This is a genomic window from Labrys sp. (in: a-proteobacteria), assembly GCF_047605565.1.
GTDB lineage: Bacteria > Pseudomonadota > Alphaproteobacteria > Rhizobiales > Labraceae > Labrys > Labrys neptuniae.
In genome coordinates this window covers 1-56,907 of record NZ_JASGFM010000039.1, presented here as the reverse complement: position 1 = coordinate 56,907, position 56,907 = coordinate 1, and the positions used below count along the sequence as shown (strand labels likewise).

49 protein-coding genes are annotated in these 56,907 nt (G+C 65.1%); 27 read left to right on the top strand and 22 right to left on the bottom strand.

The features are described 5' to 3' along the window. Positions 1-56: 56 nt before the first annotated feature. Entirely contained in the window at positions 57-347 is a 291-nt protein-coding gene (locus tag QM672_RS26195) for a DUF1330 domain-containing protein (protein WP_311935712.1), read from the top strand. A gap of 65 nt (positions 348-412) precedes the next feature. Here QM672_RS26195 and QM672_RS26190 read toward each other — a convergent pair whose 3' ends face one another. From QM672_RS26190 to nhaA, 3 genes are all read right to left on the bottom strand, one after another. Continuing rightward, positions 413-1,315 carry a DMT family transporter gene (locus tag QM672_RS26190; RefSeq protein ID WP_415086125.1) on the bottom strand — a complete coding sequence of 301 codons (903 nt, stop codon included), beginning with the start codon at positions 1,313-1,315 and terminating at the stop codon, positions 413-415. Positions 1,316-1,481: 166 nt separating this feature from the next. Next, entirely contained in the window at positions 1,482-2,516 is a 1,035-nt protein-coding gene (locus QM672_RS26185) for an aspartate-semialdehyde dehydrogenase (protein WP_311935718.1), read from the bottom strand. A gap of 102 nt (positions 2,517-2,618) precedes the next feature. Then, positions 2,619-3,782, bottom strand: a complete 1,164-nt coding sequence (gene nhaA, locus QM672_RS26180) for a Na+/H+ antiporter NhaA (protein WP_415086123.1) — start codon at positions 3,780-3,782, stop codon at positions 2,619-2,621. 527 nt (positions 3,783-4,309) lie between these two features. Between nhaA and QM672_RS26175 the strand changes: the two genes are divergently transcribed. The 3 genes from QM672_RS26175 to QM672_RS26165 all read left to right on the top strand — a co-directional run bounded on the left by QM672_RS26175 (position 4,310) and on the right by QM672_RS26165 (position 10,443). Further along, a complete protein-coding gene (locus QM672_RS26175) occupies positions 4,310-5,854 on the top strand; it encodes a glucan biosynthesis protein (protein ID WP_415086121.1) in 1,545 nt (514 codons plus the stop codon). Between the two features lie 406 nt (positions 5,855-6,260). Next, positions 6,261-9,056, top strand: coding sequence for a DNA translocase FtsK (locus QM672_RS26170; RefSeq protein ID WP_415086119.1), 2,796 nt, complete (start codon positions 6,261-6,263; stop codon positions 9,054-9,056). A gap of 265 nt (positions 9,057-9,321) precedes the next feature. After that, complete coding sequence (locus QM672_RS26165; protein ID WP_415086117.1) at positions 9,322-10,443, top strand: DUF4272 domain-containing protein; 1,122 nt, start codon at positions 9,322-9,324, stop codon at positions 10,441-10,443. 34 nt (positions 10,444-10,477) lie between these two features. Here the strand turns inward: QM672_RS26165 and QM672_RS26160 are convergent, their stop codons facing one another. Beyond that, positions 10,478-10,915, bottom strand: coding sequence for an Lrp/AsnC family transcriptional regulator (locus QM672_RS26160; protein WP_415086115.1), 438 nt, complete (start codon positions 10,913-10,915; stop codon positions 10,478-10,480). A gap of 138 nt (positions 10,916-11,053) precedes the next feature. Between QM672_RS26160 and QM672_RS26155 the strand changes: the two genes are divergently transcribed. Together QM672_RS26155 and QM672_RS26150 are read left to right on the top strand one after the other, a co-directional pair. Then, on the top strand, positions 11,054-14,104 hold the full coding sequence (locus QM672_RS26155; protein WP_415086113.1) for an aminotransferase class III-fold pyridoxal phosphate-dependent enzyme: 3,051 nt from the start codon (positions 11,054-11,056) through the stop codon (positions 14,102-14,104). Between the two features lie 239 nt (positions 14,105-14,343). Next, positions 14,344-15,117 (top strand): transporter substrate-binding domain-containing protein, encoded by a 774-nt coding sequence (locus tag QM672_RS26150; protein ID WP_415086111.1) that lies wholly within the window; start codon positions 14,344-14,346, stop codon positions 15,115-15,117. A gap of 66 nt (positions 15,118-15,183) precedes the next feature. On the opposite strand, the gene eda is transcribed toward QM672_RS26150, so the two are convergent. After that, on the bottom strand, positions 15,184-15,813 hold the full coding sequence (gene eda / locus QM672_RS26145) for a bifunctional 4-hydroxy-2-oxoglutarate aldolase/2-dehydro-3-deoxy-phosphogluconate aldolase (protein WP_415086109.1): 630 nt from the start codon (positions 15,811-15,813) through the stop codon (positions 15,184-15,186). A gap of 106 nt (positions 15,814-15,919) precedes the next feature. Further along, positions 15,920-16,858 (bottom strand): PfkB family carbohydrate kinase, encoded by a 939-nt coding sequence (locus QM672_RS26140; RefSeq protein WP_415086107.1) that lies wholly within the window; start codon positions 16,856-16,858, stop codon positions 15,920-15,922. Positions 16,859-17,056: 198 nt separating this feature from the next. Here QM672_RS26140 and QM672_RS26135 point away from each other — a divergent pair, with 198 nt between their 5' ends. From QM672_RS26135 to QM672_RS26105, 7 genes are all read left to right on the top strand, one after another. Continuing rightward, a complete protein-coding gene (locus QM672_RS26135; protein WP_068298234.1) occupies positions 17,057-17,248 on the top strand; it encodes a twin transmembrane helix small protein in 192 nt (63 codons plus the stop codon). A 105-nt stretch (positions 17,249-17,353) separates the two neighbouring features. Beyond that, a complete protein-coding gene (locus tag QM672_RS26130) occupies positions 17,354-17,683 on the top strand; it encodes a hypothetical protein (protein ID WP_376717660.1) in 330 nt (109 codons plus the stop codon). A gap of 300 nt (positions 17,684-17,983) precedes the next feature. Further along, positions 17,984-18,568, top strand: coding sequence for a cob(I)yrinic acid a,c-diamide adenosyltransferase (locus QM672_RS26125; RefSeq protein ID WP_311935749.1), 585 nt, complete (start codon positions 17,984-17,986; stop codon positions 18,566-18,568). A 138-nt stretch (positions 18,569-18,706) separates the two neighbouring features. After that, positions 18,707-19,900 (top strand): lytic murein transglycosylase, encoded by a 1,194-nt coding sequence (locus QM672_RS26120; protein ID WP_415086105.1) that lies wholly within the window; start codon positions 18,707-18,709, stop codon positions 19,898-19,900. Between the two features lie 113 nt (positions 19,901-20,013). After that, on the top strand, positions 20,014-20,523 hold the full coding sequence (gene irrA, locus QM672_RS26115) for an iron response transcriptional regulator IrrA (RefSeq protein WP_311935754.1): 510 nt from the start codon (positions 20,014-20,016) through the stop codon (positions 20,521-20,523). A gap of 136 nt (positions 20,524-20,659) precedes the next feature. Continuing rightward, entirely contained in the window at positions 20,660-21,517 is an 858-nt protein-coding gene (locus QM672_RS26110) for a LysR family transcriptional regulator (RefSeq protein ID WP_367625962.1), read from the top strand. 174 nt (positions 21,518-21,691) lie between these two features. Beyond that, complete coding sequence (locus QM672_RS26105; RefSeq protein WP_415086102.1) at positions 21,692-23,086, top strand: amidohydrolase family protein; 1,395 nt, start codon at positions 21,692-21,694, stop codon at positions 23,084-23,086. A gap of 52 nt (positions 23,087-23,138) precedes the next feature. On the opposite strand, the gene QM672_RS26100 is transcribed toward QM672_RS26105, so the two are convergent. Both QM672_RS26100 and QM672_RS26095 read right to left on the bottom strand, forming a co-directional pair. After that, on the bottom strand, positions 23,139-24,806 hold the full coding sequence (locus tag QM672_RS26100) for an amidohydrolase (RefSeq protein ID WP_415086100.1): 1,668 nt from the start codon (positions 24,804-24,806) through the stop codon (positions 23,139-23,141). A gap of 119 nt (positions 24,807-24,925) precedes the next feature. After that, complete coding sequence (locus tag QM672_RS26095) at positions 24,926-26,155, bottom strand: YbfB/YjiJ family MFS transporter (RefSeq protein ID WP_415086098.1); 1,230 nt, start codon at positions 26,153-26,155, stop codon at positions 24,926-24,928. 123 nt (positions 26,156-26,278) lie between these two features. On the opposite strand from QM672_RS26095, the gene QM672_RS26090 reads away from it, so the two are divergent. Continuing rightward, the gene (locus QM672_RS26090) at positions 26,279-27,160 is read left to right on the top strand and encodes a LysR family transcriptional regulator (RefSeq protein ID WP_415086096.1); all 882 of its coding nucleotides are present in this window, start codon (positions 26,279-26,281) and stop codon (positions 27,158-27,160) included. A 70-nt stretch (positions 27,161-27,230) separates the two neighbouring features. Here the strand turns inward: QM672_RS26090 and QM672_RS26085 are convergent, their stop codons facing one another. Further along, positions 27,231-27,518 carry a hypothetical protein gene (locus tag QM672_RS26085; RefSeq protein ID WP_311935771.1) on the bottom strand — a complete coding sequence of 96 codons (288 nt, stop codon included), beginning with the start codon at positions 27,516-27,518 and terminating at the stop codon, positions 27,231-27,233. A gap of 384 nt (positions 27,519-27,902) precedes the next feature. Here QM672_RS26085 and acnA point away from each other — a divergent pair, with 384 nt between their 5' ends. The 3 genes from acnA to QM672_RS26070 all read left to right on the top strand — a co-directional run bounded on the left by acnA (position 27,903) and on the right by QM672_RS26070 (position 31,964). Next, a complete protein-coding gene (acnA, locus tag QM672_RS26080) occupies positions 27,903-30,584 on the top strand; it encodes an aconitate hydratase AcnA (RefSeq protein ID WP_311935775.1) in 2,682 nt (893 codons plus the stop codon). Positions 30,585-30,746: 162 nt separating this feature from the next. After that, positions 30,747-31,415, top strand: coding sequence for a carbonic anhydrase (locus tag QM672_RS26075; protein ID WP_311935778.1), 669 nt, complete (start codon positions 30,747-30,749; stop codon positions 31,413-31,415). Positions 31,416-31,691: 276 nt separating this feature from the next. Continuing rightward, on the top strand, positions 31,692-31,964 hold the full coding sequence (locus QM672_RS26070) for a hypothetical protein (RefSeq protein ID WP_311935782.1): 273 nt from the start codon (positions 31,692-31,694) through the stop codon (positions 31,962-31,964). Between the two features lie 23 nt (positions 31,965-31,987). On the opposite strand, the gene QM672_RS26065 is transcribed toward QM672_RS26070, so the two are convergent. Beyond that, complete coding sequence (locus QM672_RS26065) at positions 31,988-32,422, bottom strand: Lrp/AsnC family transcriptional regulator (RefSeq protein WP_068298273.1); 435 nt, start codon at positions 32,420-32,422, stop codon at positions 31,988-31,990. A 120-nt stretch (positions 32,423-32,542) separates the two neighbouring features. Here QM672_RS26065 and QM672_RS26060 point away from each other — a divergent pair, with 120 nt between their 5' ends. After that, positions 32,543-33,451 (top strand): DMT family transporter, encoded by a 909-nt coding sequence (locus QM672_RS26060; protein WP_367625955.1) that lies wholly within the window; start codon positions 32,543-32,545, stop codon positions 33,449-33,451. On the opposite strand, the gene QM672_RS26055 is transcribed toward QM672_RS26060, so the two are convergent. From QM672_RS26055 to QM672_RS26045, 3 genes are all read right to left on the bottom strand, one after another. Further along, positions 33,435-34,298, bottom strand: a complete 864-nt coding sequence (locus QM672_RS26055) for an EamA family transporter (protein WP_415086092.1) — start codon at positions 34,296-34,298, stop codon at positions 33,435-33,437. The genes QM672_RS26060 and QM672_RS26055 overlap by 17 nt on opposite strands. Before the next feature lie 138 nt (positions 34,299-34,436). Then, a complete protein-coding gene (locus QM672_RS26050; RefSeq protein WP_311935795.1) occupies positions 34,437-35,120 on the bottom strand; it encodes a lysophospholipid acyltransferase family protein in 684 nt (227 codons plus the stop codon). Positions 35,121-35,215: 95 nt separating this feature from the next. Continuing rightward, positions 35,216-35,746, bottom strand: coding sequence for an Lrp/AsnC family transcriptional regulator (locus QM672_RS26045; protein WP_311935801.1), 531 nt, complete (start codon positions 35,744-35,746; stop codon positions 35,216-35,218). A 66-nt stretch (positions 35,747-35,812) separates the two neighbouring features. On the opposite strand from QM672_RS26045, the gene QM672_RS26040 reads away from it, so the two are divergent. After that, complete coding sequence (locus QM672_RS26040; RefSeq protein ID WP_367625953.1) at positions 35,813-36,199, top strand: RidA family protein; 387 nt, start codon at positions 35,813-35,815, stop codon at positions 36,197-36,199. Positions 36,200-36,367: 168 nt separating this feature from the next. Here the strand turns inward: QM672_RS26040 and QM672_RS26035 are convergent, their stop codons facing one another. Beyond that, positions 36,368-38,260: a M3 family oligoendopeptidase gene (locus tag QM672_RS26035; RefSeq protein WP_415086089.1), complete on the bottom strand. Its 1,893-nt coding sequence runs from the start codon at positions 38,258-38,260 to the stop codon at positions 36,368-36,370. A gap of 376 nt (positions 38,261-38,636) precedes the next feature. Between QM672_RS26035 and QM672_RS26030 the strand changes: the two genes are divergently transcribed. The 3 genes from QM672_RS26030 to QM672_RS26020 all read left to right on the top strand — a co-directional run bounded on the left by QM672_RS26030 (position 38,637) and on the right by QM672_RS26020 (position 44,228). Then, a complete protein-coding gene (locus QM672_RS26030) occupies positions 38,637-40,154 on the top strand; it encodes a sigma-54-dependent transcriptional regulator (RefSeq protein ID WP_415086087.1) in 1,518 nt (505 codons plus the stop codon). 165 nt (positions 40,155-40,319) lie between these two features. After that, positions 40,320-42,317 (top strand): L,D-transpeptidase family protein, encoded by a 1,998-nt coding sequence (locus QM672_RS26025; RefSeq protein WP_415086085.1) that lies wholly within the window; start codon positions 40,320-40,322, stop codon positions 42,315-42,317. A 345-nt stretch (positions 42,318-42,662) separates the two neighbouring features. Continuing rightward, complete coding sequence (locus tag QM672_RS26020; RefSeq protein ID WP_311935818.1) at positions 42,663-44,228, top strand: DUF882 domain-containing protein; 1,566 nt, start codon at positions 42,663-42,665, stop codon at positions 44,226-44,228. A 10-nt stretch (positions 44,229-44,238) separates the two neighbouring features. On the opposite strand, the gene QM672_RS26015 is transcribed toward QM672_RS26020, so the two are convergent. After that, complete coding sequence (locus QM672_RS26015; RefSeq protein ID WP_415086083.1) at positions 44,239-44,511, bottom strand: BolA family protein; 273 nt, start codon at positions 44,509-44,511, stop codon at positions 44,239-44,241. 265 nt (positions 44,512-44,776) lie between these two features. Here QM672_RS26015 and QM672_RS26010 point away from each other — a divergent pair, with 265 nt between their 5' ends. Both QM672_RS26010 and QM672_RS26005 read left to right on the top strand, forming a co-directional pair. Then, positions 44,777-45,856 carry a DUF2125 domain-containing protein gene (locus QM672_RS26010; RefSeq protein WP_415086081.1) on the top strand — a complete coding sequence of 360 codons (1,080 nt, stop codon included), beginning with the start codon at positions 44,777-44,779 and terminating at the stop codon, positions 45,854-45,856. A gap of 96 nt (positions 45,857-45,952) precedes the next feature. Beyond that, the gene (locus QM672_RS26005; protein ID WP_311935825.1) at positions 45,953-46,735 is read left to right on the top strand and encodes a transporter substrate-binding domain-containing protein; all 783 of its coding nucleotides are present in this window, start codon (positions 45,953-45,955) and stop codon (positions 46,733-46,735) included. 19 nt (positions 46,736-46,754) lie between these two features. Here QM672_RS26005 and QM672_RS26000 read toward each other — a convergent pair whose 3' ends face one another. The 4 genes from QM672_RS26000 to ftsY all read right to left on the bottom strand — a co-directional run bounded on the left by QM672_RS26000 (position 46,755) and on the right by ftsY (position 50,451). Beyond that, positions 46,755-47,507, bottom strand: a complete 753-nt coding sequence (locus tag QM672_RS26000; RefSeq protein ID WP_415086079.1) for an arginase family protein — start codon at positions 47,505-47,507, stop codon at positions 46,755-46,757. 198 nt (positions 47,508-47,705) lie between these two features. After that, on the bottom strand, positions 47,706-48,506 hold the full coding sequence (locus tag QM672_RS25995) for a metallophosphoesterase (RefSeq protein ID WP_415086077.1): 801 nt from the start codon (positions 48,504-48,506) through the stop codon (positions 47,706-47,708). 7 nt (positions 48,507-48,513) lie between these two features. Continuing rightward, the gene (locus QM672_RS25990) at positions 48,514-49,185 is read right to left on the bottom strand and encodes a septation protein A (protein WP_367625946.1); all 672 of its coding nucleotides are present in this window, start codon (positions 49,183-49,185) and stop codon (positions 48,514-48,516) included. A 3-nt stretch (positions 49,186-49,188) separates the two neighbouring features. After that, the gene (gene ftsY, locus QM672_RS25985) at positions 49,189-50,451 is read right to left on the bottom strand and encodes a signal recognition particle-docking protein FtsY (protein ID WP_415086074.1); all 1,263 of its coding nucleotides are present in this window, start codon (positions 50,449-50,451) and stop codon (positions 49,189-49,191) included. 203 nt (positions 50,452-50,654) lie between these two features. Between ftsY and QM672_RS25980 the strand changes: the two genes are divergently transcribed. Then, complete coding sequence (locus QM672_RS25980; protein WP_415086072.1) at positions 50,655-51,410, top strand: RluA family pseudouridine synthase; 756 nt, start codon at positions 50,655-50,657, stop codon at positions 51,408-51,410. Between the two features lie 167 nt (positions 51,411-51,577). Here the strand turns inward: QM672_RS25980 and QM672_RS25975 are convergent, their stop codons facing one another. Both QM672_RS25975 and QM672_RS25970 read right to left on the bottom strand, forming a co-directional pair. Beyond that, complete coding sequence (locus QM672_RS25975) at positions 51,578-52,465, bottom strand: LysR substrate-binding domain-containing protein (protein WP_311935841.1); 888 nt, start codon at positions 52,463-52,465, stop codon at positions 51,578-51,580. 376 nt (positions 52,466-52,841) lie between these two features. Beyond that, the gene (locus QM672_RS25970; protein ID WP_394312377.1) at positions 52,842-53,840 is read right to left on the bottom strand and encodes a LysR substrate-binding domain-containing protein; all 999 of its coding nucleotides are present in this window, start codon (positions 53,838-53,840) and stop codon (positions 52,842-52,844) included. A 105-nt stretch (positions 53,841-53,945) separates the two neighbouring features. Here QM672_RS25970 and QM672_RS25965 point away from each other — a divergent pair, with 105 nt between their 5' ends. Beyond that, a complete protein-coding gene (locus QM672_RS25965; protein WP_311935846.1) occupies positions 53,946-54,179 on the top strand; it encodes a hypothetical protein in 234 nt (77 codons plus the stop codon). Between the two features lie 116 nt (positions 54,180-54,295). Here the strand turns inward: QM672_RS25965 and ispG are convergent, their stop codons facing one another. Next, entirely contained in the window at positions 54,296-55,549 is a 1,254-nt protein-coding gene (gene ispG / locus QM672_RS25960) for a flavodoxin-dependent (E)-4-hydroxy-3-methylbut-2-enyl-diphosphate synthase (protein ID WP_415086069.1), read from the bottom strand. Between the two features lie 214 nt (positions 55,550-55,763). On the opposite strand from ispG, the gene QM672_RS25955 reads away from it, so the two are divergent. Then, the gene (locus QM672_RS25955; protein WP_415086067.1) at positions 55,764-56,864 is read left to right on the top strand and encodes an FUSC family protein; all 1,101 of its coding nucleotides are present in this window, start codon (positions 55,764-55,766) and stop codon (positions 56,862-56,864) included. Positions 56,865-56,907 lie beyond the last annotated feature (43 nt).

Sequence of the window (56,907 nt, the reverse complement as noted above, 5' to 3'; positions counted from 1 at the left end):
TCTCGACAACCGGGTGGGACCGCAATACTGTATATACATTATTTGGAGATTTTGCCATGGCCGCATATGTGCATGTCAATCTGCGGGTGACAGACCCAGCCAAGCAGGCAGCACTCGCCCCTCGCTTTCAGGCGGCTCTGCAGGAGGCTGGCGGACGGATTCTGCATTTCGGCCGTGTCGCACAGGTGCTTGAGGGCGATGAGACGCCTCTTCCCATGGCCGGCGTGTTCGAGTTTCCGACCCTGGCCCAGGCGCTGGCCTTCTACAATTCCGAAAAGTATGCGCCGATCAAGGCCGAACGCCGAAAAGCCCAGCAAGCGAGGATGTTCGTCGTCGAAGCCGGTTGAAGTGTCCGCGCCCCGGCAGAGGCGGGCAGTTTCGCCGGCTTCCGATTTGATGTGCCGCGAGGAAGCTATCCCTTGTTGGCGACCGCCACGCCGAGTGCCGCGATGGCGAGGCCGGCGATCTGGATGGGGGTGAGGGCTTCGCCGAACATGCCCCAGGCCATCAGGGCGGAGACACCGGGTACCAAATAGAGCAGCGCCGCAACCTGGGCCACCGCGCCGCGCTTGATCAGCACCATCAGGAGCAGGATGGCGCCGATCGACATGCCGAAGACGGACCATGCGAGGCCCGTCCAGGCGGCGACGGAGGCCCAGTCGAAATGGCCGCTCTCGGTCGCGAGGCCGCCGATGACGATCGGCACCATGGCGCCGGCATATTGCACGGCGGTGTTGGTGGCGAGATCGGCGCCGCGCCCGCGCCGCTTCTGCCAGATGGTGCCGAGCGTGATCGCCACCATGCCACCCAGGCAAACGAGCAGTGGAACAAGCGGAATGCCGCCATCCCCGCTCGCGCCGAGCTTGGGAATAAGGGTCAACCCGGCGCCGGCCGCGCCGATGACGATGCCGAGCGCACGCCGGCGCGAGACCTCTTCGCCGAGCAGCGGCCTGGAGAGGAGACCGGTGAGCAGCGGTTGCAGGCCGGCGATGAGCGCCGATATGCCCGAAGGCAGGCCGTGTGAAACGGCCCAGAACACGCCGCCGAGATAGAGGCCATGGATCAGCAGGCCGGCCACGAGCGCATCCAGCCAGGCCCGGCCGTTCTGGGGCCAGGAGGCGCCGCTCCACAACGCATAGACGCCGAGCAGCAACCCCGCCGCCACGAAGCGCAGGCCGAGAAAGGTCAGCGGCTCGGCATGGGGGGCCACCAACCGCGCCGTGACGAAGCCCGTCGACCACAAGGGCACGAACAGGGCCGCCAGCACGGAGGACGGCAGGGCGGGACGGTGAACGGCGGAATCGGCGCTGGACATGGGAGCTCAAAAGCGTTTTCCAGAAAAGCCGATAGACTTTTCGATCAAGAAAACGCGTTGAAATAAAGAGTTAGAGAAGAAGTGCGATTCGGAGAAATTGCACCTTGCTCGAAAAACAAAAGCCGCCGTCCGGTTGCCCGAACGGCGGCTTTCAAACGTCAAAACCTCAGGCCGCCTTCTTCTTGGCCGGAAGCAGCTTGCGGTTGATCAGCACCTCGGCGATCTGGATCGCGTTGAGCGCGGCGCCCTTGCGCAGATTGTCGGAGACAACCCACATGTCCAGGCCGTTCTCCACCGTGATGTCCTCGCGGATGCGGGAGATGTAGGTGGCATCCTCGCCCGAGGCCTCGTAGGGCGTGATGTAGCCGCCGGGCTCGCGCTTGTCGATCACCAGGCAGCCCGGCGCCGAACGCAGGATCTCGCGGGCTTCGTCCGCCGTCACCGGCTTCTCGAATTCGATGTTCACGGCTTCCGAATGGGAGATGAACACCGGCACGCGCACGCAGGTCGCGGTCAGCTTGATCTTGGGGTCGAGGATCTTCTTGGTCTCGGCCACCATCTTCCATTCTTCCTTCGTGTACCCGTCTTCCATGAAGACATCGATATGCGGGATCACGTTGAAAGCGATGCGCTTGGGAAACTTCTTCGGCTCGACCGCGTCGTTGACATAGATGGCCTTGGTCTGGGCGAAGAGTTCGTCGAGACCTTCCTTGCCCGCGCCGGAGACCGACTGGTAGGTGGCGACGACGACGCGCTTGATGCCGAAGCGATCATGCAGCGGCTTCAGCGCCACCACGAGCTGGGCGGTGGAGCAGTTGGGGTTGGCGATGATGTTCTTCTTCGAGAAGCCTGCGACCGCATCGGCGTTCACTTCCGGAACGATCAGCGGTACGTCGGCGTCGTAGCGCCAGGCCGAGGAATTGTCGATGACGACGCAGCCCTGCGCGCCGATCTTCGGCGACCATTCCTTGGATACGTCACCGCCGGCCGACATCAGCGCGATGTCGGTGTCGGAGAAGTCATAAGTGGCCAAGTCCCGCGTTTTCAGCGTTTTGTCGCCATACGAAACTTCCGTGCCCAGGCTGCGGCGCGAAGCCAGAGCAACCACTTCATCGGCGGGGAACGCCCGCTCGGCCAGAATGTTCAGCATCTCGCGGCCCACATTGCCTGTGGCGCCCACGACGGCGACCTTGTAACCCACTGTCTTAAGTCCTTCTCCGTGAATTGTCGGATGTACAACCGTCTCCCATATGGGAGCGGCGCGCTGGAATATCATTGTGCGCCGCCGCATGCAATTGAACGTTTAGTGTTGCGGCTTGGTGGTTCGCAGCAAGATTGCGCCGAATATGGCCGAAAGGATGGAGCCCAGCAGCACGCCGATCTTGGTCTCGTCGAGCAGGTTCGGGGCATTGGCATAGGCAAGGCCGCCGATGAACAGGCTCATGGTGAAGCCGATGCCGCAGAGCAGCGCCACGCCGTAGAGATGGCGCCAGCTGGCATTGGCTGGCAGTTCGGCCCAGTTGGCCCGGATGGCGAGGGCCGCGAAGGCAAAGACGCCGATCTGCTTGCCGACGAACAGGCCGAGCGTCACCCCGAGCGTGACGGGATCGACGAAATTGCCGAGCGACAGGCCGCCGAGGGCGACGCCGGCATTGGCGAAGCCGAAGACCGGCACGATCAGATAGGTTACCCAGGGGTGCAGCCCGTGCTCGAGCTTGTGCAGCGGTGTGTGATCATGCTCGTGCCCGCCCTTGCGGCGCAGCGGGATGGTGAAGGCAAGCGCCACGCCGGCCAGCGTGGCATGTACGCCCGACAGATAGGTCAGGACCCATAACACCGCGCCGAGCGCCAGATAGGCCGGTAGGAAGGTGACGCCGCGCCGGTTCATCACGGAAAGCACCACCAGAACGAGGAAGGCGCCGTTGAGCATCCAGATATTCAGCGAGGCGGTATAGAACAGGGCGATGATCACCACCGCGCCGAGATCGTCGATGATGGCGAGCGCCGTGAGGAAGACTTTCAGCGAGGCCGGCACGCGCGGGCCGAGCAAAGCGAGCACGCCGAGGGCGAAGGCGATGTCGGTGGCCGAGGGAATGGCCCAGCCCTGCAGGGTGCCCTCGGCCCGCCAGTTGACCGCCACGAAGATCAGGGCCGGCACCACCATGCCGCCGATTGCGGCGATGCCCGGCAGGGCCCGGCGCGGCCAGCTCGACAATTGCCCGTCCAGCACCTCGCGCTTGATCTCCAGGCCTACCAGCAGGAAGAACAGCGCCATCAGCCCGTCATTGATCCAGTGCAGCAGGCTGAGGCCGCCGACATAGAGGTGGAGCGTGTGGAAATAGGCTTCGCCGAGCGGGGAATTGGCCACGATCAGGGCGAGCGCTGCCACCGCCATCAGGATGATGCCGCCGGCCGCCTCGGTGGCGAGGAAGCTCCTGAGAAAGGATGGGCGGCCGGTCTGAGACATGAATCGGGGTCCTTGCGGTTGGGGAAACCCGTCTCAGGCTGCGCATTTCCCAGGGATCGTCGGGGTGTCCTGGAAGGGTAGAAAAAACCCGCTGCAATTGACAGCATTTTCGGGAGGTGGCTAAGCGGGCTCGGGCGTGGTGTGCCGGTCTTCAGACCGGCAATTTCCGCTCTGCCTATCCGTGCCGAAGCGCTTGCCGGCGGGGACAATGCCGGCATGAAGACCGGCACACCGCGTGTCCTGCGCCGTCCTGCAAGGTCGGGCGTCCTGGATGGCGCTGGGCCGATCCCTAAAGCGTTTTGTGATTTGATGGAATCACCAAGAATCGCAAAGACGCGTCGAACCAAAGAGTGAGAGCAAAAAAGCGTTCACGCCTGAACGCGCTTTGCTCTAGGGAACAGCACCCCCGCCGCGTCATTTTTGCAACAAAATCCAGCCATTTTGGCAGGGCCCAATTCCCCTAACGTAAAATTGCGGCCGTGAATGCCTTCGCTGGTGTTCCGGCCTTGACATGGGAATGCTTTGACATGGATCTGACCAGACGTGCCGCCCTGCAACTGGCCGGAACGGCCTGTGCGAGCCTGGCGACCGGATGGGGCGGTGCCCTTGCCGCCACGGATGCCTTCGGTCCGGAGATGGTGATCGCGAAGGCGAGGGAGCTGGCGGCCAAGCCCTATGTCGGCCCCGGGGATGCCCTGCCCGAAAGCCTGAGCCAGCTCAGCTATGACGATTTCCGTCGTATCAACTTCCGCACCGACCGTACCTTGCTGCGTGACGGCGGCTCGAATTTCGGCCTGCAGCTCTTCCATCGCGGCAGCATCTTCAAGCATCAGGCCAAGGTGAATCTGGTGGCCGATGGCACCGTCAAGCCGCTGTTCTATTCGCCCGATCTGTTCGATTTCGGCGACAGGGGGCCGCCGCAAGGCCTGCCGACCTCGCTGGGTTTTGCCGGCATACGCCTGCTCTATCCGCTCAATCACAGCGGCAAGATGGACGAGCTCGCCGCCTTCCTGGGCGCCAGCTATTTCCGCTTCCTCGGCAAGGGGCAGCACTACGGCCTCTCCGCGCGCGGGCTTTCGCTCGGCTCGGGCGGGCCGGGCGAGGAGTTTCCCGATTTCGTCGAATTCTGGGTCGAGACGCCGCAGGCCGGCCAGGGCAGCATCGCCGTGCATGCCCTGCTCGACGGCCCTTCCGTCACCGGCGCTTATCGTTTTACTTTCGAGCCCGGCACCGGTGACGATGTCGCAGTGCAGGCCACCCTCTTCGCGCGCAAGGACCTCAAGGAGATGGGCCTGGCACCGCTGACCTCGATGTTCCTCTATGGCGAGAATACCCTCAACCGCCCGCGGGACTTCCGCCCCGAAGTGCATGATTCCGACGGGCTGGCCATCCAGTCCGAGAGCGGGGAATGGCTATGGCGTCCGCTGCGCAACCCCACGCGCAATTCCGTCGCCAATTTCTTTTCCAAGGACATCAAGGGTTTTGGTCTCCTCCAGCGCGACCGTGCCTTCGGCAGTTACCAGGATCTGGAGGCTCTCTACGACAAGCGCCCCGGCTATTGGGTCGAGATGAAGAGCCGGCTCGGGCAGGGGCGCGTGGTGCTGGTGGAACTGCATTCGAATGCCGAGACCGACGACAATGTCGTTGCCACCTGGGTGCCTGACATCCAGCCCAAGGCCGGCAGCGAGACCCAGATTTCCTATGTCATCCATGCCGTTGCCGGTCCGCTGCATCAGGGCGGCCAAGCCTATGCCACGTTCGAAACCCACAATGCCGCCGCCACCACCGCCGGCAAGCCCAGCGTCACCCGCTTCCTGATCGATTTCGTCGGCGACCGTCTGAAGGACGTCGCCCTCGACGTCAGCAAGATCGAGCTGGTGATCTGGGGCTCGAACGGCACGGTCTCGGGCCCTTCCGTGGTGGCCAATCCCGCCATCAACGGGGTGAGGGCGAGCTTCGACGCCGAGCCGCCGCCCGGCGAGGACGTCGATTTGCGAGCCTTCCTGCGCCTGGGCTCGGAGACGCTGACGGAGACCTGGACCTACCGGCTCGACTCGGCCCAGCCGGTGTGAGGGATATCGGAGCGCGGACATCACAGCGACATGCTTGCATGTCGCGATGTCCGCTCTTCCCATCCTGCAACCGCTGCGATTCCAAGAGCGGACTGGAAGTCCGCGCTCCGGATCGCGCCAAATTTACGCCGCATAAACCATCCCGGTAACTTCCGATGAAGCCGAGGCCCATTCCCGGGTGCGCGGACATCTTGTCCGCCTCCAGGAAACGCCCCGCAGGGCCGGAAAACCGCTGAAAATACGGTCAAGCACCCGGAAATTGGCTGTCCCCTGCCATATACCGGCCCTTAACCCGCCTTGCCTAGCGTGAGCCTGAGCTATTGGTGTTGCGTTCCCGTCAGATTTCCGAAAGGACGTCTCGATCCGATCCGGATTGCCGCACCTTGCAACTTTGAGGTTTACGGCAATGCGGACCATGCGACGCGGCTTTGCACAAAGCTACGCTCTTCCCGACGAACTGAAGAGCATGCTGACGCGCAGGCTGAACGAATTGCTCGGCATGGCGCTGATCGGCTTCACGGGCCTGGCCGCCATCGCGCTGGCGACCTGGTCGGTGCAGGATGCCAGCTACAACCATGTCGGCGGCGCCCTGCCGATCCGCAACTGGCTCGGCTTTTCCGGTGCCGTCACCGCCGATTTCCTCACCCAGATGTTCGGCATCGCCTCGATTTCGCTGCTGGCGCCGCTCGCCTTCCTGGGCTGGCGCCTGCTCGCCCACAAGGCCTTCGATTCGCAGCGCATGCGCCTGATCTGCCTCGTCGTGGGCGTTCTCCTGGCGGCTGGCTGCCTGTCGGGCTTGCCGGTCACCGCGCATTGGCCGCTGCCCACGGGCCTGGGTGGCGCGGTCGGCGACTGGGTCTTCTATCTGTTCACGCCGCTGTTCTTCGCCGGCAAGTCGGTGATCGGCCAGGCCGTGCTGACGCTGGCACTTGGTTTCGGTGCCTTTTTCACCCTGGCCATCGCCTCCGGCTTCTTCTTCCAATATCGCGAGGAGGAGCGCCCGGCACCGGAAATGCCGATGCGCATCCGCGGCCAGCCGCGCCGGATGAGCGAGGAGGAGGATGAGGAGGACGAGCGTTCCGCCGTGCTCGGCGCCCTGATGCATTGGGGGCTGATGGCCAAGAGCGCGCTGTTCCGCAAGCGCGTCAAGGTCACGCCGAGCCGGATCGAACGCCAGCGCTATGAGCGCGACGGTCGCGAGCCGCCGATGTACCGGCCCGGCGGCATTTCCGATCTCTTCGCCCGCGTCAAGGCGGCCGCCCACCTCATCGCTCGCCCCGTCTCGGCGCAGGCCGAGCCCGGGCCGGCCCGCCGCGAGCCGGCCTTCACGCCGCGCACCGCTCCGCGCGCAGATGCCCGGCGTCCGCATGAGGCCGTGTCACTCGACGGCCAGGAACTGGACGATCGACTGCCCGAGGCGATCGATCAATATTCCGGCAGCCAGCCGGGCTATCAGCCTTATGACGACGAGGACGAGCTGCCGCCGATGCCGCCGCCGCGCCGGCCGCTGATCAGCGCCGAGGAGGCTGCGCGCCGGGTCGAGCCCGCCATCACGACGACACGGGTGGCCCAGCCGAGCGCGGCGCCGAAGCCGGGCAAGCGTCTCCAGCGCGAGAGCGAGCCGGACTTCCCCTTCGAGCATCGCTACGAGCTGCCGCCGCTTTCGCTGCTGGCGGAACCCCGCAAGCAGAGCGGTGTCGGCGTCTCCCAGGAGGCGCTGGAACAGAATGCCCGCCTGCTCGAAGGGGTGCTGGAGGATTTCGGCGTGCGCGGCGAGATCATCAATGTCCGCCCCGGCCCGGTGGTGACGCTCTATGAACTGGAGCCTGCTGCCGGCATCAAGGCTGCGCGCGTCATCGGCCTTGCCGACGACATCGCCCGCTCGATGTCGGCGCTGTCGGCCCGCGTCGCCGTGGTGCCCGGCCGTAACGTCATCGGCATCGAGCTGCCCAATTCCAAGCGCGAAATGGTGTATTTCCGCGAGCTTCTGGCCTCGGAGGATTTCGAGAAGTCGAAGTTCAAGCTGGCGCTCGCCCTGGGCAAGACCATCGGCGGCGAGCCGGTGATGGCCCAGCTCGAGAAGATGCCGCATCTGCTCGTCGCCGGCACCACCGGCTCGGGCAAGTCGGTCGCCATCAACACCATGATCCTGTCGCTGCTCTACCGGCTGAAGCCGGAGGAGTGCCGCATGATCATGGTCGACCCCAAAATGCTCGAGCTCTCCATCTATGACGGCATCCCGCATCTGCTGGCGCCCGTCGTCACCGACATGAAGAAGGTGGTGCTCGCGCTCAAATGGGCCGTGCGCGAGATGGAAGAGCGCTACAAGAAGATGGCCAAGCTCGGCGTGCGCAATATCGACGGCTACAACCAGCGTGCCGCCGAGGCGATGGCCAAGGGCGAGACGGTGTTGCGCACCGTGCAGACCGGCTTCGACAAGGAAACCGGCCAGGCCCTCTACGAGCAGGAGGAGATGGACCTCTCGCCGGTGCCCTACATCGTCATCATCGTCGACGAAATGGCCGACCTGATGATCCAGGAAGGCAAGAACGTCGAAGGGCCGATCCAGCGCCTGGCCCAGATGGCGCGCGCCGCCGGCATCCATCTGATCATGGCGACGCAACGTCCCTCGGTCGACGTCATCACCGGCACGATCAAGGCCAACTTCCCCACCCGCATCTCCTTCCAGCTCACCACCAAGATCGACAGCCGCACCATCCTGGGCGAGCAGGGCGCCGAGCAGCTCCTCGGCCAGGGCGACATGCTGCACATGGCCGGCGGCGGGCGCATCTCGCGCGTGCATGGGCCCTTCGTCTCCGACGAGGAGGTGGAGAAGGTGGTCACCCATCTCAAGGCCCAGGGCCGGCCCGACTATCTCGACGCCATCACCGCCGACGAGGACGAGGGCGGCGACGACGAGGCCGCCGACGGTGCGGTGTTCGACAAGACCGCGATGGGCTCCGAAGACGGCGGCGACCTCTACGACCAGGCGCTCAAGGTGGTGATGCGCGACAAGAAGTGCTCGACTTCCTACATCCAGCGCCGCCTGCAGATCGGCTACAACCGCGCCGCCTCGCTTGTGGAGCGCATGGAAAAGGAAGGCATCGTCGGCCCGGCCAACCACGCCGGCAAGCGCGAGATCCTGGTCTACAGCCGCGACGTGCGGAACGGCGAGGAGGAGAGCCAGGAGGACGAGGAGTAGGGGAGGGGCGCACGGGCATCCTGCCCCTTCTTGGAAGCGGCGCATTGGGGATAATGGAAGAACGGGCAGGATGCCCGTGCGCCCGGCGCCGCCGCCAGCTCGGCTCTTGATGGCGATAAGCCTGCCCCGGATAATCCATGCGCGCCTGTATCCCCGGAAACCTCCACACAGTACTGCCGCCTGATCCAGCTTGACCTCGGCCCATAGTCCTGCTGCCGTAGCGGTATGAGGCGGGCCACGGCGGCCTGTGCAGGGGGAGGCGGCATTGGGCATTCTTTCGCGGATTTTCGGGCGGGGCGCGGCAAAGCCTGCCGTCGAAGCGCAAAGGGGCGAGGTGGAGGGGGACGATGAATCCTGGCTCGTCAACGCCTATGCCACCTTGCGGGAAGTGCTGCCGCTCGACTTCCCGCACCGGCTGATCAACCGGCGCGATCTGTCGGATCCCGAGATGGCGGGGCATCTCGAAGGCTTTGCCGGCTATGTCATGGGCCGGGGTGATGGCCGGATGACCGCGCAGCGTTATCATCTGTGGCGCCACATCCAGCGCGTGCGCAACCAGGCGAGCTTTACCGTCGCCGACGAGGATTTGCCGGCGATGGGGGCCTGGGCACGCCGGGCCAATGCCGTGCTGTTCTTTCCGGACGGTTCGGTGCGCGATGCCGACATGAATGCCTTGATCACCGCGGACGGCAGCACGGATACCGCCGCCGCCTTGCCCTATCCGCCGGACGCCTTGGAGCGGCGGACGCGCACGCTTGCAGCGCTGGAAGGTTTCACTCCGAAGCCGCTGGCCAGCATGCCCCCGTCGCTCGGCATCGGGGAAGTCGAGCTGCGGCCGGCGGGCGAGGTGCTGGCTCGGGCGCTCGGCCTGATCTGCGTGGCGACTCAGGGCGAGTCGATGGGCAAGGGAGACGGCAGCCTCCTGACGAAATTGCGCGAGCGCAATCCGGCCGGCATTGCCGCGCTGACCCCCAGAGAGCAGGCTTTCATGCTGGCCGAAGCGCCGGACAGCCAGACCACCGTTGCCATGGGCTGGCGTTACGAGGCAGTCAATATTCTGGCTTGGGCGCTTTCGATCGACGGCATCGAACCCGGGCCGGCGGACAGGATCGTTGACGCCGGAACCCTTACTTTGGCCATGCTGAAGAGCGCCCAGGACAAGGACCTGCCCGCACGTGTCAGCCTGCGGCCGGCTGCCGAGATTCTCGATGCCCTCGATCTTGCCTGGCGCCAGCACTGGATTGTCAGGCAGGCTCGGCAGAATGGCACCGAGCCGGTGGGCCTCGACGGCGGCGTGGTGATGGAGCGCCATTTCGCCCTCAACTGGCTGACCGGCTTCCACAACCCGCCCGGCACGCTTTGGGACGATACGGATACGCCGAGCTGAAAGTGATGATGCCCGTGCCTTCTCGAAAACGCCGTCACCCCATCCTGTCGATATCCCGCCGCAGCACGATGGCGGTGGTGAGGTCGTCGACATCCTCGAGCAGGGCGACGCTGTCGCGGATGGTATTGAGGCGGCCGATCGAGGGGGCCTCGACCTCGACCACGAGGTCGAGCTGGCCGCCGATCGAGGAGACCCGCCGCACTTCGGGATAGGCGGCAAGCTGGTCCAGCACGCGGGGCGCGGGCGTGCGCACCAGATTGATCATCAGGAAGGCGCCGACCGCGCCGTCTTCCAGCGTGCCGATATCGGCGCGGTAGCCGCGGATGATGCCGGCTTTTTCCAGCATCAGCACGCGCTCGCTGGTGGCGCTGCGCGACAATCCGATGCGGCCCGCCAGAGTTTTCAGCGGAATCTTGGCATCGCGCGTCAGGATGCTGAGAATGGCGCGGTCTTTGTCGTCGAGGTCCTTCATCGCCGCCCTTCTTAGCCGCCGACGAATTGCCGGTCAAAGCCGGCAAACGTCCGGCCGGACCGGCCGATAAACGGATGCCCCGGCGCACGGTCCGGGTGAAGCTTGGCGCTATCGTAGCCTCGCCGAAAAGCTTGTTCCATGACCGATCTGACCCATCCCGCACCCTCCCTGTCTCCAGCCGAGGCGCAAGCGATTGCGCGGGATTTCTTTGGCGTCGAAGGCGGCATCAGCCCCCTCGCCAGCGAGCGCGACCAGAATTTCCGCATCATCGCGCACGGCGAATCGGGCTTCGTGCTCAAGATCGTCAATGCCAGCGAGCCGCAGGAGCAGAGCGACTTCCAGACCGCCCTGCTCGACCATCTCGCCCAGCATGCGCCCGGTCTTTCAGTACCGCGGCTCAGGCGCGCCAGGGACGGCCAGGCGCTCGCCGTGGTCGAGGCGCAAGGTGGGCCTTTCCGGGCGCGCATGGTCGAATGGCAGCTCGGCGAGCCGCTGGCCAAGGCCGAGCGCACGCTCGAAACCCTCGGCGATCTCGGTCGCGTGCTCGGCGACCTCGACCGCGCCATGCAGGGTTTCATCCATCCTGGCGCGCTCCGCAGCTTCGAATGGGATATCCGCACGGCCGGAGAGGCGCGCCAGCGCCTCGGCTTCGTCACCGATCCGGAAAAGCGAGCCCTGCTGACCCGCTTCCTCGACCGTTTCGATGCGAAGGTGGCGCCGCGCCTGCCCGGGCTGCGCGCTGCCGTCATCCACAACGACGCCAATGACTGGAACGTGCTCGTCGATGCCGACGGCTCGGGCCGCGTCGCCGGGCTGATCGATTTCGGCGATGCTCTGCATTCGTTGCTGATCGCGGAAGTCGCCGTCGCCTGTGCCTATTCGATCCTCGATCTCGACGATCCGATCGGGGCCGCCGCCGCCATCGTCGCCGGTTTCCATGGCGCCTATCCGCTGCAGGAACAGGAGATCGACGTTCTCTTCGACCTGATCGCCATGCGCCTGGTGATCAGCGTGACGATGTCAGCTCAGCGCCACGACAAGATCGCAGACAATCCCTATCTCTCCGTCAGCGAAGCGCCGGCCTGGGCGTTGCTGCAGCGGCTCGATGCCATCAATCCCGTCTTCGCCATCGCGATCCTGCGCCAGGCCTGCGGTTTCGACGCCGCGCCCGGTTCCCGGGCTGCGATCGGCTGGATCCGGGCCGAGGCCAAGGGCTTGCACTCCGTGCTGTCGCAGCATCCGGCTCGCATGCGCAAGGGGCTGGTGCCCTATGGCGATCCGGCCAATCCGATGACCGTGGCCTCCGCGGCCGAGGAGCCGGAAAAGGCGACGGCCTGGTGGGATGAACATTGCGCGCGGGAGGGCATCGATCTCGGCATCGGTCCCTGGGGCGAGGAGCGCACCGTCTATACCAGCCCGATGTTCGAATCCCGCCTGGTGGCGGGCACGCGGCGCACGCGTCATCTCGGCCTCGACCTGTTCCTGCCGGCCGGTACCAAATTGTTCACGCCTTTGGCGGCGAGCGTGAAGGAAGTGGTGATCGAGACCGAGGCGCTCGGCTATGGCTGCCTGATCAAGCTCGAACACGCCCCGGAGGGCTGCCCGCCCTTCGTCAGCCTCTGGGGGCATCTGGCGCATGAGGCCGTCGGGCGCCTCAAGCCGGGCGACCGCCTGGAGGCCGGCGATCTCGTCGGCGAAATGGGTGCGCCGGCCGAGAATGGCGGCTGGGCGCCGCATCTGCACCTGCAGCTGTCAACCGCGACCGGCCTTACGGCCACGGAGATACTCGGTGTCGGCGAAGCCCCCTATCTGCCCGTCTGGGCTGAGCTCTTCCCCGATCCGGCCGATTTCGCCGGCGTGCCGCCCGAGACCTTCCACCAGACCGGCCGCAGCCGTGAGGCGATCGTGGCCGAGCGCAAGCGCGGGCTGCTGCCCAACCTCTCGATCTCCTACCAGGAGCCGATCAAGTTCGTGCGCGGCGAGGGCGTCTGGCTGATCGACGATCGCGGCCGGGCCTATCTCGATTGCTTCAACAATGTCTGCCATCTCGGCCACGCCCATCCTGATGTCGTGGAGGCGCTGGCGCGCCAGGCGGGCATCCTCAATACCAATACGCGCTATCTGCACGACAATATCGTCGAGTATGCCGAAAGGCTCACCGCCACGCTGCCCGACGATCTGACGGTGGCAAGTTTTGCCTGCACCGGCAGCGAGGCCAACAGCCTGATGCTGCGCATGGCCCGCACCCATACCGGCCGGGACGAGGCGATCGTGCTGGACTGGGCCTATCACGGCACGACACAGGCCCTGATCGACCTCAGTCCGTACAAGTACAAGCGCAAGGGCGGCGAGGGCCGCAAGGCGCATGTCTTCGAGGCCGCCATCCCCGACAGCTATCGCGCCCCGGTGGATTGGCCGGTGGCGGAGATCGCCAGCCGCTATGCTGAGAGGGTGGCCGACGAGATCGCCGAAATGAAACGGCAGGGCCGGGCGCCCGGCCTGTTCATGGCCGAATCCATCCCCAGCGTCGCCGGCCAGGTCTTCCTGCCGGAAGGCTATCTGAAGGAAGTCTACGCCATGGTGCGCGCGGCCGGGGGTCTGTGCGTCGCCGACGAGGTGCAGGTCGGCTTCGGGCGCGTCGGCAGCCATTGGTGGGCCTTCGAGCTGCAGAACGTGGTGCCCGACATCGTCACCATGGGCAAGCCGATCGGCAACGGCCATCCGATGGCCGCGGTGGTGACCACCAGGGAGGTTGCCGCTTCCTTCAACAACGGCATGGAATATTTCAACACCTTCGGCGGCAATCCGGTCTCCTGCGCCGTCGGCCTTGCCGTGCTCGACGTGATCGAGCGTGACGGCCTGCGCGCCAATGCCCTCGCCATGGGCGACTATCTCCTGGCGCGCTTCCGCAAGCTGCAGGAGCGGCACGAGATCATCGGCGACGTGCGCGGGCAGGGGCTCTTCCTCGGCATCGAGCTCGTCACCGACCGCAAGACCAAGGCGCCGGCCACCGAATTCGCCCGGGCCGTCAACAACGGCGCGCGCCGGCGTGGTGTGCTGATGGGCACCGAGGGGCCGCATGACAACGTCCTCAAGCTGCGCCCGCCGATGATCTTCGCCAAGGCCGACGCCGATCTCCTCATGGAAGTCCTGGAAGAGACCTTCGATGAGGTGGCGGCGCGGCAATAGGCTGTGAGGAGGCCGGGAAGAACGAGACTGCCTTCTCTCCTTGAGGGAGAAGGTGCCCCGAAGGGGCGGATGAGGGGAGAAACGCAATCTTTTCCGAGCAGCGCCGACACCCCTCATCCGTCATTGCTTCGCAATGCCACCTTCTCCCTCAAGGGGAGAAGGCTTTTGGGCGTGCCATCCGACATCAAACCACCCGGATGCCTCGAATGCATTCGGCAAAAACCAGAGAGGAACCTGCCATGAAGACCAAGAAACTGACGATGCTGCTCGCCGGCGCGGCCATGATCGCCGCCACAGCTGCGGCCCAGGCCGATCAGGTGAAGGTCGGCATCGCCGCCGAACCCTATCCGCCGATCGCCTACAAGAATGCCTCGGGCGAGTGGGAAGGCTTTGCGCTCGACTACGCCAAGGCCGTGTGCAAGACCGCCAAGCTTGACTGCGTGATCACGCCGATGGCCTGGGATGGCATGATGCCGGCGCTGAAATCGGGCAAGATCGACGTGATCTGGGGCTCGATGTCGATCACGCCGGAGCGTCAGAAGCAGATCGCTTTCACCCTTCCGATCTACAACACGCCGTCCGTATTCATCGGCAACAAGGACGACAAGTTCGACTTCGGCTCCGGTGGCCTCGCCGGCAAGAGCATCGGCGCGCAGGTGAGCACCATCCATGCCGCCTATATCGAGAAGGCTCATCCGGAGGCGACGCTGAAGGTTTACAGCCAGCAGGATACCGCCAATTCGGACCTGGCGGCCGGGCGCATCGACCTGATCATCGGCGATGCCGTGGGCATGCAGGGTTTTCTGACCAGCTCGGACGGGGCCTGCTGCGAGGTCAAGGATTTCCCCAAGGATCCGAGCTTCGACACCGGCATCGGCGGCGGCATGCGCAAGGACGACACCAAGCTGAAGGCCGCTTTCGACGACGCCATCCGCGCCATCTACAAGAATGGCGAATTCGAGCCGATGGCCAAGAAATACTTCAAGTTCGAGGTCGGCACGCCGCCGAAGTGAGATAGGCAGAGTGGCCTTCCCGTGTGCACGCACGAGACATCCGCGCACACGGGAATCTGCTTGCCCTCATCCCCGCGCCGCCTTGAAGATGGCGGCCTGATGCTGCAGACAGGGCGAGCCGGGCGTGTGGCGCGAGGGCAGCATCCAGGAGCCGCCGACAGCGACGATGTTGCGCACTGCGCCATAGGCCGGCAGCAGCGTCGTCTCGATGCCGCCCGTGGTGACGAAGCCGACGCCTTCGAAGATGTTGGCGTAATCCGCCAGCACTGCGGGGCCGTTGGAGGCCTCCGAAGGGTAGTATTTCATCAGCGCATAGCCATATTCGCAGGCCTGCATCGTCTCCGAGGCCGTCTGCACGCCGGGGATATGGGGCAGACCGCTGGCGGCGACCAGCGCCTGCAGCGCGGGCGTGAGGCCGGGGCTGACCGTGAAGTCCGCGCCGGCGTCGAGGGCCTGGCGCACATGGCTCGCCAGCAGCATGGTGCCGGCGCCGAACAGGCAGCGGGGATGGCGCGCCTTGGCAGCCTTCAGCACCGCCGGCGCCTCGGGCGTGCGGAAGAGGATCTCGATCACGGGGGCTCCCGCTGCCACCAGGCCGTCGATATCGCTTAGACCCTCGTCTGGATCCTTGATCGCCATCACCGGCAGGATCGGCGTTTCGGCGAGGCGAGCCCGCAATTCGGCAACATTTGTCATTTTTCCTCCAGACCTGTTCTTTCCAAACTATAGTGTTTTGCGATTTGACGGAGTCCCCTCGAATCGCAAAGACGCGTCGGAACAAAGAGTTAGAGCAAATGGGCGTTCACGCCTGAACGCGTTCTGCTCTAGACAGCATCGCCTCTACCTCGGCCCGGTCGGGTGTGCCCAGCCGACCGCCGAAGCTGCGGCATTTGAGGGCGGCGGCGACATTGGCGAAGGCGATGGCCTGCGGGATGGATGCCCCTTCGGCGATGGCGAGGGTAAAGGCACCATGGAAGACGTCGCCCGCCGCCAGCGTGTCGACAGCCTCGACCGCGGGCGGGCGCAGTTGCTCGATCCGGCCTGTTTCACGGTCGAGCCAGAAGCAGCCCTCCGGCCCGGCCGTGACGGCGAGGAAACCAGCGAAACGACCGGCCAACACACGCAGCGCCTCGCCTGGGCTGGAGGTGCCGCTCAGCGCCAGCGCCGCCGGTTCGGAGAAGACGACATGGCTCGCCAGCGCGGCAAGTTCCATTGTCACGCCGGCCGGGCCGGTATCGGCATCGAGCACGGCGGGGCGGCCGGCCGCGCGCGCCGCCTTCAGCACGGCGGCTGCACCCTCGGGCCAGCGTATGTCGACGAGCGCGGCGTCGGCACGGGCGACCAGTTCGAGCGGCAGCCAGGACGGATCCTGGCCGAGCGCCGGATCGTAATAGGGCACCACCAGCCTCTCGCCATGGCGGTCGACCAGCACGGTCGAGATCGGCGAGCGTGCGCCCCGGGCCCGGCGGATGAAGCGACAGTCGATGCCCGCTGCCGTCAGGTCGGCGACGATGCGCTCACCGATGGCATCGTCGCCGACGCGCGAGAGCAGGGCGCTGCGCCCGCCCAGCTTGGCGATCGCGGCGGCGGCGCTGGCGGCCATGCCATGGGCCACCTCGGTTACCCGGCTGGGCAGGACCTTGCCGGGACCGCTCGGCAGGCTATCGAGCTGGAAGATCGAATCGAAGGAAGAGGCGCCGCAGCACACCACATGCACGATCTTGCCGGCTGACTCGGGCACCGCTCTCTCCCTCTGCGATGAAAACGACGTCATCGAACGAAGGGGGCCGCGGCGCGGTATTCGAGCGGATGATCGCATTTGTCATAGCATTGCCCGCGCCGGCGGTGGAAGGGCGCCGCCCCACCGGTGGTCGCGACTTTTTCGACCGGATGCCATATCGGCCTCGACGCCGGCTAAGCGAAGGCATAGAACCGCGGGATGGCCAAGTTCTTCTATATTCTCGTGCCCTTCGCCATTCTGGCGGTCGCCATCGTGCTCGGCATGGGCCTGCACAACATGCTCAAGGGTGGCGATGGCTGGCGCTCCCAGCGGCTGATGCAGATGCGCGTCCTGCTGCAAGCCGTGGCGATCATCATCATCATGGCGGCGATCTATTTCGCTCACAAATAAGTGAAGAACGTTTTTCAAGACCCACGATATCTTGAATATAGGCTTCATCTTGCATTCACATTTCGCAACGTAACCTTGGTTCTCTTATTAACCGAGGAACGATTCATGTCGAATTTTTTCAAGATTGCCTTAGCTTCATTGGTGATTGCTGCTCCATTGGCGAGCGCTCAAGCGCAAAATTTCTTTCCGCGCCAACAACACCAGCGAGACTGGAGAGAACATCGCCCCGGCACCTGGGGTGGACAGCACCGCGGACCCGACCGCTATCCCAGGGGATGGGGACCAAATCGCCGGCCGGATGGTGCCGGCTATTACCACGGCTATCGCGGCTATCGCGATTACCGGCCGGGCTATCGTCGCCACCGTGACGGCATGTGGTACCCCGTGGCAGCGTTTGCGCTTGGTGCCCTTCTCGGCGGTGCCCTGAGCCAGTGATCCCATGAGGGGCTCGCGGCGGCTTGGTGAGCCGCCGCATGGCCTATCCCGGTCAATGGCATCGCGCCATGGGTGCCATAAACCTTCCTGCGTTTACCTTTGAGTTACATCCGGCCCCTAGGGTCCGCCCGTCCGGTGCCTGTTGGGGATAACGTGGTGCCGGCACAAGGCCCGGCCGGATGCTCTCCTGGCCGGGCCACTAGAGGCATTTCAGCCTCTCCGCTTCCCGGCCCCTGGATTGCGTCGCTGCTCCGGCAATGACAATGATCCCTGAAAGCCAAACAAACTCGGGCAAGCGCAATGGTTCGTCTCAACAAGATCTACACCCGTACCGGCGACGACGGTTCCACCGGGCTCGGCACCGGCGAGCGCCGTTCCAAGGCCGATCTGAGGGTCGAGGCCTATGGCACGGTCGACGAGGCGAATGCCGTGATCGGCCTTGCCCGCCAGCACAGCGCCCGCGAGGACGCCGATGTCGACGCCATGCTCGCCCGCATCCAGAACGATCTGTTCGATCTCGGCGCCGATCTGTGCACGCCCGAGGGCGGCGAGAAGGAAATCACCTGGACGCCGTTGCGCATCGTACAGGCCCAGGTCGACCGGCTGGAGCAGGAAATAGACGCCATGAATGCCGACCTCGCGCCGCTGAAGAGTTTCGTGCTGCCGGGCGGCACGCCCTGCGCCAGCCATTTGCACATGGCGCGTACCGTCAGCAGGCGAGCAGAACGCGTGATGGTGGCGCTGTCGCAATCGGTGGGCGAACTGGTCTCCGCCGAGGCGCTGGCCTATGTCAACCGCCTCTCCGACCATCTGTTCGTGGCCAGCCGCTACCTCAACCACAAGGCCAGCGGCGACGTGCTCTGGGTGCCTGGTGCGAACAGGTGAGCTCCCCGCCCCCGAGAGGGGCGAAGGCATTTGCGTGATCTCCCGTCACGTCCACGCAATCATTGCGCGTAATTAATCCGAACCCACCCCATTTCGGCCGGTTTGGCCATCTTTCATTTACCTTGATGAATCATGATCATGGCCATGAAAAAGACAGTCGTGTCCGCCCTTGCGCTGCTCGCCCTCTCCGCTTTGCCGGCGTCGGCCGCCTCCTTCCAACAGTGCCTTTCCGCCATCGGCGCGCGCGCCGGCGCGGCGGGAGTGTCGTCATCGGTTATCAACCGGCAGTTCAGCGGCCTGCAGCCGGACATGACCGTGATCGACGCGATGAACAAGCAGCCCGAGTTCAAGACACCGATCTGGGACTACATGGCCTCGCTGGTCGACGCGCAACGCGTGGCCGACGGCAAGCAGATGCTGTCCAGATATGGCTCGGTGCTCTCGGGCGTGCAGCGGCGCTACGGCGTCGACCCGGCGGTAGTGGTCGCGGTCTGGGGCGTCGAGTCCAATTATGGCGAGAGCAAGGGCACGCGCCCGCTGGTGCAGTCGCTGGCCACGCTTTCCTGCTATGCGGGCCGCCGGCAGGGCTATTTCCAGGGTGAGCTCATCGCCACGCTGAAGATCATCCAGCGCGGCGACGTCAATCCCGATCATCTCGTCGGTTCCTGGGCCGGCGCCTTCGGCAACACCCAGTTCATGCCCTCGACCTTCCTGCGCCTGGCCGTGGATGGTGACGGCGATGGTCGCCGCGACGTGGTCGATTCCGTGCCTGATGCGCTCGCCTCCACCGCCAACTACCTGGCCCGTTCCGGCTGGACCTCCGGCACGCGCTGGGGCTATGAGGTGCGCCTGCCGCCCGGCTTCAAGGCGGGGCTAGCCGGCCGCACCAAGAAGCGCCCGCTCGGTTCCTGGGCCGCGATGGGCGTGACACGCATCGATGGTGCGCCGCTGCAGGGCGGCAATGCCCGGGCTGCGATCCTGTTGCCGGCCGGGCCGCAAGGGCCGGCCTTCGTGGTCTTCCGCAATTTCGATGCGATCTATTCCTACAATGCTGCCGAGTCTTATGCCCTGGCGATCGCCCATCTGTCGGACCGCATCCGGGGCGGCAGCCCCTTCGCGACGCCCTGGCCGACCGACGACCCTGGCCTGTCGCGGGCGCAGCGCAAGGAATTGCAGGCCCTGCTGGCCCGCAAGGGCTATGATATCGGCACGCCCGACGGCTCGATCGGCAACAAGACCATCCAGGCCATCCGCGACGTGCAGCGCCGGCTCGGCCTGCCGGTCACCGGCCACCCTGGGTTGAAGGTGCTGACCGCCCTGAAGCGCGGATGATCGCCAAAAAGCGCCATTTTTCCAGGGGCTAGTTGGCATCAGCCATTATGATGATTGCGTCTGCGGCATCACTTGCCCTAGAATGTCGCCGAGAAAAGTTGTAGAACCGCATCATGTCAGCGACCACAGTCATTCACTTCGATCGTTCCGCCAAGGCGGCCACGCCGGATGCATCGCCCTCGCGCGAGCTTCCCTCCCGCGACCACCAGCGCACGGGCTGCCCGTTCCATGACGTGCGTTCGATGCTGCGCGACGTCGGCTTGAGGCCCACCCGCCAGCGCCTGGCGCTGGGCTGGCTGCTGTTCCAGAAGGGCGATCGGCACATCACCGCCGAGATGCTGCATGACGAGGCCTCCAAGGCCCGTGTGCCGGTCTCGCTCGCCACCGTCTACAACACGCTGCACCAGTTCACCGAAGTCGGTCTGCTGCGCGAATTCGCCGTGGACGGGTCGAAGACCTATTTCGACACCAATGTGCACGAGCACCATCATTATTTCGTCGAAGGCGACAATGAGGTGCTCGACATCCCCGGCGAGGTCAACATGGCCGAGATGCCGCAGGTGCCGGCAGGCTATGAAGTTGCGCGCGTCGACGTGATCGTGCGTCTGCGCCGCAAGGACTGAGGCACCCTCCATCGAGTTTGATGAAACGGCGCGGCTCGACCGCGCCGTTTTCTTTTGCACATCTTCGTTCCAAGCAATCGAGCCCACTGTGGTCTATTGTCGGGCGATCGAACCGAGGGGTGCCGGCGGTGGGCGCATGAATCGCTATCCGATGTTCAATCCGCAGCTGCTGAACAGCTTCGTGTCGGTATGCGACACCATGAGCTTTACCCGTGCCGCGGAGCGCGTATCCCTGTCGCAGTCCACCGTCAGCCAGCAGATCCGTCGGCTGGAGGAGATGCTCGGCAAACCGCTGTTCGAACGTTCCTCGCATCAGGTGCAGCTCACCGAGGAGGGGGTGAAGCTGCTGGGCTATGCCCGGCGCATCATCGCCCTCAACGAGGAGGCGCATGATGCCCTGACGGGCCTGTGGCGCGACGGCGTACTGCGGCTGGGCATGCCCGAGGATTATACTGTGCCCACCGCCGACCTGCTCGCTGTCTTCAGCCGGGAGCACCCGCATCTGCGGCTCGATGTCACCAGCGGCCTGAGCGCGGATCTGCATGCCGCCTATGGCCGCGAGGAACTCGACCTCATCCTGGTCAAGCAGCGCCGCAGCCAGCCGCCACGTGCTGCCCGGCCCGAACCCCTGCTATGGCTGGACAGCCTGGCCCATCCGGCCATCGAGCAGGCGCCGGTGCCGCTGGCGGTGTTCCCGCCCAATGGGCTCTATCGCGAGGAACTGTGCCAGGCCCTCGATGATCTCGGCCGACGCTGGCGGGTCGGCTACAGCAGTGCCAGCCTCGGAGCGCTCATGGCGGCGTCGGCCGCCGGCCTCGGCATCACCCTGCTGCCTGCCGGCTGCCGGCTGCCCAGCCATCGCATATTGGGGGAGGCCGAGGGATTGCAGCCGGTGACCGATTTCGAGCTGGCGCTGTATTTCCGCGACGGTGCTGTCGATGCCGTCGTCACCCTGGCAGAGCGGCTGATCACCTTCTGCGGGCTGGAGGCCTAGGGTGCGGAAATCGCCGCTCCCTTCTGCATGAAGATTGGCTATTCATTTGCGCTTCGTGGAGAGCCTCCATCATTGCTAAATCGAATGGTCAGCATTGGCAAATCTCGCTGCCATCGAGATTGGCTCTCCCGTAAATTGGGAGCCCAGACAACCGATCGAAGGCAGGAAACCACCGTGGAAAACCACCAGCAGCCAAGCCTCAGGGCGGTTCTCAGCCACAGCGGAAACCGCAGCGCCGCCTCGGCAGTCAGGGGCATGGCCGGTGCCAGCGCCGTGGCTGCGATGGCCGGCACCGGCCGCCCAGGCGGCGAAGCCGGTGCCACCACGCTGCGAGATCGCCATTATTATCTCCGCGACGTGCGGCTCGAAGAAGGCTTCGAGTATGACGGCGAGACGGTGATCGGCACCCGCACCGCGCTCTACACGCTGGAGATCAAGGACGGCAAGATCGCAGCCCTGCTTGCGGCCAACGCCGGGCTGGCCGACGGCCTGCCCCGTTACGGGGCGCATGGCCAGCTCCTGCTGCCGGCGATGCGCGACATGCACATCCATCTCGACAAGACTTTCTATGGCGGCCCCTGGCAGGCGCCGCGCCCGCGCCAAGGCAAGACCATCATGGACATGATCGCGCGGGAGCAGAAATTACTGCCCACGCTGTTGCCCGTCGCGCAGCAGCGTGCCGAGGGGCTGATCGCCCTGTTGCAGTCCAAGGGCAGCACGGTGGCGCGTGGCCATTGCAACATCGACCCGATCAGCGGCTTGAAGGCCCTGGAGCATGTGCAGCGGGCGCTGGAGAACCACCGAGGAGATTTCTCCTGCGAGATCGTCGCCTTCCCCCAGCACGGCCTGTTGCACTCCGGGGTCGAGGGGCTGTTGCGCGAGGCGATGACCATGGGTGCCGCCTATGTCGGTGGGCTCGACCCGACCAATGTCGATGGCACCATGGAAAAATCCCTCGACGCCATGTTCCAGATCGCTCTCGATGCCGGCAAGGGTGTCGACATTCACCTGCATGAGACCAGCCCGGCCGGCGTGGCGGCGATCAACTACATGGTCGATACGGTGGAGAAGAACGCAGCGCTCAAGGGCAAGGTTACCATCAGCCACGCCTTCGCGCTTAGCACGCTCTCGCCACAGGCATTGTCCGAACTCGCCACCCGCTTTGCCGCGCAGGGTATCGCCATCGCCTCGACGGTGCCGATCGGCAGCTTTGTGATGCCGCTGCCGCAACTCAGCGAGAAGGGCGTTTTCGTGATGACCGGCACGGACAGCGTGATCGATCATTGGTCGCCCTTCGGCAGCGGCGACATGCTGGAAAAGGCCAATCTCTACGCCCAGCTCTATGACGGCTCGGACGAGTTCCACCTCTCGCGCGCCTTGTCGATCGCTACCGGCGGCGTGCTGCCGCTGGACGACAGCGGCAAGCGCGCCTGGCCGAAGGCCGGCGACGAGGCGGGTTTCACCCTGGTTCCCGCCAGTTGCTCGGCCGAGGCGGTGGCCCGCATGCCTGCGCGTACGGCCACCTTCCAGCAGGGCCGCATGGTCTATGGCAGCGTCGGCCAGGCCTGAGGGCCTGAGCCGAAAGCAGCGTTCCTGCCCGACGGGGCCCCGATTTCGTCCCTCATCTTCCGGCAGGAAACACACGCCTGCCGCCGACCCAGGTCTCCGCGACTTTGGTCTTCCAGATCAACTGGGGATCGACGGCAAAGATGTCCTGGTCGACCAGGATGAAATCGGCCCATTTGCCCGGTTCGAGGCTGCCGAGGCTCTTCTCCTGGTGTGCGGCGTAGGCGGCATCCAGGGTGAAGGCGCGGAACGCTTCAACCCGCGTCATCGCCTGCTCGGCATGCCAGCCGGCGACGGGCTTGCCTTCGTGATCGGTGCGGTTGATAGCCGCGTGCAGGCCGAAGAACGGATTGGCCGATTCCACCGGAAAGTCCGAACCGCCGGCAATCACCGTGCCCTGGTTGAGCACAGTTCGCCAGGCATAGGCGCCGCGGATGCGCTCATGGCCGACCCTGTCTTCCGCCATGTTCATGTCGGAAGTGGCGTGGGTGGGTTGCATCGAGGCGACGAGGCCGAGGCTCTCGAGGCGGGGCAGGTCGGTGAGCGCCAGCACCTGGGCGTGCTCGATGCGGTTGCGCAGATCGCGCCCGCCCACTTCGGCGAAAGCGCCCTCGAAGGCGTCGAGCACTTCGCGATTGCCGGCATCGCCGATGGCGTGAACATTGACCTGGAAGCCGGCCTTCAGTGCCGTCTCGATATCGGCCTGCATCGCCTCGGGTTTCTTGAAAAGCAGGCCGCGATTGCCGGGATCGTCGCTATAGGGCTCGATCAGCGCAGCGCCGCGGCTGCCCAGCGCGCCGTCGGCATAGAGCTTGACACTGCGTACCGTCAACCGGTCCTGGCCATAGCCGAGCAGCGGGCCTCCAGCCGAGACTTTCTTGAAATCCTCGCCGACGCCGCCAACCATGGCGTAGATCCGAGCGGTGAGGCGGCCCTCGTCGGCGAACTTTCTGTAGACATCGATGTCGGCGGCCTCGACGCCGGCGTCATGCGCCCCTGTCAGGCCAAGCCTGGCCATATGAGCGAGGGCGGCGGTGAGATTGGCGGAGCGATCGGCCTCGGTCTTGGCCGGCAGCATCTTGACGACGAGGTCCATGGCCTTGTCGACCAGTACCCCGGTGGGATTGCCCTGCGCATCGCGTTCGAGGCGCCCGCCATCGGGATCCTTGGTGTCCCTGGTGATGCCGGCCAAGGCGAGCGTCTTCGAGTTGGCCCAGCCGGCATGGCCGTCGACCCGCTCGAGCCAGACCGGCCTGTCCTTCACCACGGCGTCGAGCTCGGCGGCGTTCGGAAAGCGCCCGAGCTTCCAGATCACCTGGTTCCAGCCGCTGCCACGAATCCAGGCCGCCTTGGGATTGGCCGCAGCATAGGCACTCACTTGCTTGAGGGCGGCCTTGAGACTGGCGGTCGAAGACAGATCGATCGTCGTCAGCGTTTCGCCGAGGCCGCCGACATGGCCATGCGCATCGATCAGGCCTGGCAGCATCACCTTGCCACGGCCGTCGCGTTTGACGGCACCTGCATGGGCCTTGACCAGTTCCTTGTGCGTGCCGGTGGCGATGACTTTGCCGTCTTCGCCGAAGACCAGAGCGTCGAAGCGGACGAGCTCGCCGTTGCGGACGGTATAGCCCTTGACGTTCTCGATCAGGACCGGCTCAGCCAGCACGGGCGTGGCCACCATGGTGGCGGCCGCAACGAGGGTCGCGAATCCGACCTTCCTCATACCCAGTTCCCCCCTGTACGATTCCCCTCGCGGGCATCATCGGCATGCAGCGGTGGGAGGTAAAGCTCCGGATGGGAAAGGATATGGCCGTGCCCGGCCGGTTCCCGATGCCACGGCGCTCAGCCTTGCCTGCCTTCGTTGCCAGGACGGCCAATGCCGTTGGCGACGAGATCGATCGCCAAAGCGAGGATCATCGCGGCCGCGCCGATCACGAAGAGCAGGCGGTAATTGCCGCCGCTCTGGGCGAAGAGGAAGGACAGGGCATAGGCGGCACCGGCCTGGAACAGGGCGAACCAAACCGTCGCCAGGCTCCAGGCCCGTTTTTGCTGGGCAGAGTGGTGCGGCAGGAGTTCGTGGATGCGGCCGATGACCAGCGGCACCGTGCCGGTGACGAAGGCACCCACGATCAGGCTCGAGCCGATCAGCCATGCCTGCCCGGCCATACCGGCAGGCAGCGCTACCGCGACGGCCTCGAGCAGGAAGGCCATGCGCAAGGCCGCGCCGAAGCCGATGCGATCGGCAAGGTGACCGGCCAGCAGAGGGCCGATGGTGGCGCCGATGCCGAAGATGATCCAATAGAGAGCGCCGACCTCGACGCCTTCACCCAATCCCCGCGCGACGAAATCGACCAGGAAGATCATGTGCGGCACCCAGCCGGCGGCATTGAGGGCGTATTCGGCATAAAGGGCACGCAGGCTTGCCGTTCGCGGGGCATGGCCGGACGCGGCGGGCCGGGCCATGGCATTCTCGCCGCGCGGCCAACCGCTCCAGGCGGTGGCCATCAGCAGTAGCGAGAGTGCACCGAGGCCAAGCCAGGCTTGCCGCAGTCCCTGCTGCAGGAGCAATGGCACCAGCGTGCCGGATGCGGCAATGCCCGCCCCGATCCCCATGAAGATGGCGCCGCCGGCAAGCCCCCGTCTTGCCGGTGCGATATGGGTGAGGACGGTTGGAGCTGCCAGGACCATCAGCACGCCACCCGCCAGCCCGGCGGCAAAGCGCCAGGCGAAGAACCAGGCAAAGCCGAACGGATAAGAGCAGGCGAAAAAGGTGAGGGTGGCCAGGGCCATCATGGCCCTGAGAGTGGCCACTGTCGAGAAACGCCCGGCCATCGGCCGGCCCATGAGGGCGCCGGCAAGATAGCCAGCCAGGTTGGCGGCGCCGAGATAGGCGGCCGTCGAGGCCTCGAACCAGCGCGCATCGACGATCGCGGGCAGCAGCGGCGTGTAGGCGAAGCGGGCAAGGCCGATGCCGATCAGGCTGGCACAGAAGGCGGACAGAATGGCCCTCCACAGATTGAGGCTGCCCTCCCGGGAATTCCCGCCACGGTCCAAGATGGTGGTGCCGGCCATTCGTCGACCCTCGATTGTCACGCTTGACGACCATACGAGCCTGTATCAATCTATAAAAACGAATATAAAAGATATGAGTTATCTCTTTTTAAGATTAGCCAATTGGTGGCGGATGCGACCGGCATGGACATATCCGATCTGAAGGTTTTCGAGGCCGTATCCCGGCTCGGCAGCATGAACCGGGCCGCCCAGGAGCTGAACACCGTCCAATCCAATGTGACGGCTCGCATCCGTACACTCGAACAGGACCTTGGCGTCAGCCTGTTCCAGCGCCATGCGCGCGGTGTCTCCACCACGCCGGCGGGGCAGCGGGTGCTGCCCTTTGTCAGCCGCATCGCCAGGCTGCTCGCGGATGCGCGAATGGCCGCGCAGGACGAGGGCGTGCCGAGTGGCGCCCTGTCGCTCGGCAGCCTGGAAACGACGGCGGCCCTGCGGCTGTCCGGCCTGCTCAGCCGGTTTGCCAAGGCCTACCCCGCCGTCCGGCTCGTCCTCGCCACCGGCACCACGCGCAAGCTCGTGGACGAGGTGCTGGCATGCCGCCTCGAAGGCGCCTTCGTTGCCGGCCCTGTCAGCCATCCGGAACTGAGCTGGCAGGTGGTCTTCCGGGAAGAACTCGTCCTCGTCACCGCGCGCAACCATCGCAGCATCGACGAACTGGCTGCGGTCGCGGATCTGAAGACGATCGTGTTCCAGATCGGTTGCTCCTATCGCCAGCGGCTCGAAGCCTTGCTGGCCGAGAGAGGAATCGTGACCGCAAGGCCGCTGGAATTCGGTTCGCTGGAAGCGATCATCAGCTGTGTCTCGGCCGGCGTCGGCGTCACCTTGTTGCCGAGAAGCGTCGTGGCTGGCACCTGGCAGGAGGGCAGGATCGCCATCCATGACCTCCCGCCCGGGCGATCCGAGGTCGATACGCTGTTCGTGCGCCGGGCGGATGGCTATGTTTCGAGCGCCCTGTCGGCCTTTCTCGACATGGCGCAAGCGAGCTTTGGCGCGAGCGGCACCTGAAGGCGCCGAGCCATGGACAATGTCGTAACGACCGTGAATACGGCAACGCTTCGACCGTCGTCCTCCGTTCCTAGAGCTTCAGCCAGTCGAGCGTGCCCAGGGAGACCAGGGTCGCAACCAGGATGGTGCCGGCATAGATCAGGCTGTGGCGCCAGCTCTGCAGCGGCGAGCGCTGGCGCAGCAAGGCGGGGCGCGCGAGAATGAAGGCGGCGATCAGCAACGCCACCACCAGGCCGCCATGCTGGATGCCGGTGGCCAGGTCATGCAGGATCACCATCGAGCAGATCAGCAGGGTCGGGAACCAGGCATGCCGGAACTCGGTGCGAAGCTTGGCGAGCAAGGGGGCAAAGGGCTGCATGATATCCTCAAGAGCAAACGTTCGGCCGCGTTCTGAAAGCTGAAGCTGGCGGAGTAGATGCCGATTGCGGCGCGAGCGTGCCGTGTCGATGGTCACACCGCGGAAATAGAGAGGAAACGCGGTGTTCTGCCCCGGAATCGGCCGGCAGCCTTAACAAAGCGTAAAAATCCGATCGATTTTTCTGCCGCTCCCGCCTCCTACCCGTCCGGTGGCAGACCCCGCGATCCGGGCATGGCAGACGTCGCCAAATAGGCAGTAGCGGCCTGACTGGAATCCTTCTATAAACGCACCATCCCGCGCCGCACAAATCGCCTCGCGAGCGCGAATTCCGCTGACCTATCATAGGCTTGGGGACGCTCCCCGGCCTTTTTCAGGGAACCTGCCATGGCCTCTCTCGACAGCTTCAAAGCCCGCAAGACACTTCAGGTGGGCTCGAAGACCTATACCTATTATTCCTTGAAGGCAGCGGAAGCGAACGGTCTTCCCGGCATTTCCGCCTTGCCGGTCTCCATGAAGGTCCTGCTCGAGAACCTCCTGCGCTTCGAGGATGGCCGCAGCGTTTCCAAGGGCGACATCGAAGCCATCGCCGCCTTCCTCACCAATCGCGGCAAGGCCGAGCGCGAGATCGCCTTCCGCCCCGCCCGCGTGCTGATGCAGGACTTCACCGGCGTGCCGGCCGTGGTGGACCTTGCCGCCATGCGTGACGCCATGAAGGCGCTGGGCGGCGATCCCACCCGCATCAACCCGCTGGTGCCGGTGGACCTGGTCATCGACCACTCCGTCGTCGTCGACTATTTCGGCAACAACGACGCCTTCAAGAACAATGTCGCCCGCGAATATGAACAGAACCAGGAGCGCTACCGCTTCCTGAAATGGGGCCAGTCGGCCTTCGACAATTTCCGCGTGGTGCCGCCGGGCACCGGCATCTGCCACCAGGTCAACCTGGAATATCTGGCTCAGACGGTGTGGACCAAGGAAGAGGACGGTGTCACCGTCGCCTATCCCGACACGCTGGTGGGCACCGACAGCCACACCACCATGGTCAACGGCCTGGGCGTGCTCGGCTGGGGCGTCGGCGGCATCGAGGCAGAGGCCTCCATGCTCGGCCAGCCCAATTCGATGCTGATCCCCGAAGTCATCGGCTTCCGCCTCACCGGCAAGCTGCCGGCCGGCGTCACCGCCACCGACCTCGTGCTCACCGTCACCCAGATGCTGCGCAAGAAGGGCGTGGTCGGCAAGTTCGTGGAGTTCTTCGGCCAGGGCCTCGACGCCATGACGCTGGAGGACAAGGCCACCATCGCCAACATGGCGCCGGAATATGGCGCGACCTGCGGCTTCTTCCCAGTCGATGCCGAGACGCTGCGCTATCTCGACAAGTCCGGCCGTGATGCCGACCGCATCGCGCTGGTCGAGGCCTATTCCAAGGAACAGGGCATGTTCCGCACCGCGGCGAGCTTCGATCCGGTGTTCACCGACATCCTCGAGCTCGATCTCGCCACCGTGCTGCCTTCGCTGGCCGGTCCCAAGCGCCCGCAGGACCGCGTCCTGCTCTCCGATGCCAAGGCCGGCTTCCTCGCCGCGCTGGAAGGCGAGTTCAAGAAGCCAGACGAGGCCGGCAAGACCCAGGCCGTCGCCGGCACCGACTATGGCATCGGCCACGGCGCGGTGACGATCGCTGCCATCACCTCCTGCACCAACACCTCCAATCCCTCCGTGCTGGTCGCGGCCGGCCTGCTCGCCCGCAAGGCGGCGGCCAAGGGCCTGAAGTCCAAGCCCTGGGTCAAGACCTCGCTCGCCCCGGGATCGCAGGTGGTGGAAGCCTATCTCAGCCAGTCCGGCCTGCAGAAGGACCTCGATGCCCTCGGCTTCAACCTGGTGGGCTTCGGCTGCACCACCTGCATCGGCAATTCGGGCCCGCTGCCCGAGCCGATCTCGGAGGCCGTCAACAAGGGTGACATCGTCGCCGCCGCGGTGCTCTCGGGCAACCGCAACTTCGAGGGCCGCGTCAATCCGGACGTCAAGGCCAACTATTTGGCCTCGCCCCCGCTGGTGGTCGCCTATGCGCTGGCCGGCTCCCTGCAGGTCGATCTCACGCTGGAGCCGCTCGGCACCGGCAGCGACGGCAAGCCCGTCTTCCTCGCCGACATCTGGCCCGATGGTGCCGAGATTCAGGCGGTGATCGACGAATTCGTCACCCAGGCGATGTTCAAGTCCAAATATGCGGACGTCTTCAAGGGCGACGAGAACTGGCAGAAGATCTCGGCCCCGGCCGGGCAGACCTATGCCTGGGACGAGCGTTCGACCTATGTGCAGAACCCACCCTATTTCGACGGTATGACCAAGACGCCGGTGCCGCCCACCGACGTGCACAAGGCCCGCGTCCTTGGCCTCTTCCTCGACTCGATCACCACCGACCACATCTCCCCGGCCGGTTCGATCAAGGCGGCGAGCCCGGCGGGCGAATATCTGCGCGACCATCAGGTCCGCCCGGTGGACTTCAACCAGTACGGCACCCGCCGCGGCAACCATCAGGTGATGATGCGCGGTACCTTCGCCAATATCCGCATCAAGAACCAGATGCTGCCGGGCATCGAAGGCGGCCTGTCCATCCATTATCCCGATGGCGTGGAAGCCCCGATCTATGACGTGGCCATGCGTTACAAGGCCGAGGGCGTGCCCCTGGTCGTGTTCGCCGGCAAGGAATACGGCACCGGTTCCTCGCGTGACTGGGCGGCCAAGGGCACCAAGCTGCTCGGCGTGCGCGCCGTGATCGCCCAGAGCTTCGAGCGTATCCACCGCTCCAACCTGGTCGGCATGGGCGTGGTGCCCTTCACCTTCGCCGAAGGCACCTCCTGGCAGACGCTGGGCCTGAAGGGCGACGAGACGGTGACGATCGAGGGTATCGAGACGATCAAGCCGCGCGCCACCATCGAGGCCGAGATCACCTTCGCCGACGGCAAGGTCGTCAAGGTGCCGCTGCTCTGCCGCATCGACACACTGGATGAGCTCGACTACTTCAAGAACGGCGGCATCCTGCAGTTCGTGCTGCGCAACCTGGCGGCATAATCCCGGGAGGGCGGGCCTCTCGACGGCATGTTTGCATGTCGCGGTATCCGCCCTCTTCCGGTATCCATGCATGGCGGTGTCTCCTGAGATCACCGCCTCGCTCTCTTCTCGACCGTTGTCGTTTCAAGAGCGGACAGGATGTCCGCGCTCCGAGGAGATCCCATGTTCCCCGACAGTCTCATCGCCGGCTACAAGTCTTTCCTTGGTGATCGCTTCTCCCGGGAAAGCCAGCGCTACGAGACCTTGGGAACCACGGGGCAGAGCCCTGAAGTGCTCGTGATCGGCTGTTGTGATTCGCGGGTCTCGCCCGAAGTGATTTTCGACGCCGGGCCCGGCGAGCTGTTCGTGGTGCGCAACGTCGCCAATATCGTGCCGCCCTATGAAGCGGGCGGCCAGTTCCACGGCACCAGCGCCGCGCTGGAATTTGCGGTCGAGGCGCTCAAGGTCAAGCATATCGTGATCATGGGCCATGCCAGCTGCGGCGGCATCCGCTCCTTCGCCGAGAAGCGGGCGCCGCTGTCCTCCGGGGATTTCATCGGCAAATGGATGTCGATCATCGCCCCGGCGGTGGATACGCTCGAGGATCCCGGCGAGACGCCGTCCGAAGACTACATCACCCGCCTCGCTCTGGCCGCCGTGGAACAGAGCCTTGCCAATCTGATGACCTTCGGCAGCGTGCGCCGCCGCGTCGATGCCGGCGAATTGCAGCTCCACGGCGCCTATTTCGGCATCGCTTCCGGCCATCTCCTGGTCCGCGATCCCGAAACCCGCCGCTTCGAGGCAGTGGTCGCCGACATCGGTACGCCGCCCTCCCTGCTGCGCTGCGACTGAGGTGAGGACGTTGCAGGCGCGACGCCTGCGACCCCGGGATATTGCACCGCCTGTCTAAAGCAGGGCCGGTGTCCTTATATCCTGCTTACGCGTTATGCTCCAAATAATACACAATATTTATTTGTGTAATGGGCATGCCATTTCATAAAATGCCTTCGATGTCAGCCCGCCGAACAATTGCGGCAGGGCAGGATAACGTCCTTATCTTTCCCTCGTCCGACCGAATGCTTTCGCGGGCCGGCGTAAGAACAAGGCATTTTCAGAACCGCTTCCGCCATGTCGCATTCAGTCCCGAAAAAACTGGACATCGTGTCCAGGGTAACCATTCACGTCTTTGCTGCCGAAGTCCTCTTCGCCGCCTTGCTGGCGGCCTGTGGATCGAAGGCTTTTGCGGCGACCTTCGCCGCGCTGCTCGCCCTGTTTGCCGTGCTGCAGGCGATGGCGGCGTTCGGGGCTCGTCGCCGGGCGCCATCCTCCTCGCTGACGGAATGGGACGGCATCGCCTGGCTGCTGCTGGTGGCGACGGGGGCCCTGCTGTTCCTGCGCTGATCTCGTCTCGGCGAAGCGCGCCCTCACAGCGGCGGCAGGCGGCGCTTTACCGGCTGCGACTTGACGATGGCGGTGTTGGTCTCGGCCTTGTCGATGAGGCGGTCGAGGATCTCGTCGAGCTGTTCGATCGAGCGCAGGTGCAGCCGGGCGACGAAGCAGTCGTCGCCGGTGACCTTGTCGCATTCGGAGAATTCCGGGATTTCCTCGATCAGCCTCTGCACCCGGGGCAATTGGCCGGGCAGGGGGCGGATGCGCACGATCGCCTGCAGCGTATAGCCGAGGGCCTGCGGATCGACGTCCACGGTGAAGGCGCGGATCACGCCGCGCTCCTCCAAGCGTCTGAGACGTTCCGAGGTCGAGGGGGAGGACAGGTTCACCCGGCCCGCCAGTTCCTTCAGCGAGATGCGGGCATTCTCGACCAGAATGTCGACGATGCGTTTGTCCACTTCATCAAGCATGATGCCAATCCACGATTTTTCCTTCGTGATTTAGGAGGATGTCATATCTTGCCTAATCCTATCCATATAAAACTGCACGGTGCCCGAATAGAATTCAGCCTCCTTTGTGAGGTGCATGCCATGGACAAGCTCCGCGGAACGGCCGAGATGACGGCGGCCATGATCATATCCGGCACGATCGGCTGGTTCGTCATCCTGTCCGGCCAGCCGGTCATCGACGTGGTGTTCTGGCGCTGCCTGTTCGGGGCGGGCACGCTCGCCTTGATCTGCCTGGGGCTCGGCCTTTTCAGGCGCGACGTCATCACGGTGCGGCAGATCGGCCTCGCCGTGGTCGGCGGCGTCGCCATCGTGGCGAACTGGCTCATGCTGTTTGCCGCCTATCCGCGCGCCTCGATCTCGATCGCCACCGCCGTCTACAACACCCAGCCCTTCATGCTGGTGGGTTTCGGCGTGCTGTTCTTTTCGGAGAAGTTGACGGCGTCAAAGCTGTTCTGGCTCGGCCTCGCCTTTGCCGGCATGCTCGGCATCGTGCAGGCCAAAAGCGGGGCTGCGGGGACCGATTATCTGGTCGGCATCGGCCTGGCGCTCGGCGCCGCCTTCTTCTATGCCATCGCCGCTCTGGTCGCCAAGAAGCTCAAGGGCGTGCCGCCGCACCTGATCGCGTTGATCCAGGTGATCGTGGGCACCCTGATGCTGGCCCCGCTCGCCAGCCTATCCCATCCACCCGTCGGCGAACAGACCTGGGCCATCCTGGGCACGCTCGGCATCGTCCATACCGGACTGATGTATATCCTGCTCTACGGCGCCATCCAGAAGCTGCCGACCAGCCTCACCGGCGCGCTCTCCTTCATCTATCCGGTGGTGGCGATCCTGGTCGACCTCGTCGCCTTCGGCCACCGCCTGGACTGGCTGCAGATGGTTGGTGCCGGCGCCATCCTGGTCGCGGCGGCCGGCATGACGCTCGGCTGGTCGCCCTTGCGCCGGAACGAGGCAGCGGTGCCGGGGACGCCGGCTAGCCCCCGATCCTGAGCAGGAGGACGCCGAGAAGGGCGGTGGCGATGCCGAACCATTGCAGCGCCGACAGCCTTTCGCCGCGCAGCACCACGCCGAGGGCGGCGGTGACAGCGCCGGACAGCGTGCTCAGCACGGTGACCACCGCGACGGCCCCGGTGAGCGCGCCCAGGGCCAGCGTGCCGAAGCCGCACAGGCTGAGCAGGCCGATCGCGGTGATGAGGAGCCAGAGCGATGAAGGCGGTGGCTGGAACTCTGCCGGCCGCACCGCGAGCATGCCGGCAAGACAGATCAGATTGGTGGCATAGAGCAGCCACAGCGTCGCCGTGGTGCCGAGCCCGGGCAGCGCCAGGTGTCCCTGCAGCCAGAAGCCGATACCGAAGAACAGAGCCGCCGCCAGTGCTAGGCGCAGAGAAGTCCTCGAACCCGCCGAGGCGCTGTCGTCATCCGGCGCGTAGACCGTGCAGGGTACCCCGATGAAACAGAGCGCCAGGCCCGCCAGGGCCCACCAGCCCAGTATCTCGCCGGTTGCCAGTGACAGCAAGGTGGTGATCACACCATAGGTAGCGGTGAGGGGGGCGACCAGGGCGGCCTTGCCGCGAGCCAGGGCGGACAGCAGGGCCAGCATGCCCAGGAAATTGCAGAGGGCGGCGGCAAGGCCCCACAGCCAGGCCTCCGACGGGGCCGACGCCGTCTGGCCGCGGATGCCAGGCAGGACCAGGACCAGCAGCGACAGGCCGGCAAAGCCGATGGCCTGGCTGAAGAACAGGGACTGGCGCACCCCGAGCGCCCGCGCCGCCGCGCCGCCGAGGAAATCCGTGCCGCCCCAGCACAGGGCTGCCGCCAGGCCGAGAAGAATTGCCATGTTTGCGTCCGCTGTTCGGCCGTGGAAGGAACGTACTTCTTTGAGGCTTCGTCCCTCTTAGCTGCAGCCCTTGCCTCCTCGGAACGCAGAGCCATGCCAAAGCGCGGCAATATCCAGCCAAAACGCGCAAGGGCGCCGTCAGCTCCCGGAACGCAGCCGCCGATGGGCTTCGGCGTGCAGGTCGTCGAGCCCCATGGTGATGCGATGGCTGACCGCGTCGATCTCTGCTGCGTCGGCATCGCTGGCTACGGTGAGGGCCTCCGACCACAATACACAGCCGCGCCCGAAGGGCAGGACCAGGCTGGCCTTGTCCCAGTTGTCGAGGTCTATGCGGGCGCTGGTCACCGCCGCGAACAGGAAGATCGGCCGTCCGGTCGCCCGCGCCAGCTGCACCGCGCCCTTGCCGGCGACACGCGCGACCTTGGGCACGTCGGCCGTCATCAGCACATTGGTGCCGGTTTCCAGCGCCTGGCGCATCGCCAGGAAGGCGGGGATGCCGCATTTGCCCCGGATCTTGGCCCGGGTCTGGGTGCCCGAGCCGCGGATGGTGCCGTAGCCGGCCCGCGCCAGTGCCGTGGCGATCACCGAGCCGTCGAAATGCAGCGAGACCAGCACGCTGGTGCGCGGTGCCCCGCGCAGGGCTGCGACGCTCAGCATTTGCTGGCCATGCCAGGTCAGTGCGATGAAGGAACCGTCCGTCCTCTCCCAGGGCCGCTGCTCGCCCGGCAGAGGGGCGAAGCGCGTGGTGCGCATCACGCCACTGATATAGGCATGCAGCCCATAGCCGGCTGCCCTGGCAGCCCATTGCTTCCTGCGGATCATCGTCCAGCTCCCGAATGCGGGCGCAACCTAGGGTGAGCGGATTGCACGGGCATTGCGGGCAGGCGGACGCCGCCCAGGAGAGCCGGATATTGAACTTAATCCCGCGGCAGCGGGATTTCCGGCCAATCCTCGGTGGCCAGGGGCTGGATTGCCCGTTCCAGATAGGTGGAGAGCACCACATAGCTCTTGGTGCCCCTGACGCCCGGCAGGACATAGAGCTGGGAGAGGAAATGCTCCATGGCCCGCGCGTGTCGGGTGCGGACCTTCATGACCACGCCGGTATCGCCGGCTACCGAATGCATCTCTTCCACCTCGGGAAAGCGGCGCAGTGTCATCATGCGTTCGCTCTTGCCCCAGCCCTCGGTGTCGACATGCACGAAGGCGAGGAAGGGCTTGCCGATGGCCTGGGCGTCGAGAACGGCCGTCGTACCCTTGAGCACGCCGGATTCGCGCAGCCGCTTGACGCGTTCATGCACGGCCGGAGCGGAAAGTCCCACATTCTGGCCGATCTCGGCATAGGTCTGGCGCGCATCCGCGCTCAGCGCACTTAAGATCTTTCGGTCGAAATCGTCGAGGATACGGTCTGGCCTTTCATTCGGCTGAAGATCCTTCGTTTTTGATTTCATTCGGCAAAAATCACTTTTTATCGAAGATTTTTCTGCTCAGAATAGCCCAACCAAGGAGCTCTGATCATGCAGATGATAGTGCGAAATCCTGCTGAAGGCATCTATGAAGCGACACCGGACTACGTCCACGCCATGGAAGTGGTGAGGCCGCAGCGCCTGCTTTTCTTCAGCGGTACCATGGGCCTCGATCTGGCGGGGAGGGCGCCCGCCGGTCTGGCGGAGCAACTCGACTGCGTATGGTCCAATATCCGGCGCATCCTTGCCGAGGCCGGCATGGGCGTGGACAATCTGGTGCGCGTCACCAGCTATTTGCGCGATGCCGCCTATGTCGAAGCCAATCAGGCGGCGCGGCTCGAGGCTCTTGGCAGCCGCCGCATCCCGACCACGGCCATCGTGGTTGAAACGCTCGAACCGGGCTGGCTGGTGGAGCTGGAGGCGATTGCCGCGGGATGAGGATGGCCGCAGTCCGCAACACCCTCTCCCGGCCCGGGAGAGGGAGACTTCGGTGTTGCGATCAAGTCGGGGCTGGCATCGTCTCGCTCGGCACCAGTCATTGCCTCCCCCCGGCGGGGAGAGGAGAAGGGTGAGGCAGTAAAGCCGCTGCCTGCAGCGCTGTCAGCCTCACTCCATTCCTTCGAGCTCTATGATCATGCTCTCGATCAGGTTGAGGCCGATCTGCCAGAAGGCAGGATCGCGCGCGTCGAGGCCGAAGGGGGCGAGCAGTTCGGAATGATGCTTGGTGCCGCCGGCCGCCAGCATGGCGAGATAGCGTTCGGCAAAGCCGTCATGCGCCTTTTCGTAGACGGCATAGAGCGAATTCACCAGGCAGTCGCCGAAGGCGTAGGCATAGACGTAGAAGGGCGAGTGGATGAAGTGCGGGATGTAAGTCCAGAAGGTCTCGTAGCCCGGCCCGATCTTGATGGCCGGCCCGAGGCTTTCCTCTTGAACGGACAGCCAGATCTCGCCGAGGCGGTCGGCGGTCAACTCGCCCTGGCGGCGCTCGACATGTACCTTGCGCTCGAAGGAATAGAAGGCGATCTGGCGCACCACCGTGTTGATCATGTCCTCCACCTTGGCGGCGAGCATGGCCTTCTTCTGCGCCGGGCTGGCCGCCCCTGCCAGCAAGGCGCGGAAGGTCAGCATCTCGCCGAACACCGAGGCGGTCTCGGCCAGGGTCAGCGGCGTCGGCGCCATCAGCGCGCCGTTGTGGCCTGCCAGTACCTGGTGGACGCCGTGGCCGAGCTCATGGGCCAGCGTCATCACGTCGCGCGTCTTGCCCTGGTAGTTGAGCAGCACATAGGGATGGGCCGAAGGCACGGTCGGGTGGGCGAAGGCGCCGGGCGCCTTGCCGGGGCGGACGGGCGCATCGATCCAGTTCTCGTCGAAGAAGCGCTGGGCGATGCCGGCCATGCGCGGCGAGAAACCGGCATAGGCCTCCAGCACGGTGCCGCGCGCATCTTCCCACTTAATCGGCGTGCTCTCGACCTTGGGCAGCGGCGCATTGCGGTCCCAGTGGTTGAGCTGGTCGAGCCCGAACCACTTGGCCTTGAGGCGATAGTAGCGATGCGACAGGCGCGGATAGGCTTCCTGCACCGCCGAGACCAGCGCATCGACCACCTCGCGCTCGACCCGGTTCGACAGATGGCGCGAATCGGCGACATCCTCGAAGCCGCGCCAGCGGTCGGAGATCTCCTTGTCCTTGGCCAGCGTGTTGGTGATCAGGGTGAACAGCCTGAGATTATCCTTGAAGGTGCGGGCGAGGGCATGGGCCGCCTTCTCGCGCTTGGCCGGGGAGGGATCCTGCAGCAGGTTCAGGGTCGGCTCCAGCGTCAGTTCCTGACTGTCCTCCACCCGGAAACGCAGGCCCGAGATCGTTTCGTCGAACAGGCGGTTCCAGGCTCCGCGACCGGTGACCGACTTGTCGTGGAACAGTTGCTCGACGCGATCCTCGAGCTGATAGGGCTTCTCGATGCGGATGTCGTCGAGCCAGGGCTTCCAATGGGCGAGCGCCAAGTCTTCTTCGGTCTGCTGCTCGACCGCCTCGGCCAAGGCCGCATCGTCGATGCGGTTGAGCTCCAGCGTGAAGAACAGGAGGTGGGAGGAGGCGGTGGTCAGCTTGTCCTGCACGTCGCCATAGAATTTGGCGCGGACGGGATCGGTGGTGTCGCCGGCATAGACGAGGCCAGCGAAGGAGGCGATGCGCCCGAGCCTGTCCTCGAGGCCCTCATAGGTCTTGATGATGGTGGCGAGACGGCGGGCGCCCTCCTTGCCGGCCAGAATCTCGGCGAGCTTGCCCTTATGGGCCTCCTCGAAGGCAAGACAGTCGGCCAGGCCCCTGTCGAGATCGGCGGCAATCTCGGGCGAATCGATGCCCGGGTAGAGATCGGCGAGATTCCATTCAGGCAATCGGCCGAGTTCGCTGCCCTTCCGGTCGGCCCTGGTCTCCGGCGAATCAGCCTTGGATGCCTCGGATGAAGAGGAACCGGAGGATGCGGAAAAAGATTGGCCGGCCATGAAAACTCCTTGAGACCGCTTGGCACTACGATTGCGGTTATCGTTCGAACGGCATTCCTGAATGCCAGCCGGAGGCTGACACTCCGTGTTTGCAACAAAGCCGGGCCGGCGATACGGCCCCGTGATGATCCCACATATCGCCGTTCGCGGCCGCGGTTTCAACCATCTCAGCGGAATGTGACTTTGATGAAACGTCGTTAAGCAGTCCTTCACGCTTCTCCTCCTAGATGATCCGAAACGGCACACGGGGCGCTTCGCCCGGGTGAAATCGTGGCGCCTCTCCGGAGGGTGGCCTCGTGCTGGCGCGCGGCGATGCCGGGTTTCCGCAGGGATCGGCATCCGATCGCTGCGCCGGATGAAATGGGACGGGGGATTGATGGGCTCGACTGTTCTGATCGCCGACGACGATCCGGTGCAATGCCGGCTTCTCGAGGCCATGGTGAGGCGTTTTGGCTATCATGCCTGCCTTGTCGACAGTGGCGAAGCGGCGCTGCGTGAACTCGAAGGCGGCAAGATCGATCTTCTCGTCCTGGACCTGGTGATGCCTGATCTCGACGGCATGGGCGTGCTCGGCCGCATGCGGGCCCGCGGCCTGCAGGTTCCGGTGATCGTGCAGACGGCCCACGGCTCGATCGATGCCGTAATCTCGGCGATGAAGGCGGGTGCGGCCGATTTCGTGGTCAAGCCCGTGGGGGCGGAGCGTCTGCAGGCCTCGATCCGCAATGCTCTCAAGCACCGCGCGCTGGAACGCGAAGTGGCCGTGCTCGCCAAGCGCGTCACGGGTCAGCTCGGCCTCAAGGATCTGGTTGCCCGCGGTCCGGAGATGGAGCGGGTGGTGCGCCTGGCCGAGAAAGCGGCGGGGTCGACCATTCCCGTGCTGATCGAGGGCGAAGCGGGCACCGGCAAGCAGATGGTGGCGCAGGCGATCCATGGCGGCGGCGAACGCCGCGGCCGGCCGTTCGTGGCCGTCAATTGCGGCACCCTGCCGGAGGCCGAGGCCGAACGCATCCTGTTCGGCCAGGACAAGAACGCGGCCGGTGCCGTCGACAAGCAGGCCGGCAAGCTGGCGGAGGCCCATGGCGGCACGCTCTTTCTCGACAATGTCGGCGAATTGTCGCCCGTCCTGCAGGTCAAGCTGCTCGACGCGCTGCGCAGCGGCGAGATCGAACCGCTCGGCGCCCGGCGGGCTGTGCGTACGGATTTCCGCCTGATCTCCTCGACCAGCCGCAACCTGATCGATCTGGTCAAGGCGGGGCTGTTCCGCGAAGACCTCTATTATCGCCTCCATGTCTTCCCGATCATGCTGCCGGCGCTGCGGGTGCGGCGTGAGGATATCGCCGACCTTGCCTGGCATTTTCTCGCACGCTTCGGGGCCGAGGAAGGCAAGGCCGTACGCAGCATCAGCGCCGAGGCCCAGGCGCTGCTCACGGCCTATGACTGGCCCGGCAATGTGCGCCAACTCGAAAATGCGATGTATCGCGCGGTGATTCTCGCTGAAGGCGACGAGATCGGCGTGCCGGACCTGCCGCAGATCGCCGCCCGCGTGGATGGGTTCGACGTGCGCATCCCTTCTGCGCCGCTGCTGCCGCCCAAGCCGGTGCACATCGGTCCGGCCATGATCACCGGGACACCGCTGCGCGAGATCATCACGGTGCGCGAACCCCACACCATGACCATGCTCGATGCGCGAGGGGACGTCCGCACGCTGGAATCGCTGGAAACGGACATGCTGAAATTTGCCATCCGCCATCATCGCGGGCAGATGACCGAAGTCGCGCGCAAGCTCGGCATCGGACGATCCACGCTTTATCGCAAGCTCAAGGAACTTGGGCTTGACGAAGCGTCGATCGGCGTGAGAGCCGGAGAAACGGGCGAGTCTCACCAGGCGGCGTGAACGGTTATGTGATCGTTTGCACACCAGAATTTGTCTTGAATCTGGCATGGTACTTGTCACTATCGACACAATTGCAGGCGGCGTTGGGACATTGGGCGCCGGAGATTGAGGAATCTTATGAGTTACCGCGCTAATTTGTTGAGTTCGGTCGCTCTGGCTTTGAGCTTGAGCGCCATATTGCTCCCGGCCTATGCCCAAGACAGCGGTACGCCCACCAGCCATAAGCCCGATGCTGCCGCGCCGTCGGTTCCCGGCCTGAGTGCCGGCGAAAAGCAGAGCGCCTTCGCCCCGGCCGTGCCGCAGACCGCGCCGGCCGCCGCTTCGCCGCAGGAGCGGGTGAGCGTGCAGCATGTCAAGCCGGACGCCGCACCGGCTTCGACCGCGACCCTTGCGCCCGCGCCGGTCGGCCCCGTTCCGGTGCCGGCTCCCGTCGAAATGGCACCGAAGCCGGCCGAGACGGCCGTTGCCCCGGACACGCCGTCCTCGATCTCCGCAACGGCCCCCAAGGACGGGGCCACGCCGACGGGTTCCCAGTCCGTGGCTACCGCTTCGCCGGCCGGGCAGCCCGCCCCCAGCATGGCACCGACCCCGGAAATCCCCGCTGCCGTTCCGGCCGAGACGCAGGCACCCAAGGTCGAGCCCAAGGCTGAGCCCGTGCCGCCCGCTGAGGCCAGCACGCCTGCTCCCGCGCCATCGGTTGCTCCTGCCGCCGTCACCATGAATCTCGCCGCCAGGCTTGCCGATTACGTCGCCAAGCGTGGCGCCGACGCGCAGGCCATCAGCGATTTCTACGCGCTGCGCGGCGCGACGCCGCTCTGGATCGACAATGGTGCGCTCACGCCCGCGGCCAAGGCCTTGGTCGATCGCATGAACCGCGCAGGCGAGGATGGCCTTGACGCCTCGGCTTTCCGCGTTGCCGGGCTCAACGCCCTGAGCGGCGCGAGCGCCGATGCCCAGGCGGATGCCGAGATCGCGCTGAGCGCGGCTGTCCTTACCTATGTCCGCCAGGCTTCCTCGGGCCGGGTCGACACCCGGCAGATCAGCCGCGACATCGCCAAGGCTCCCAACATGCCCGACCCGGTGGCGGCGCTCGCTTCGGTGGCGATCGCCTCCGATCCTGTCACGGTGCTTGACGGCTACAATCCGGCCTCGCCGCAATACCTGGCGCTGAAGCAGAAGCTGGCCGACGTCAGGGCCGCCAATGCCGCCGCCGCCGAAGCCACTCTGCCGGAAGTTCCTGCCGGTCCCACGCTGAAGGTGGGCATGACGGACACCCGGGTTGCGGTGCTGCGCACGCGCCTCGGCCTGACGGCCAGCGATGCCGACAGCGATGTCTATGACGAGGCATTGCAGGCGGCGGTGCGCGACTTCCAGGCCACCCGCAATCTCAAGGCCAGCGGCACGCTTGGTCCAGCCACGGTGGTCGCCCTCAATGCGGCCCTGCGCCAGCCGCGCGTCAATACCGAGAGCGAGATCATCGCCAATATGGAGCGCTGGCGTTGGTTGCCCCATGACATGGGCCTGACCAATGTCTTCGTGAACGTGCCCGAGTACAAGGTCTGGTTCACCAAGGACGGCGTGCTGAGCTATGAGGCGCGGGTGGTGGTCGGCAAGGCCAATACGCCGACGCCGATCTTCTCCGATCAGATGAGCTTCGTGGTGGTCAATCCGTCCTGGAACGTACCGCAGTCGATCATCAAGAAGGAATATATGCCCAAGCTCGCCCAGGATCCCGGCTATCTCGAGCGCCGGGGCTATGAAGTGAGCTATGTCGGCGGCCAGATGCAGGTGCGCCAGCCGCCGGGTGAGCGCAATGCGCTCGGCTTCATCAAGTTCATGTTCCCGAACAATTTCTCGGTCTATCTGCACGACACGCCGCAGCGCAACCTGTTCTCGCGTGACGAACGGGCCTTCAGCCATGGCTGCGTGCGTGTGGATAACCCCTATAAATTTGCCGAGCTCGTGATGGGCAATGGCTGGACTGAGGACAGCGTCCGCGGCCTGCAGGGCGGGGAAGAGCAGCGCATTGATTTGGAGAGGAAAATTCCGGTCCACATCGCTTATTTCACCGCCTATGTGGACGGTGACGGCGAATTGCAGCGCCTCAACGACATCTACGGATATGACCGGAAGGTGATTTCGGCGCTTGGCCTTCCCGGCTGAAATCTGTTATGCAACGATTTACCATGTTTGGTAAGGGTTGGCGTTCGCCAACCCGCGTTCGTCTTTTTGCCACGTTTCCCAAGCAAAAGGCCACTCCCAAGGCCGGTTTCAACGGCTAGATATTAGGGGTCGAACGGTGCATCAACGGTGCTTTAACCAATCTCGGCAAGACTCCGGCAATCCGGACCTGGCGCCGAGCGTCCCATTTGTGGAAATACGCTCGGCTCTGGTTCCCTCGCCTATTTGCCGAGAGTGCTAATCGTGCAGAACCCACTCAGCCTTTTGCCCCGGATCAAAGTTTCGCGTACCGGTCGCATTCTGGCCATTTCCCTCGCATCCACCGTGATGACGACGGTTCTGGTCGGGCCGACGCAGGACGCGATTGCCAATGGCGATACTCGCTCGCTCTATATGCGCCACCTGCATACGGGCGAGACCATCAACATCACCTACAAGCGTAACGGCTCCTATGATTCCGCCGCGCTGAAGAAGATCGACTGGTTCATGCGCGACTGGCGCCAGAACCAGGCCGTGCGCATGGATCCGCGCACGCTCGATACGCTGTGGCTGGTCTATCGCCAGGTTGGCGCCTCCCAGCCGATCAACATCGTCTGCGGCTATCGCTCGCCCGGCACCAACGGCATGCTGCGCCGGCGTTCGCGCGGCGTCGCCAAATTCAGCCAGCACACGCTCGGCAAGGCGATCGACTATTTCATTCCCGGCGTGTCGCTGTCGAAGCTGCGGGTCGCCGGTCTTCGCCTGCAGCGTGGCGGCGTGGGTTACTACCCTTCGTCCGGCTCGCCCTTCGTCCATATGGATTCCGGCGGCGTACGCATGTGGCCGCGCATGTCGCGTAGCGAACTCGCTTCCGTCTTCCCCGACGGCAAGACGGTGCTGGTGCCTTCGGACGGGCGTCCGATGCCCGGCTACCAACTGGCGATGAACGAAATTCGCCGCAATGGCGGCTCGGCTGGCGGTGGTGCCGGCGAGGATGACGTCGCCGAGACCAGCGGCGGCGGCTTCTTCGCAGCCCTGTTCGGTTCGCGCAGCAATACGACCACCAGTGCCCCGCCGGTCGAAGTGGCCCAGGCCTATGCGCCGACCACGCGCAGCAGTGCCCGCATACCGGCCGTGGCGCCGCAGCCGGCGGCTCAAGTGGCTCCTCCGGCGATGCAGCAGATGGCGATGGCCGATGAATTGGCGACCTCGCCGCGTCGCATGGCGCCTGTGCCGCTGCCCGAGCGCCGTCCCAATGATATCGACGCCGCACAGGCTGCCGATGCTGCGACGGCACAGCTCGCCTCCGCCGATACCGGTCCGCGCATGATCTGGCAGACCGGGGCGAATGGCGCGGGTGGCGAGGTGGCTGCCAATGTGCCGTTGCCGCCGCTGCGTCCGGGTACGGCGGCCGAGGAGAGCCAGGCGGCCCCCGTGCAGCTCGCTTCCCTGGATGCTCCGCCGGCGGTGCCGGCGACGCGGCCGGTGCTCGATCCCAAGCCTCCGGTCTTCGCAGACCTTTCCCAGGGCAGCGAAGGCTTCATGAAGCGTAGCGCCAACCGTCAGTCGCAGCGCGCCCTCGGCTTCGCCGATCCGGCGCCCGTGACCAACACGGCCCGGCCGCCACGGCCGGCTTTGATCGCGACGCGCTTCGAGAAGCAGAACTTCGCTTCGCTGTCGGCGCCGGTTTCCGCTGCCCGCAACAAGCAGCAGGCGACCCTGGTCAAGCCGGACCTGCGCACCACGGCTTCGCTGATCGCGGCGCCGTCCAAGACGGTGGTGGTGCGCTTCGGCGTGGCGGCCTATCAGGACCTGCGGGCCGACAAGTTCACCGGCGCCGCGGTCAAGCCCCTGCGCGTCGCCAGCTTCGCGCCGATGCCGGATATCTTCACCGGCTCGATCGCCTCCAACTAAGCCAGAGTTTTTACCAGCGCACCGGTTCGCCCGGTGCGCTGGCTTCGATCGCCAGGGCATGAACGCCGCGCGCAAAGGCAGGCTTCAGGGCTTCGTTGACCAGGCGATGGCGCTCGACGCGGCTGCGTCCGCTGAAATGCGGCGAGACGATCTTCACCCGGAAATGGCTTTCGCCGCCCTCGCGATGACCGGCGTGGCCGGCATGGGCAGCCGATTCGTCCAGTACCACCAGACGTTCGGGCGCAAGCGCCGCTTCCAGGCTGGTTTCGATCAGATCTTGCATGGATGACGTCACGTTCGCAGGTTTCCTATTGCCCTGACTTTGGCCCAATTCTCCGCGATAGAGGGCCCTCGTCTCGAATCACGTTATTCCTGCGCTAAAACAAGGCTGATTCAAGAGGCCGAAATATCTATCCGCGACCTGGCCAATCCTAGAGCAAAACGCGTTCGTGACCGAACGCTTATTTTCTCTAACTCCCTGTTTCAACGCGTCTTTGCGATTCGTGGTGATCCCGTCAAATCGCAAGACGCTCTAGCGAGACCCTTTCGTGCCGACTGACCTGATCAATCCCGCGCCGCGCCGTTCTTCCCGCCGCATCTATCTGCCGACCATCCTGTTCGCCCTGATCGCAATCGCCTGGTCGGGCTTCTGGTGGTACGCCTCCACTCGGCTCGAGGCCGAATGGGCGCGCTTCCTGGCCAAGCAGGCCGAGCTCGGACGCCAGATCAAATGCGGCGAGCAGACCATCGGCGGCTATCCCTTCCGCCTGGAAATGCATTGCGGCCAGGCGACGGTGGAGAGCGTCAGAGCCAATAGGCCCTTCAGTGCCGCACTCGCCGAGGTGAATGCGGTGGCCCAGGTCTACCAGCCCAACAAGGTGCTGCTCCAGGCCAAGGGACCGGTAACGCTGGTCGACAAGAGCGATGCCGGAGCGACGCTGACCGCCGATTGGAAGAGCGCCGAGGCCAGCATGTCGATCTGGACTTCCGGGCCGCAGAATGCCGCGGTGGTGATCAAGGGCCTCAGCGGTACCGTCAAGCGCGGTGACCAGGCCGTCAATCTGGTCGAGGAGGGCAATGTCGAGGTCCATATCCGCCTGGCCGAGGGCACCAATGCCGCGCCGGGCGCCTATGATCTTGCCGCCGATGTCGACGCCAAGGCGATCGCGCCGCTCGACGATTTCCTCGGCGCTCCTTCCCCGATGAAAGGGACTTTCCGCGGGGTGATCACCAAGATCGACCTCAGGCCCATGCCGATGCCCGAGCGCCTGCGCGATTGGGCCGCCGCCGGTGGCACGCTGACCATCACGCAGGCCCAGGTCGAGCGTGGCCCGAGCGTCGTCAAGGCAACCGGCACAGTCGGGCTGGAAACCAGCGGCTTTCCCTCCGGCGACCTGACGGTGGCCCTCGCCGGCGTGCCGGAACTCGCCCAGACGCTCAAGCAATCGGGCCGGGTGCCAGATATGGTGGCGACGACCCTCACCGTCGGCCTGCCCGTGCTGGGCAAGCCCACCAACATCGATGGCAAGGCAGCGGTCGAAGTGCCCCTGACCATCGCCGACGGCAAGATCCGCGCCGGTGCCTTCCTGCCTGGCCTCAAGCTGCCGCGCCTGTTCGTGCCCGAATAGGGGCGAGGGCGCGCGCTGACAACGGATCCTCCTCATGGGTTGAACGAGGGGCTCGCAGCTTTATGCTGCCCGCAACAAACCATTTGGGGGAATCACATGCTTCGTTTGCTTGTCGTCTGTCTCGGCCTGCTTTGCCTTGCGCCCGCCGCGATCGCACGGGAGGCGCCGTCGGCACCGGGGCTCGACGCCGTGCTGGCATCCGGCGTGCTCAAGGTAGGATCCACCGGCGACTACCGCCCCTTCAGCTACAAGGATCCGGCGAGCGGCGAGTTCTCCGGTTTCGACATCGATCAGGCCAAGAGCCTCGCCGAGACACTCGGCGTGAAGCTCGAGATCGTGCCGACGACCTGGTCCAATCTGTCGGCGGATTTCGAAGCCGGCAAATTCGACGTCGCCATGGGCGGCGTGTCGGTGACCTTCGATCGCCAGAAGAAGGGCCTGTTCTCCACCCCCTATATGCGCGAGGGCAAGACGCCGATCGCCCGCTGCGCCGACAAGGGCAAGTTCGAGACACTTCAGGATATCGACAAGCCAGGGGTGACGGTCGTTGCCAATCCGGGCGGCACCAACGAGAAATTCGCCCGCGCCAGCCTGAAGCAGGCCAAGATCGTGATCTTTCCCGACAACACCAAGATCTTCGACGAGGTGGCGGCGGGGCGGGCCGACCTGATGATGACAGACGCCTCCGAGACCCTCTATCAGGAAAAGCTGCATCCGGGCGTGCTGTGCGCCGTGCATCCCGACAAGCCTTTCAATTTTGCCGAGAAAGCCTATTGGCTGCAGCGCGACATCGGCCTGAAGGGGTTCGTCGATCAATGGCTGCACCAGTCGATCGAGACGGGCGCCTACCAGAAGATCTACGACAAGTGGTTCAAGTGAGTCGGTAGACCGGATCGGGTTACTGCGCCAGGATCGGCGCCAGGGCATCGAGAAGCGGGTCGGGGGAGAAGGCTTCCCCTCCCGGTTCCCAGGCATATTGAAACTCGGCGATCTCGATGCCCACGAAGGCCTGCTCGGCGATCACCTCGCAGCAAGCGCGGAGATCGGCGAGCGACAGGCCGCCTTCGCAAGCATAGTCGGTCGGAACGACGCCCGGATTCAGCACGTCGCAATCCAGGTGCACATAGACCGGACGGCCGGCAATCGCCTTGCGCAATTCGGCGGCCAGGTCGCCGCGTGGCTCGACCAGCGGAATGCCGTGCCTGTCGATCAAATCCTGCTCGAATGGGTCGAGATCGCGCTGGCCCACGAGAACGAGCCGGTCGAGGCTCAAGCCTGCTCCCAGACTCGAGTCCCAAAGTCCGGCGGGACCGGAAATGGCGAGACCGCCAAGAAAGCCCGAAGCCGAGGCCTCCGGCGTATTGAGATCGCCATGGGCGTCGAACCAGACGATGCAGGCATCGGGACGATGCCTGGCAACGGCCGGCAGTGTCGCGAGCGAGACCGCGCAGCGGCTGGTGGCTGCAATGGAGACGTCTCCCTTCGCCAGCACGTCGTCGAAGCGGGCCTGCAACTGTTTGAGCGCCGGCAGCGCGACGTCCAGTTCCTCGCGCCAGCCGGTATTCAGCGCAGGTTCCGGCGTGCCGACCACGAAAGGCGCGATGCCCGTCCGCCGTGCCAAGGCGTCGCCGATCGCCCGGGCTCCCGGCATGGCCAGATCGTTGTGATCGCCAGCCCGCCCCTGAAATACCGTATATGCAAACTGCCTGGTCAATGCTGTCGCCTCAGATTTGGCCACGGTCACCCCGGGGGCGACAGACGGCTCGATAGCACCCCCTGATGGTATCGGCAGTACTCGCCCGGTTTCAAGGTTGATCGTCCTGCCGGCCGCTTCTCGCCTTGCCCGGCTTCAAACCTCCACGACAAGGCTCGGATCGTGGTTCGGGTTCTCCACTTCGATGATGGATTGCTTGCCCCTTCGATAGGCATAGATGTTGCCGCGCGGATTGCTGACGATGCGGGTGTCATGCACGCGATAGTCGCGGCTGGCATGAATGTGACCATGTATCCAAAGGTGCGGCCGGTATTCGGCAATCAGGGAGGTCAGATCGCTGGCATAGGCCGCATCGATCGGCTCGCTGACGGCATTCTGCCAGAGCGAATGGGGGTGCGGGGCGTGATGGCTGATCACCACGCTGGGGCCGTTGAACGGCCGGGCAAGGGTGTTTGCGATTGCCGACCGGTGCCGGCCATGGCTGAGCAGAGCGTCCCTGGTTTGCCAGCGCCGATAGTTGGGCCCGGTCCGGATCAGCTTGTGGTCGTTCATCTGCATGCCTGCGGCGACCTGCCCCTGAAAGGGGCTGCCCGCCACGGCGTAGTCGGTCCACAGCGTGGCGCCGATGAAGCGCACCCCGCTGGCGGTGAGAGTCTCTCCCTCGGCAAGCAGGTGAATACCTTCCAGCCGCGCCCGATCGCGGGCTTTGCGCAGTTCCGTTTCCACGTTCTCCCGATAGAAGTCGTGGTTGCCGGGAACATAGATCAGCGGCAGGCCGCGGGGCAGGACATGCTGCGCGAGCCAAGGCAAAGCCCGGTCATGGAGGCGGTTGCAGACATCGCCGGCAATGACGACGGCATCGGCCCCGGCAGGTGTTGGAGCAAGCGTATAGGGGCTGTTATCGACGTGGAGATCCGACAAGACCCAAAGACGCATGATCGACCTAGGTCTTGCTTTGCTCGGTAGCGTCAGGGCTGTCCGGCTTCACCTCGTATTTCATCAGGATCGGCACCTGGGTGGCGGCGAAGATCAGGGTGATCGGCATGGTGCCGAAGACCTTGAAATTGGTCCAGAAATCATCCGAGAAGTTGCGCCAGACGATTTCGTTGAGCACCGCCAGGAACAGGAAGAACAGGCCCCAGTTCAGGGTGAGCTTGCGCCAGCCCTCGGGCTTGAGGTCGAAGGCAGCATCGAGGACGATGCGGATCAGGGGCTTGCCGAAGGCGAGGCCTCCCAGCAGGATCAGGCCGAACAGCGTGTTGACGATGGTCGGCTTGAGCTTGATGAAGGTCTTGTCCTGCAGCCAGAGCGTCAGCACACCGAAGACCAGCACGAAGATGCCCGAGACCAGCGGCATCACCGGAATGTGCCGGGTGAGCACGAGGCCGGCGATGAGCGCGATCACTGTGGCCGGGATGAACACGGCGGTGGCCGTGAAGATGTTGCCGCTCGGCCCCTCGAACAGGGCCGGCGCCATGAAGCGCTCGACCAGGGGCTTGAACAATTCCGGCTTGTAATTGGCGAGGAAGAACAGGACCAGCGGCCCCATTTCCAGCACGAGCTTGAGGACGGGATTGACCTTCTGGCGCGGAGCGCCTGCGGTTTCAGCGGTCATGGCTCACTCCATCCCGGCAATGGCGCGGGAGAAGTCCCGGGCAGAGAAGGGTTCGAGGTCATCGATGCCCTCGCCGACGCCGATGTAATGCACGGGCAGGCCGAATTTGGCGGCCAAGGCCACCAAGATGCCGCCGCGCGCCGTGCCATCGAGCTTGGTCATCACCAGGCCGGTGACGCCAGCGGTCTTGCCGAAGATCTCGGTCTGCGAGATGGCGTTCTGGCCGACGGTAGCGTCGAGCACCAGCAGCACCGCGTGGGGCGCGCTCGCGTCGATCTTCCTGATCACGCGCACCACCTTGGCGAGCTCGTCCATCAACTGGGCCTTGTTCTGCAGCCGCCCGGCGGTGTCGATCAGCAGCACGTCGGAACCGTTTTCCTGCGCGGCCTTGAGGGCGTCGAAGGCGAGACCCGCGGAATCGGCACCCTGCTCGCGAGCCACGATGGGCGAGCGGGTGCGCTCGGCCCAGACCTTGAGCTGCTCGATGGCGGCGGCGCGGAAGGTGTCGCCGGCCGCTAGCGTCACCTTGAGGCCGTCGGCGCTGAACTTGGCGGCGAGCTTGCCGATGGTGGTGGTCTTGCCCGAGCCGTTGACGCCGACCATCAGGAGAACGAAGGGCTTGTGGGACCGGTCGATCTCCAGGGGCTTGGCCACCGGGGTGAGGATGGCCTCGACCTCGCTGGCCAGGACCTGGTGAACCTCCTCTGGCGAGATCTGGCGATCGAAGCGCCCCTTGCCGATCGCGGCGGCGATACGGGTGGAGACGTCGACGCCGAGATCGGCCTGGATCAGGACGTCCTCCAACTCCTCGAGCGTGGTGGCATCGAGCTTGCGCTTGAGCACGATGTCGGTGATGCCGCGGCTGATGGCGTTGGACGAACGCGACAGGCCGTCGCGCAGGCGGCGCCACCAGGATTTCTTCTCGGCGGGCGCGGGCGGCGAGGCCGGCTCGCTGGTGCGCGGAGCTGGAGACGGCTCCGGTGCGGGAGGCGGTGCCGGCGCAGGAGCTGGCGGCGCAGGAGTTGGTGGTGCAGGCGACCCGGGTTCCAGGGGAACGATCAATTCGGCCGCGGCCAGGGGCACGGGTTCGATCAGGGCCTCGAGCGGCGCCTGTGCTGGTTCTGGCGCCGTGCCGGATTCCTCGACGGGAGCCGGCGTCGCCTGCTCGGCGGCTGGCTCGGGCCTGGTCTCGGTTTCCGGCGTCGTGGCGCCTCGCCCGAACAGCCGTGAAAAGAAGCCGGGCTTTTGCTTGTCGCTCTCAGTCATCGAAACGGTCTGAATCCCAAAAGCGTTTTGCGATCAGGCGGAATCGCCTAGAATCGCAAAGACGCGTCAAAACAAGAAGTTAGAGCAAAATGCGCTCGGTCGTCGACGCGTTTTGCTCTTGGGTGGCCAACCTGCCACCGAAAAATGGTCTCATGTTGAAGGAACCTCTAGCCGACAATGCCCGATCACGATAGCGCTAAGCGATGATATCGCTCGATTTGACCACGCGGCTCATTCACCGCGACGCCCTGATCCTGATCCTCGACAAGCCTGCCGGCCTGCCCGTGCATGCGGGGCCGAAAGGCGGGCCCAATCTCACGGCCATGCTGGAGCAGCTGCGCTTCGGCCTGCCTCGCAATCCGGAGCTGGCGCATCGGCTCGACAAGGATACGTCCGGCTGCCTGGTGCTCGGGCGGCATGCCAGGCCCCTGCGCACTCTCAACGATCTCTTCGCCAAGGGCGGCGTCGAGAAGACCTATTGGGCGGTGGTCGAGAGCGGCCCGACCGAGGACAGTGGCCTGATCGACATGCCGATCGCCCGGCGGTCGCCCGAGCGCGGCTGGTGGATGAAGCCGGCCGAGGACGGCTTGCCGGCACAGACCGATTTCCGTGTGCTGGGTCGGGCGGGGGAACATACCTGGCTGGAGCTGAAGCCGCGCACCGGCCGTACCCATCAGCTGCGCCTGCATTGCGCCGCCTCCGGCTTTCCGATCGTCGGCGATCCGATCTATGGCAGCGCGCCGCGCGAGGGCGGCCCGGTGCTGCATCTGCATGCCCGAGGCGTGAGCGTGCCGATCCTGCCCAAGAAGCCGGCTGTCACGGCGGAAGCAGCGCCACCTGACCATATGGGCGAGCACCTTGCGGCCCTCGGCTATCGGGGACCTCTCAGCCCGACGCCGCCGGAACTGGTGCAGCCGGTGCCCGAGCCGGTCCGTCGCCGCGGGCTCAGGCCGAAATAGGCATGAGAACCTTCCGCCTTGCGGGCTGCCGGATTCACACATCTCGACGTGGCAAGAAAAGGCGCGGGTAATCCTTCCCCGAAGCCGGGGAAGGATTACCCGCGCTCAATACTGCCAATATTGAGATGTGTGCAGCCGATAGCCTGCAAGGGGGAAGGCCTAGCGTTCTACCCCGCTGTATCAGCCAGCTCCGCCAGGATCCAGTCGCGGAAAGTGCGGATCTTGGGCTGGTTGCGGCGCATTTCGGGATAGACCAGGTAGAAGGCCCGATCGCTCGGCAGTACCAGCTCGAAAGGCTGGATCAGCCGGCCCTCGGCGAGGTCGTCGTCGTAAAGGGCGGTCGAGAGGATGGCAGCTCCCTGTCCAGCCTTGGCCGCCGCGTTGATCACCGCCTGGCTGCTGAGATTGTAGACGAGCTTGGGCATTTCATAGCTGACGCCGGCTGCTTCGAACCATTCGCGCCACCAGTAATCGCCGGGATCGAGAAGGGGGATGCGCAAAAGATCGGCCGGCGTGTAATGCGGGCCGAGACGAGCGACGAGGTTGCGGCTGAGCATGGGCGTGTAGTCCCCCGGGAGCAGGCGGTGGGCCTGCAGGCCGGGCCAGTCCCCGGTGCCGAAGAAGATGGCGACATCGGTTTCTTCACGGGTGAAGTCGATAGCACGGTCGGTCGCTTCGATACGGACTGCCAAAGTGGGGTGGGCGAGCTGGAAGGCGCCGATATGGCGGGCAAGCCAGCTGGTGGCGAAACTCACCTTGGCGCAGACGGTCAGCACACCCTCGACGCCGCCGCGGGCCGCTGCATAGGCCTCCGCCATCAGGGCGAAGGCGTCGGTGATCGCCGGCGCCAGGCGCTGGCCGGCTGCGCTGAGCTCGATCTGGCGCGGCTTGCGCAGGAAGAGCGGCCCGCCGAAACGTTCCTCCAGGAGCTTGATCTGGTAGGAGACGGCAGCCTGGGTCATGCCGAGCTCGGCGGCCGCACGGGTGAAGCTCAGATGCCGCGCCACGGCCTCGAAGACTCGGATAGCGGCCAGCGGCGGCAGCAAAGTGCTCACGATGCATCAGCTCTCTTTATGGGTACTGCTTGAGCTTCAATTCGTCAGAACCCGAAATTCATGGAAAATCTCCGGATGAAACGGCCAAAAGCAGGGCCGATCTGGAGATTTGGCCATGATAGTGGCGCGGATAGAACGTATAGGGCAAGCTTATTCATATAGGGCCGATACGGGGCATGGCGAGACGCAGCCGGCCCGTCGGCCAGCCTTATTGAGGGAGGCGCTGCGTGAGCTCTCCGATCACCTGTTGTGCGACATCGGTGTTATCGATGGCCATGCGAAGAACGATCGGCCTGAGCCTGACGCCAGCGCCCGCGCTCTGATCGATCGCTATCGATAGAGAGGGGGGCGGAAGGAAAGCGGCTTCTTGATCGTCTTAAGACGCCATGGCCTCTTCACCCCGGTTGCCGAGGCTGGCGGTCCTGCCGACCTCCTCCAGGATCCAGTCGCGGAAGACGCGGATCTTCGGCAGGTTGCGGCGGGCTTCGGGATAGACCAGGTAGAAGGAATGTTCGCCGGCGACTTGATGAAAGGGCTGGATCAGCCGCCCTTCCGCCAGATCCTGGGCCCAGAGGGCGCAGGAGAGGATGGCGACGCCCTGGCCGTCGAGTGCGGCGGTTCCGACGAAGGCCTGTGAGCCGATGCAGGGAATCTCCACGGGCCCGCGATGGACACCGCCGAAGCGATCCTGCCCGCGCGTGATTGGCGGTGCGGACTGCACTTCGCTGCGCGAAGGGCCCCTGGGGCGGCGGGCGACTTTGACGAGGTCGAACCAATCGTCCCACCACGTGTCGCCGGGATCGAGCAGTGGCAGGCGCAGGAGATCGGCTGGCTGCTTCACGCCGCCGATGGTGGCGGCGAGCTTCGGGCTGAGCATGGGGGAGTATTCACCCGATAGCAGGCGATGGCTGCACAGGCCCGGCCAGTTGCCGTCGCCATGGCGGATGGCGAGATCGATGTCGCTGCGTGCAAAGTCGACTGCTTGGTTGATGGCGTCGATCCGCACGGCCAGGGAAGGGTAGCGGATCTGGAAGGCGCCGACATGGCGGGCCAGCCAGGTCGTGGCGAAGGTGATCGAGGCCGTGACCGTGAGCACGCCCTCCGCATCACCGCGCGCCGAGGCATAGGCCTGGGCGAGCAGGGAGAAGGCTTCGCTCACCGCCGGCGCCAGGCGCTGGCCGGCCTCGGTGAGCTCGACCTGCTTGGGGCGGCGCAGGAAGAGCGGGCCTCCGAAACGTTCCTCGAGCAATTTGATCTGGTAGGACACGGCGGCCTGGGTCATGCCGAGTTCGTTGGCGGCGCGCGTGAAGCTCTGGTGCCGTGCCACGGCCTCGAACACCCGGATGGCGGTGAGGGGAGGAAGCGGAAGGGTCATTTGCGATAAGCCTGTTTTATGGCTCCAAATCGAGCTTCAATTAGCCACATCCCGCGCGGAATGGGAATATCCCTGTCAGATATTGCTAATTGCCGCACAGGAGATTTGGCCATGACGGCCGTTCAATTCAATCGCATAGGGCAGTCTTATTGCGGTCATGCGGATAGCGAACGCGTGGCCAAGCCGAATGAGACATTCATCAGGCCCCGCTTCATCGGTCCCTATGATCTCTCGGATCATTTGCTGCGGGATATCGGCGTGCTCGACGGCAATACCGGGCGAGGCAAAGGAAACAACGGCGCTTTCTCGGCGCGGGACCTGATCGACCGATATCGGTAAGCCCGGGAACAGCTTCAGGGTGCACGGGCATCTTGCCCGTTATTCCTTACCGCAAGCGCAGTATTTCCAAGAACGGGCAAGATGCCCGTGCACCCGGAAATCACCGTTCCCAGGGGTTACTCCGCCGCCGGCCTGACGCCATAGCGGTTCTCGATATAATCGATCACCATCTGCTTGAATTCGTCGGCGATGCCGGGGCCGCGCAGGGTTGCGGCCTTCTGGCCGTCGATGAACACCGGTGCGGTCGGCGTCTCGCCGGTGCCGGGCAGGGAAATGCCGATATCGGCATGCTTGCTCTCGCCGGGGCCGTTGACGATGCAGCCCATCACCGCGACCTTCAGCGTCTCGACGCCCGGATAGCGTGTCTTCCAGTCCGGCATGGACTCGACGATGAAGCCCTGGATGCTCTGGGCGAGTTCCTGGAACACGGTCGAGGTGGTGCGGCCGCAGCCGGGGCAGGCGGCCACCAGCGGCACGAAGGTGCGGATGCCCATCACCTGCAGGATCTCCTGGGAGACCTTGACTTCCTGGGTGCGATCGCCGCCGGGCTCGGGCGTGAGCGAGACGCGGATGGTGTCGCCGATGCCGGCCTGCAGCAGCGGCGAGAGAGCGGCGGCCGAGGCGACGATGCCTTTCGAGCCCATGCCGGCCTCGGTGAGGCCGAGATGCAGGGCATAGTCGGAACGGCTGGCCATCTCGCTGTAGACCGCGATGAGATCCTGCACCGCCGAGACCTTGGCCGAGATGATGATGCGGGACTTGGGCAGGCCCATCTCCACCGCACGATCGGCCGAGAGCAGGGCCGACTGCACCAGCGCCTCCCAGGTCACTGTGCGGGCGTCGACCGGCGCCTCGCTCCTGGCGTTCTCGTCCATCAGATGGGTGAGCAGCTCCTGGTCGAGCGAGCCCCAGTTCGCGCCGATGCGCACCGGCTTGTCGTGGCGCATCGCCATCTCGATGATGGCGCCGAACTGGCGGTCGCGCTTGTCCTTGAAGCCGACATTGCCGGGATTGATGCGGTATTTGTCGAGCGCCTGCGCACAGGCGGGATGGTCGGCCAGGAGCTTGTGGCCGATATAGTGGAAATCCCCGATGATCGGCGTGGTCACGCCGATGCGCATCAGCCTTTCCTTGATGCGCGGCACCGCAGCGGCGGCTTCGTCGCGATCGACCGTGATGCGCACCATTTCAGAGCCGGCGCGGGCCAATGCCGCGACCTGCCGTACCGTGCCGTCGATATCGGCCGTGTCGGTGTTGGTCATCGATTGCACCACGATGGGCGCGCCGCCGCCGACCAGGACGCCGCCGACATCGACGGGAACGGTAGGGCGACGGGACATCAGGCCAAAGCGCGCATAGGACGGGATCATCGGGCACCGCTGGTTTCGTTTGGGGATGACATGGACCTCACCGGCTGGCACGTCAAGGTCTTGGGGGGCCGGTCTTCGGACCGGCCTGGAACCACGCCGCCAGCAGAGCCGAGACGGCGGGTCTGAAGACCCGCCCCCCACGATCAGAGAGCCGGCCCTTGCGCTCCGCTCGAACCTTTCTACCATCGCATCTTGCAAAGGATGTGATGGGTTGATGATGATCGGCGCTGGTGCCACGGCTCGCCTGTTCAAATGGTTCGCGGCCAAGCGCATGGAACTGGCCCTGGCCGTGCGCGTCACGGTGGCGGCAGGCCTGACTTTCGTTGCGGTCAAGCTGGTGGACCTTTCCCAGTCGAGCTGGGCGGTGATCACCTCCATCATCGTCATGCAGGCAAGCCTTGGCGGCTCGGTCAAGGCGGCGATGGACCGGATGGCCGGTACGCTGCTCGGGGCCCTGTGGGGCGCGGTGGTGTCGGTGGTGCTGCCGCACCATGAGGGCAATGTCGCGCTGGGCCTTGCGGTACTGACCGCTGTGGCGCCGATGGCGGTGGCCTCGGCGCTGCGGCCGAGCTTCCGGGTGGCACCCATCACCGCGCTGATCGTGTTGATCCCGGCGGGCGGCACGCTGCTGCCGCCCTATGCCTATGCCGCCGAGCGCGTGGCGGAGATCGCGCTCGGCATCGTCGTCGGCGTCGGCGTCGCCCTGTTCGTTTTACCGGCGCGGGCGCAGGGCGCGCTTGCCGCCGCGGCCGCACGCGTGGCCGATCTCAATGCCGAGCTCCTGCTTGCCCTGACCGGCAGCCTCCTCGACGGCAAGGGCCGGCCGGAGCTTGCCGGCATCAACAAGCGCATCCGTGCGAGCCTGCGCCAGATCGATGCCGCCGTCGAGGAGACGGTGCGCGAGCGCAGCGCCCATCTCAGTCATGCCATCGATCCCGAGCCGATGGCGCGCACGCTCTACCGTGTCCGGCACGATCTCGTCATCATCGCCCGCGTCTGCGTGCGCGCTTTGCCGGAGCGGGTGGCGCCGACCCTCACGGAGCCTCTGGAGGCGATGCGGGACGCGACCGTCGGCCTGCTGCGCGGCATCGCCGAAGCCCTGCGGCGCGGCTTTCTCGGGCCGGATGCCGCGGGCTTCGATGCCAGCCTTTCCGCCTATGTCGCCGCCATGGACAAGCTGCGCGGTGCCGGCGTGCTGCGGGACCTGCAAAGCGAGGAGGTCGGCCGCCTCTACGCCCTGCGCTTCGGCTTCGAGCAGCTCGGCCAAGACATCAAGGACCTGGTCGAGCGCAGCTCCGACCTTGCTCGGGAGTAATCGGAGCGCGGACATCTCAGCGACATGAAGACATGTCGCTGAG

What these genes read in the sequence shown, in the direction of transcription:
- QM672_RS26195 (WP_311935712.1), top strand. Translation starts at nt 57, where the DNA reads ATGGCCGCATATGTGCATGTCAATCTGCGGGTGACAGACCCAGCCAAG.
- QM672_RS26190 (WP_415086125.1), bottom strand. Translation starts at nt 1,315, where the DNA reads ATGTCCAGCGCCGATTCCGCCGTTCACCGTCCCGCCCTGCCGTCCTCC.
- nhaA (WP_415086123.1), bottom strand. Translation starts at nt 3,782, where the DNA reads ATGTCTCAGACCGGCCGCCCATCCTTTCTCAGGAGCTTCCTCGCCACC.
- QM672_RS26175 (WP_415086121.1), top strand. Translation starts at nt 4,310, where the DNA reads ATGGATCTGACCAGACGTGCCGCCCTGCAACTGGCCGGAACGGCCTGT.
- QM672_RS26170 (WP_415086119.1), top strand. Translation starts at nt 6,261, where the DNA reads ATGCGGACCATGCGACGCGGCTTTGCACAAAGCTACGCTCTTCCCGAC.
- QM672_RS26160 (WP_415086115.1), bottom strand. Translation starts at nt 10,915, where the DNA reads ATGAAGGACCTCGACGACAAAGACCGCGCCATTCTCAGCATCCTGACG.
- QM672_RS26155 (WP_415086113.1), top strand. Translation starts at nt 11,054, where the DNA reads ATGACCGATCTGACCCATCCCGCACCCTCCCTGTCTCCAGCCGAGGCG.
- QM672_RS26150 (WP_415086111.1), top strand. Translation starts at nt 14,344, where the DNA reads ATGAAGACCAAGAAACTGACGATGCTGCTCGCCGGCGCGGCCATGATC.
- eda (WP_415086109.1), bottom strand. Translation starts at nt 15,813, where the DNA reads ATGACAAATGTTGCCGAATTGCGGGCTCGCCTCGCCGAAACGCCGATC.
- QM672_RS26135 (WP_068298234.1), top strand. Translation starts at nt 17,057, where the DNA reads ATGGCCAAGTTCTTCTATATTCTCGTGCCCTTCGCCATTCTGGCGGTC.
- QM672_RS26130 (WP_376717660.1), top strand. Translation starts at nt 17,354, where the DNA reads ATGTCGAATTTTTTCAAGATTGCCTTAGCTTCATTGGTGATTGCTGCT.
- QM672_RS26125 (WP_311935749.1), top strand. Translation starts at nt 17,984, where the DNA reads ATGGTTCGTCTCAACAAGATCTACACCCGTACCGGCGACGACGGTTCC.
- QM672_RS26120 (WP_415086105.1), top strand. Translation starts at nt 18,707, where the DNA reads ATGGCCATGAAAAAGACAGTCGTGTCCGCCCTTGCGCTGCTCGCCCTC.
- irrA (WP_311935754.1), top strand. Translation starts at nt 20,014, where the DNA reads ATGTCAGCGACCACAGTCATTCACTTCGATCGTTCCGCCAAGGCGGCC.
- QM672_RS26110 (WP_367625962.1), top strand. Translation starts at nt 20,660, where the DNA reads ATGAATCGCTATCCGATGTTCAATCCGCAGCTGCTGAACAGCTTCGTG.
- QM672_RS26100 (WP_415086100.1), bottom strand. Translation starts at nt 24,806, where the DNA reads ATGAGGAAGGTCGGATTCGCGACCCTCGTTGCGGCCGCCACCATGGTG.
- QM672_RS26095 (WP_415086098.1), bottom strand. Translation starts at nt 26,155, where the DNA reads ATGGCCGGCACCACCATCTTGGACCGTGGCGGGAATTCCCGGGAGGGC.
- QM672_RS26090 (WP_415086096.1), top strand. Translation starts at nt 26,279, where the DNA reads ATGGACATATCCGATCTGAAGGTTTTCGAGGCCGTATCCCGGCTCGGC.
- QM672_RS26085 (WP_311935771.1), bottom strand. Translation starts at nt 27,518, where the DNA reads ATGCAGCCCTTTGCCCCCTTGCTCGCCAAGCTTCGCACCGAGTTCCGG.
- acnA (WP_311935775.1), top strand. Translation starts at nt 27,903, where the DNA reads ATGGCCTCTCTCGACAGCTTCAAAGCCCGCAAGACACTTCAGGTGGGC.
- QM672_RS26075 (WP_311935778.1), top strand. Translation starts at nt 30,747, where the DNA reads ATGTTCCCCGACAGTCTCATCGCCGGCTACAAGTCTTTCCTTGGTGAT.
- QM672_RS26070 (WP_311935782.1), top strand. Translation starts at nt 31,692, where the DNA reads ATGTCGCATTCAGTCCCGAAAAAACTGGACATCGTGTCCAGGGTAACC.
- QM672_RS26065 (WP_068298273.1), bottom strand. Translation starts at nt 32,422, where the DNA reads ATGCTTGATGAAGTGGACAAACGCATCGTCGACATTCTGGTCGAGAAT.
- QM672_RS26060 (WP_367625955.1), top strand. Translation starts at nt 32,543, where the DNA reads ATGGACAAGCTCCGCGGAACGGCCGAGATGACGGCGGCCATGATCATA.
- QM672_RS26055 (WP_415086092.1), bottom strand. Translation starts at nt 34,298, where the DNA reads ATGGCAATTCTTCTCGGCCTGGCGGCAGCCCTGTGCTGGGGCGGCACG.
- QM672_RS26050 (WP_311935795.1), bottom strand. Translation starts at nt 35,120, where the DNA reads ATGATCCGCAGGAAGCAATGGGCTGCCAGGGCAGCCGGCTATGGGCTG.
- QM672_RS26045 (WP_311935801.1), bottom strand. Translation starts at nt 35,746, where the DNA reads ATGAAATCAAAAACGAAGGATCTTCAGCCGAATGAAAGGCCAGACCGT.
- QM672_RS26040 (WP_367625953.1), top strand. Translation starts at nt 35,813, where the DNA reads ATGCAGATGATAGTGCGAAATCCTGCTGAAGGCATCTATGAAGCGACA.
- QM672_RS26035 (WP_415086089.1), bottom strand. Translation starts at nt 38,260, where the DNA reads ATGGCCGGCCAATCTTTTTCCGCATCCTCCGGTTCCTCTTCATCCGAG.
- QM672_RS26030 (WP_415086087.1), top strand. Translation starts at nt 38,637, where the DNA reads ATGGGCTCGACTGTTCTGATCGCCGACGACGATCCGGTGCAATGCCGG.
- QM672_RS26020 (WP_311935818.1), top strand. Translation starts at nt 42,663, where the DNA reads ATGACGACGGTTCTGGTCGGGCCGACGCAGGACGCGATTGCCAATGGC.
- QM672_RS26015 (WP_415086083.1), bottom strand. Translation starts at nt 44,511, where the DNA reads ATGCAAGATCTGATCGAAACCAGCCTGGAAGCGGCGCTTGCGCCCGAA.
- QM672_RS26005 (WP_311935825.1), top strand. Translation starts at nt 45,953, where the DNA reads ATGCTTCGTTTGCTTGTCGTCTGTCTCGGCCTGCTTTGCCTTGCGCCC.
- QM672_RS26000 (WP_415086079.1), bottom strand. Translation starts at nt 47,507, where the DNA reads ATGCCGGGAGCCCGGGCGATCGGCGACGCCTTGGCACGGCGGACGGGC.
- QM672_RS25995 (WP_415086077.1), bottom strand. Translation starts at nt 48,506, where the DNA reads ATGCGTCTTTGGGTCTTGTCGGATCTCCACGTCGATAACAGCCCCTAT.
- QM672_RS25990 (WP_367625946.1), bottom strand. Translation starts at nt 49,185, where the DNA reads ATGACCGCTGAAACCGCAGGCGCTCCGCGCCAGAAGGTCAATCCCGTC.
- ftsY (WP_415086074.1), bottom strand. Translation starts at nt 50,451, where the DNA reads ATGACTGAGAGCGACAAGCAAAAGCCCGGCTTCTTTTCACGGCTGTTC.
- QM672_RS25980 (WP_415086072.1), top strand. Translation starts at nt 50,655, where the DNA reads ATGATATCGCTCGATTTGACCACGCGGCTCATTCACCGCGACGCCCTG.
- QM672_RS25970 (WP_394312377.1), bottom strand. Translation starts at nt 53,840, where the DNA reads ATGACCCTTCCGCTTCCTCCCCTCACCGCCATCCGGGTGTTCGAGGCC.
- ispG (WP_415086069.1), bottom strand. Translation starts at nt 55,549, where the DNA reads ATGATCCCGTCCTATGCGCGCTTTGGCCTGATGTCCCGTCGCCCTACC.
- QM672_RS25955 (WP_415086067.1), top strand. Translation starts at nt 55,764, where the DNA reads ATGATGATCGGCGCTGGTGCCACGGCTCGCCTGTTCAAATGGTTCGCG.